The 55,927-nt window shown below is 70.2% G+C and carries 54 protein-coding genes (1 of these 54 cut by a window edge); 32 read left to right on the forward strand and 22 right to left on the reverse strand.

Going from position 1 to position 55,927, the window contains the following annotated elements; translation table 11 throughout:
• Window positions 1-1,254: 1,254 nt before the first annotated feature.
• Both R9X44_RS33045 and R9X44_RS33050 read left to right on the forward strand, forming a co-directional pair.
• The gene (locus tag R9X44_RS33045; protein ID WP_319818302.1) at window positions 1,255-1,551 is read left to right on the forward strand and encodes a hypothetical protein; all 297 of its coding nucleotides are present in this window, start codon (window positions 1,255-1,257) and stop codon (window positions 1,549-1,551) included.
• 1,121 nt (window positions 1,552-2,672) lie between these two features.
• A complete protein-coding gene (locus R9X44_RS33050) occupies window positions 2,673-4,565 on the forward strand; it encodes a galactose oxidase-like domain-containing protein (RefSeq protein WP_319818303.1) in 1,893 nt (630 codons plus the stop codon).
• Here the strand turns inward: R9X44_RS33050 and R9X44_RS33055 are convergent.
• Complete coding sequence (locus R9X44_RS33055; RefSeq protein ID WP_319818304.1) at window positions 4,552-5,583, reverse strand: GH12 family glycosyl hydrolase domain-containing protein; 1,032 nt, start codon at window positions 5,581-5,583, stop codon at window positions 4,552-4,554. The genes R9X44_RS33050 and R9X44_RS33055 overlap by 14 nt on opposite strands.
• Window positions 5,584-5,833: 250 nt before the next feature.
• On the opposite strand from R9X44_RS33055, the gene leuA reads away from it, so the two are divergent.
• Window positions 5,834-7,531 carry a 2-isopropylmalate synthase gene (leuA, locus tag R9X44_RS33060; protein ID WP_319818305.1) on the forward strand — a complete coding sequence of 566 codons (1,698 nt, stop codon included), beginning with the start codon at window positions 5,834-5,836 and terminating at the stop codon, window positions 7,529-7,531.
• Between the two features lie 188 nt (window positions 7,532-7,719).
• On the opposite strand, the gene R9X44_RS33065 is transcribed toward leuA, so the two are convergent.
• Window positions 7,720-8,628: a decaprenyl-phosphate phosphoribosyltransferase gene (locus R9X44_RS33065; protein WP_319818306.1), complete on the reverse strand. Its 909-nt coding sequence runs from the start codon at window positions 8,626-8,628 to the stop codon at window positions 7,720-7,722.
• Window positions 8,629-8,651: 23 nt separating this feature from the next.
• Window positions 8,652-10,670 (reverse strand): hypothetical protein, encoded by a 2,019-nt coding sequence (locus R9X44_RS33070; RefSeq protein ID WP_319818307.1) that lies wholly within the window; start codon window positions 10,668-10,670, stop codon window positions 8,652-8,654.
• A gap of 124 nt (window positions 10,671-10,794) precedes the next feature.
• Between R9X44_RS33070 and R9X44_RS33075 the strand changes: the two genes are divergently transcribed.
• Window positions 10,795-11,265 (forward strand): GtrA family protein, encoded by a 471-nt coding sequence (locus R9X44_RS33075; RefSeq protein ID WP_319818308.1) that lies wholly within the window; start codon window positions 10,795-10,797, stop codon window positions 11,263-11,265.
• Window positions 11,266-11,291: 26 nt separating this feature from the next.
• Here the strand turns inward: R9X44_RS33075 and R9X44_RS33080 are convergent, their stop codons facing one another.
• Both R9X44_RS33080 and R9X44_RS33085 read right to left on the reverse strand, forming a co-directional pair.
• On the reverse strand, window positions 11,292-11,543 hold the full coding sequence (locus R9X44_RS33080) for a protealysin inhibitor emfourin (protein WP_319818309.1): 252 nt from the start codon (window positions 11,541-11,543) through the stop codon (window positions 11,292-11,294).
• Entirely contained in the window at window positions 11,540-12,568 is a 1,029-nt protein-coding gene (locus R9X44_RS33085) for a M4 family metallopeptidase (RefSeq protein WP_319818310.1), read from the reverse strand. The genes R9X44_RS33080 and R9X44_RS33085 overlap by 4 nt, the downstream gene beginning before the upstream one ends.
• A gap of 146 nt (window positions 12,569-12,714) precedes the next feature.
• Between R9X44_RS33085 and recO the strand changes: the two genes are divergently transcribed.
• From recO to R9X44_RS33100, 3 genes are all read left to right on the forward strand, one after another.
• On the forward strand, window positions 12,715-13,491 hold the full coding sequence (gene recO / locus R9X44_RS33090; protein WP_319818400.1) for a DNA repair protein RecO: 777 nt from the start codon (window positions 12,715-12,717) through the stop codon (window positions 13,489-13,491).
• A complete protein-coding gene (locus R9X44_RS33095; RefSeq protein WP_319818311.1) occupies window positions 13,451-14,233 on the forward strand; it encodes an isoprenyl transferase in 783 nt (260 codons plus the stop codon). The genes recO and R9X44_RS33095 overlap by 41 nt, the downstream gene beginning before the upstream one ends.
• Window positions 14,234-14,422: 189 nt before the next feature.
• The gene (locus tag R9X44_RS33100; protein ID WP_319818312.1) at window positions 14,423-15,235 is read left to right on the forward strand and encodes a hypothetical protein; all 813 of its coding nucleotides are present in this window, start codon (window positions 14,423-14,425) and stop codon (window positions 15,233-15,235) included.
• A 97-nt stretch (window positions 15,236-15,332) separates the two neighbouring features.
• Here the strand turns inward: R9X44_RS33100 and R9X44_RS33105 are convergent, their stop codons facing one another.
• Entirely contained in the window at window positions 15,333-15,758 is a 426-nt protein-coding gene (locus tag R9X44_RS33105) for an OsmC family protein (RefSeq protein ID WP_319818313.1), read from the reverse strand.
• A gap of 322 nt (window positions 15,759-16,080) precedes the next feature.
• On the opposite strand from R9X44_RS33105, the gene R9X44_RS33110 reads away from it, so the two are divergent.
• The gene (locus R9X44_RS33110; RefSeq protein WP_319818314.1) at window positions 16,081-16,689 is read left to right on the forward strand and encodes a hypothetical protein; all 609 of its coding nucleotides are present in this window, start codon (window positions 16,081-16,083) and stop codon (window positions 16,687-16,689) included.
• A 126-nt stretch (window positions 16,690-16,815) separates the two neighbouring features.
• On the opposite strand, the gene R9X44_RS33115 is transcribed toward R9X44_RS33110, so the two are convergent.
• On the reverse strand, window positions 16,816-17,448 hold the full coding sequence (locus R9X44_RS33115; RefSeq protein WP_319818315.1) for an NAD(P)H-dependent oxidoreductase: 633 nt from the start codon (window positions 17,446-17,448) through the stop codon (window positions 16,816-16,818).
• An 86-nt stretch (window positions 17,449-17,534) separates the two neighbouring features.
• Between R9X44_RS33115 and R9X44_RS33120 the strand changes: the two genes are divergently transcribed.
• Window positions 17,535-18,149 (forward strand): helix-turn-helix domain-containing protein, encoded by a 615-nt coding sequence (locus tag R9X44_RS33120; RefSeq protein ID WP_319818316.1) that lies wholly within the window; start codon window positions 17,535-17,537, stop codon window positions 18,147-18,149.
• Window positions 18,150-18,542: 393 nt separating this feature from the next.
• Here the strand turns inward: R9X44_RS33120 and R9X44_RS33125 are convergent, their stop codons facing one another.
• The 3 genes from R9X44_RS33125 to R9X44_RS33135 form a co-directional block, all read right to left on the reverse strand.
• On the reverse strand, window positions 18,543-19,910 hold the full coding sequence (locus R9X44_RS33125) for a glycine--tRNA ligase (protein ID WP_413775003.1): 1,368 nt from the start codon (window positions 19,908-19,910) through the stop codon (window positions 18,543-18,545).
• A gap of 118 nt (window positions 19,911-20,028) precedes the next feature.
• Window positions 20,029-21,279 carry a DUF1906 domain-containing protein gene (locus R9X44_RS33130; RefSeq protein ID WP_319818318.1) on the reverse strand — a complete coding sequence of 417 codons (1,251 nt, stop codon included), beginning with the start codon at window positions 21,277-21,279 and terminating at the stop codon, window positions 20,029-20,031.
• A 73-nt stretch (window positions 21,280-21,352) separates the two neighbouring features.
• Window positions 21,353-21,625: an antibiotic biosynthesis monooxygenase gene (locus R9X44_RS33135; protein ID WP_319818319.1), complete on the reverse strand. Its 273-nt coding sequence runs from the start codon at window positions 21,623-21,625 to the stop codon at window positions 21,353-21,355.
• Window positions 21,626-21,651: 26 nt separating this feature from the next.
• On the opposite strand from R9X44_RS33135, the gene R9X44_RS33140 reads away from it, so the two are divergent.
• The 5 genes from R9X44_RS33140 to R9X44_RS33160 are packed head-to-tail and all read left to right on the forward strand — an operon-like array spanning window position 21,652 to window position 25,041.
• Window positions 21,652-21,933 (forward strand): DUF6703 family protein, encoded by a 282-nt coding sequence (locus tag R9X44_RS33140; protein ID WP_319818320.1) that lies wholly within the window; start codon window positions 21,652-21,654, stop codon window positions 21,931-21,933.
• Window positions 21,934-21,964: 31 nt separating this feature from the next.
• A complete protein-coding gene (locus R9X44_RS33145) occupies window positions 21,965-22,924 on the forward strand; it encodes a metal ABC transporter substrate-binding protein (protein WP_319818321.1) in 960 nt (319 codons plus the stop codon).
• A 38-nt stretch (window positions 22,925-22,962) separates the two neighbouring features.
• Window positions 22,963-23,760, forward strand: coding sequence for an ABC transporter ATP-binding protein (locus tag R9X44_RS33150; RefSeq protein WP_319818322.1), 798 nt, complete (start codon window positions 22,963-22,965; stop codon window positions 23,758-23,760).
• A gap of 40 nt (window positions 23,761-23,800) precedes the next feature.
• Entirely contained in the window at window positions 23,801-24,664 is an 864-nt protein-coding gene (locus R9X44_RS33155) for a metal ABC transporter permease (RefSeq protein ID WP_319818401.1), read from the forward strand.
• Window positions 24,661-25,041, forward strand: coding sequence for a transcriptional repressor (locus R9X44_RS33160; protein ID WP_319818323.1), 381 nt, complete (start codon window positions 24,661-24,663; stop codon window positions 25,039-25,041). The genes R9X44_RS33155 and R9X44_RS33160 overlap by 4 nt, the downstream gene beginning before the upstream one ends.
• Before the next feature lie 160 nt (window positions 25,042-25,201).
• Here R9X44_RS33160 and R9X44_RS33165 read toward each other — a convergent pair whose 3' ends face one another.
• A complete protein-coding gene (locus R9X44_RS33165) occupies window positions 25,202-27,094 on the reverse strand; it encodes a glycoside hydrolase family 15 protein (protein ID WP_319818324.1) in 1,893 nt (630 codons plus the stop codon).
• Between the two features lie 215 nt (window positions 27,095-27,309).
• Between R9X44_RS33165 and ppdK the strand changes: the two genes are divergently transcribed.
• The 3 genes from ppdK to R9X44_RS33180 all read left to right on the forward strand — a co-directional run bounded on the left by ppdK (window position 27,310) and on the right by R9X44_RS33180 (window position 32,106).
• Entirely contained in the window at window positions 27,310-29,982 is a 2,673-nt protein-coding gene (ppdK, locus tag R9X44_RS33170; protein WP_319818325.1) for a pyruvate, phosphate dikinase, read from the forward strand.
• A 194-nt stretch (window positions 29,983-30,176) separates the two neighbouring features.
• The gene (locus R9X44_RS33175) at window positions 30,177-30,851 is read left to right on the forward strand and encodes a YdcF family protein (RefSeq protein ID WP_319818326.1); all 675 of its coding nucleotides are present in this window, start codon (window positions 30,177-30,179) and stop codon (window positions 30,849-30,851) included.
• 40 nt (window positions 30,852-30,891) lie between these two features.
• Complete coding sequence (locus R9X44_RS33180) at window positions 30,892-32,106, forward strand: deoxyguanosinetriphosphate triphosphohydrolase (protein ID WP_319818327.1); 1,215 nt, start codon at window positions 30,892-30,894, stop codon at window positions 32,104-32,106.
• Window positions 32,107-32,325: 219 nt separating this feature from the next.
• Here R9X44_RS33180 and R9X44_RS33185 read toward each other — a convergent pair whose 3' ends face one another.
• Together R9X44_RS33185 and R9X44_RS33190 are read right to left on the reverse strand one after the other, a co-directional pair.
• On the reverse strand, window positions 32,326-32,754 hold the full coding sequence (locus R9X44_RS33185) for a type II toxin-antitoxin system VapC family toxin (protein ID WP_319818328.1): 429 nt from the start codon (window positions 32,752-32,754) through the stop codon (window positions 32,326-32,328).
• Window positions 32,751-33,026 carry a hypothetical protein gene (locus R9X44_RS33190; RefSeq protein WP_319818329.1) on the reverse strand — a complete coding sequence of 92 codons (276 nt, stop codon included), beginning with the start codon at window positions 33,024-33,026 and terminating at the stop codon, window positions 32,751-32,753. The genes R9X44_RS33185 and R9X44_RS33190 overlap by 4 nt, the downstream gene beginning before the upstream one ends.
• Before the next feature lie 94 nt (window positions 33,027-33,120).
• On the opposite strand from R9X44_RS33190, the gene R9X44_RS33195 reads away from it, so the two are divergent.
• From R9X44_RS33195 to R9X44_RS33205, 3 genes are all read left to right on the forward strand, one after another.
• On the forward strand, window positions 33,121-34,383 hold the full coding sequence (locus tag R9X44_RS33195) for a helix-turn-helix transcriptional regulator (RefSeq protein WP_319818402.1): 1,263 nt from the start codon (window positions 33,121-33,123) through the stop codon (window positions 34,381-34,383).
• A gap of 137 nt (window positions 34,384-34,520) precedes the next feature.
• A complete protein-coding gene (locus R9X44_RS33200; RefSeq protein WP_319818330.1) occupies window positions 34,521-34,766 on the forward strand; it encodes a hypothetical protein in 246 nt (81 codons plus the stop codon).
• Window positions 34,767-34,978: 212 nt separating this feature from the next.
• Entirely contained in the window at window positions 34,979-35,311 is a 333-nt protein-coding gene (locus tag R9X44_RS33205) for a hypothetical protein (RefSeq protein ID WP_319818331.1), read from the forward strand.
• A gap of 52 nt (window positions 35,312-35,363) precedes the next feature.
• Here the strand turns inward: R9X44_RS33205 and R9X44_RS33210 are convergent, their stop codons facing one another.
• The gene (locus tag R9X44_RS33210) at window positions 35,364-36,332 is read right to left on the reverse strand and encodes an NAD(P)-dependent alcohol dehydrogenase (protein WP_319818332.1); all 969 of its coding nucleotides are present in this window, start codon (window positions 36,330-36,332) and stop codon (window positions 35,364-35,366) included.
• A gap of 193 nt (window positions 36,333-36,525) precedes the next feature.
• Here R9X44_RS33210 and R9X44_RS33215 point away from each other — a divergent pair, with 193 nt between their 5' ends.
• A complete protein-coding gene (locus tag R9X44_RS33215) occupies window positions 36,526-37,137 on the forward strand; it encodes a helix-turn-helix domain-containing protein (RefSeq protein WP_319818333.1) in 612 nt (203 codons plus the stop codon).
• Between the two features lie 20 nt (window positions 37,138-37,157).
• Here the strand turns inward: R9X44_RS33215 and R9X44_RS33220 are convergent, their stop codons facing one another.
• The 7 genes from R9X44_RS33220 to R9X44_RS33250 form a co-directional block, all read right to left on the reverse strand.
• On the reverse strand, window positions 37,158-37,853 hold the full coding sequence (locus R9X44_RS33220) for an urease accessory protein UreD (RefSeq protein ID WP_319818334.1): 696 nt from the start codon (window positions 37,851-37,853) through the stop codon (window positions 37,158-37,160).
• Between the two features lie 72 nt (window positions 37,854-37,925).
• Window positions 37,926-38,585 (reverse strand): urease accessory protein UreG, encoded by a 660-nt coding sequence (gene ureG, locus R9X44_RS33225; RefSeq protein ID WP_319818335.1) that lies wholly within the window; start codon window positions 38,583-38,585, stop codon window positions 37,926-37,928.
• A 20-nt stretch (window positions 38,586-38,605) separates the two neighbouring features.
• Entirely contained in the window at window positions 38,606-39,580 is a 975-nt protein-coding gene (locus R9X44_RS33230) for an urease accessory UreF family protein (protein WP_319818336.1), read from the reverse strand.
• A complete protein-coding gene (locus tag R9X44_RS33235) occupies window positions 39,580-41,289 on the reverse strand; it encodes an urease subunit alpha (RefSeq protein WP_319818337.1) in 1,710 nt (569 codons plus the stop codon). Before R9X44_RS33235 ends, R9X44_RS33230 begins: the two co-directional genes overlap by 1 nt.
• Window positions 41,282-41,614 carry an urease subunit beta gene (locus R9X44_RS33240; RefSeq protein ID WP_319818338.1) on the reverse strand — a complete coding sequence of 111 codons (333 nt, stop codon included), beginning with the start codon at window positions 41,612-41,614 and terminating at the stop codon, window positions 41,282-41,284. The genes R9X44_RS33235 and R9X44_RS33240 overlap by 8 nt, the downstream gene beginning before the upstream one ends.
• A complete protein-coding gene (locus R9X44_RS33245; RefSeq protein ID WP_319818339.1) occupies window positions 41,611-41,913 on the reverse strand; it encodes an urease subunit gamma in 303 nt (100 codons plus the stop codon). Before R9X44_RS33245 ends, R9X44_RS33240 begins: the two co-directional genes overlap by 4 nt.
• Before the next feature lie 114 nt (window positions 41,914-42,027).
• Window positions 42,028-42,447 carry a MarR family winged helix-turn-helix transcriptional regulator gene (locus R9X44_RS33250; protein ID WP_319818340.1) on the reverse strand — a complete coding sequence of 140 codons (420 nt, stop codon included), beginning with the start codon at window positions 42,445-42,447 and terminating at the stop codon, window positions 42,028-42,030.
• A 617-nt stretch (window positions 42,448-43,064) separates the two neighbouring features.
• On the opposite strand from R9X44_RS33250, the gene R9X44_RS33255 reads away from it, so the two are divergent.
• From R9X44_RS33255 to R9X44_RS33270, 4 genes are all read left to right on the forward strand, one after another.
• The gene (locus tag R9X44_RS33255) at window positions 43,065-43,910 is read left to right on the forward strand and encodes a nitroreductase/quinone reductase family protein (RefSeq protein WP_319818341.1); all 846 of its coding nucleotides are present in this window, start codon (window positions 43,065-43,067) and stop codon (window positions 43,908-43,910) included.
• An 87-nt stretch (window positions 43,911-43,997) separates the two neighbouring features.
• Window positions 43,998-45,830 carry a DNA primase gene (gene dnaG / locus R9X44_RS33260; RefSeq protein WP_319818342.1) on the forward strand — a complete coding sequence of 611 codons (1,833 nt, stop codon included), beginning with the start codon at window positions 43,998-44,000 and terminating at the stop codon, window positions 45,828-45,830.
• A gap of 79 nt (window positions 45,831-45,909) precedes the next feature.
• Entirely contained in the window at window positions 45,910-47,067 is a 1,158-nt protein-coding gene (gene rpoD / locus R9X44_RS33265) for an RNA polymerase sigma factor RpoD (protein ID WP_319818343.1), read from the forward strand.
• 75 nt (window positions 47,068-47,142) lie between these two features.
• Window positions 47,143-47,502 (forward strand): YbjQ family protein, encoded by a 360-nt coding sequence (locus R9X44_RS33270; protein ID WP_319818344.1) that lies wholly within the window; start codon window positions 47,143-47,145, stop codon window positions 47,500-47,502.
• 39 nt (window positions 47,503-47,541) lie between these two features.
• On the opposite strand, the gene R9X44_RS33275 is transcribed toward R9X44_RS33270, so the two are convergent.
• Window positions 47,542-48,789: a molecular chaperone DnaJ gene (locus tag R9X44_RS33275; protein ID WP_319818345.1), complete on the reverse strand. Its 1,248-nt coding sequence runs from the start codon at window positions 48,787-48,789 to the stop codon at window positions 47,542-47,544.
• A gap of 201 nt (window positions 48,790-48,990) precedes the next feature.
• Here R9X44_RS33275 and R9X44_RS33280 point away from each other — a divergent pair, with 201 nt between their 5' ends.
• The 7 genes from R9X44_RS33280 to R9X44_RS33310 all read left to right on the forward strand — a co-directional run.
• Window positions 48,991-49,566 carry a TerD family protein gene (locus tag R9X44_RS33280; RefSeq protein ID WP_319818346.1) on the forward strand — a complete coding sequence of 192 codons (576 nt, stop codon included), beginning with the start codon at window positions 48,991-48,993 and terminating at the stop codon, window positions 49,564-49,566.
• Window positions 49,567-49,600: 34 nt separating this feature from the next.
• Window positions 49,601-50,179, forward strand: coding sequence for a TerD family protein (locus R9X44_RS33285; RefSeq protein ID WP_319818347.1), 579 nt, complete (start codon window positions 49,601-49,603; stop codon window positions 50,177-50,179).
• 54 nt (window positions 50,180-50,233) lie between these two features.
• Entirely contained in the window at window positions 50,234-51,307 is a 1,074-nt protein-coding gene (locus tag R9X44_RS33290; protein WP_319818348.1) for a DUF475 domain-containing protein, read from the forward strand.
• A gap of 203 nt (window positions 51,308-51,510) precedes the next feature.
• Window positions 51,511-52,662 carry an HpcH/HpaI aldolase/citrate lyase family protein gene (locus R9X44_RS33295; RefSeq protein ID WP_319818349.1) on the forward strand — a complete coding sequence of 384 codons (1,152 nt, stop codon included), beginning with the start codon at window positions 51,511-51,513 and terminating at the stop codon, window positions 52,660-52,662.
• Window positions 52,659-54,050 (forward strand): phosphoribosyltransferase family protein, encoded by a 1,392-nt coding sequence (locus tag R9X44_RS33300; RefSeq protein ID WP_319818350.1) that lies wholly within the window; start codon window positions 52,659-52,661, stop codon window positions 54,048-54,050. The genes R9X44_RS33295 and R9X44_RS33300 overlap by 4 nt, the downstream gene beginning before the upstream one ends.
• Entirely contained in the window at window positions 54,047-55,129 is a 1,083-nt protein-coding gene (locus R9X44_RS33305) for a cysteine protease StiP family protein (RefSeq protein ID WP_319818351.1), read from the forward strand. The genes R9X44_RS33300 and R9X44_RS33305 overlap by 4 nt, the downstream gene beginning before the upstream one ends.
• Window positions 55,130-55,220: 91 nt before the next feature.
• Window positions 55,221-55,927: the 5' portion of an HAD family hydrolase gene (locus R9X44_RS33310; protein WP_319818352.1), read on the forward strand. 121 nt of this gene lie beyond the right edge of the window; 707 of the gene's 828 nt are visible here — the first part of the coding sequence; its start codon is at window positions 55,221-55,223; its stop codon lies off the right edge, out of view.

Here is a 55,927-nt window from a genome sequence, read left to right on the forward strand (position 1 = left end):
TCGTCGCCCAGCGCGCCAAGGACTCCGGCGACCTCCACCCCGACTTCGACCGCACCGAGCTCACCCTCCTCATCATGGCCAACGGCGGCATCACCGGCCCCCCCCCCCCCCCCCCCCCCCCCCCCCCCCCCCCCCCCCCCCCCCCCCCCCCCCCCCCCCCCCCCCCCCCCCCCCCCCCCCCCCCCCCCCCCCCCCCCCCCCCCCCCCCCCCACCCCGGCGCCGAATTTGCGTGTTCGTAGCGTGGATCGACTAACCTACAGTCTGGATCGCTGATTTGTTGATTAAAATTAGGACCCCGAAAATCGAGCCAGGATTGGTCACTGTACGCTGAGATCGATGGCGCTGAGGGTGACTGCGGTGTGGGTGAAGTCGTGTACGTTGCCGTCACGGGTTGCCGTCAAGCAGGACGAGCGGTTGTAGGAATCCTACAACCGCTCTGAGCTGGGAACCTGTGACTTTGCTGTCGGTAGGCAGCTGAGCTGCCAGCGGGTTAAGCATCATCGACGTCTTCGCCCCGCCAACAAAGGCTCGGAGGGCGCCGGGGTACGCAGACAGACACCTGGAGTCGCGTGACCTCCAGAGCATGCATTCGGAGCGGTTCGGCGTGATCTTGTTGCTGGCGCACCTACCGGGATCTCTGCAGGGCGGGCTGCCGGGCCGGAGGCAGGAGGCGGGCCCGTCCCGGGCGGGCGTAGCCCGCGGCGCGTCACCGTTGCCGTCAACAACCACAACCGACTGGACACTCTCCGAACAATCACCAGGCAGAAGCCATGTTCCACGACCCATAAACCGCTGAAATATCAGCGCAGCCGCACACCTACTACGTCCTCGCCGGTAAAACCCCGGTCCTCGTGCACAACAGCGGAGGTTGCGGAGAGTTCGGGCCGAAATGGAAGCCGCGACCTGCCTCGGAGATCTGTGGCTCAAGCGGGTGTGAGGCTGTTGCGCGCGATATTCAAGAGCAGATGGGCGGAGATATCTTCCGAATCCAGGCACCCCCTGGTGCATCCAATCTGGGGAGATGTCGTGGCGAATGGGCTCCATGGGGGCACCGCGAGGTGGTGGTCCGTGATGGCAGGGTCTACGATGGATTTACTGGGAGAACGGGTCTACCGATCGATGAGTAAGGCCCAGTGGACGGACCTGTTCCCCAGCTAATTCCCCTGAGGTAGTTCGTGAATTATCGAGAGCTGTTCGAGTCTGTTCGTCGCAGGCCGGCGCTACACGGCCTAGACGGGACGTACGGCTCATCCGTGGCCTTCGTCCTGGGTTGCGACGCCGGTACATCCGGTGTGCTGCTCGCAGGGTTTAGGGAGTGGCTGATCGTCAGGCTCGGCGATGGCAACAACCTTTCCTGGCCTGCTTTGGTCGAGCGAATTGTCGGATCTGCCGGATCGGGTGCTGACCCTGCGAATTCCTCGGACCTGTTCGAGCTACTTGATGAATTTCTTGTTCTTCGAGACGATCGTGCCGGCATGGTCAAAATCTTCGATAGCTACCTAACCTGGCTCAAGGGCCAGGAATGGTATCGGAGCGAAATATTGGAGTAATTTCGATAGGCGTGGGAGTGTCCGGTTGCGCGGTCTTCGTCACCGGTTGTGATGGCATTGTTGAATGCGGCGTTAACCTGTCGGGAGCGTTCGCGGAGGTCGTTCGTGGTGGCGCGGTATTGGGCGTCGGTGGTGAGCGGCTGTGCTGTTTTGGAGTGGCTCGTGGGTGTGGGTGGTGGGCGGTTCGTTGGTTGTTGAGGAGGGTTGGGATCTGTGGTGCGTTGGCCTTGGGGCTGTTTGCGCGTGGGTGACTTGGTGCTGGACCGCGGCGAGGGGTCCGGGGCTTCATGCCCCGCTGGCAGGCGCCCTCCGGGCTTCGACTATCATGTTGGGAATTGCAAATCTGGAGTTGATCTGGACCGGCCTGGGTCGGGGGTGGGGGAGTCGTGTCGGTTCTGGTTGTAGTGGCGCTGGTGGTGGGGGTTGTGGTGGGCTTTTTTGTTCTGGTTTGGGGGGAGTCTTGGGTGGTGGGGGCGGCTATGCGTATTGCGGAGGCGAAGGGGCTTGACCCGGTTCGGTATCGGGAGGATCGGGGGACGTGGTGGCTTGTTTCCCGTTGGGTGGGGCTTGTTGAGGTGGTCGTGCGGCATCCGGCGGGGCTGGGTGGGGTGAGGCTCAGGGATTTGAGGTGATCCGCTGACGGGCTGGGCTGGGCTGGGCTGGGCTGGGCTGGGCTGAGGCGGTGGCCGGTGGCCGGGGGCTGGGGCGGGGCGGGGGGGTTGTGGGGGTGTGCGGGTGGGGGGTGATGCGGTACAAAATTTGGAGGACCGGGGGGACTTTATTTGTTGGGCTCCGGTTTGTCCCCTGGTTGAGGAGTTGTCATGTGGGTTGAGCGGAGTGGGTCGGTTGCGGTGTTCGGGGTGTTGGTGGTGGGGGCGTCAACGGTGTTGGTGGGGGGTGGGGCTGCGGCGGTGGCGGCGCCTACGCCGAAGGTGCAGAACGCGGGGTTGGAGGCGAAGGGTGGGGGGTTGCCTAAGTGTTGGGCGGCTTACTCGGAGGGGAGTAACAGTGGGTCTGTGGCGTCGGTGGGGGGTGGGCAGAAGAGTGCGCGGGCGGTGACGGTTTCGGTCTCGAAGTACCGGAGCGGGGGCAGGGGGCTGCTTCAGGCGAAGGGGTGTGCGGTGAAGGTGAACCCCGGGAAGCGGTATGACCTGCAGTTGGCGTACAAGACGACGTCGGGGAAGACGGCGTTGACGGTGTGGCGGCAGAAGAAGAACGGGGCGTGGGTGAAGTGGCACACGTTCCCCTATCTGCCCGCGTCGAAGGGGTTTCGACTGTCGGTCGGGCGGACGCCCGCGGTGCCGGCGGGGACCAAGGCGATCCGGTTCGGGCAGGTGCTGTCGGACACGGGGACGTTGACGACGGACAACTACAAGATCGCGTTGGCCAAGGGGGCGGCCAAGTGCGTCGGGTCGGAGTGCAAGAAGGGGCACTGGATCGTCAACGACTTCGGGGACGGCGGCGTGCGGGCCATGCACACGGTGCTGCTGCACAACGGGAAGGTGCTGCTCATCGCGGGGTCGGGGAACGGGGGAGCGCGGTTCGCGCGGGGTGAGTTCGTCACGAAGGTGTACGACCCGAAGACGAACAAGTTCACGAACGTGCCGACGCCGTACGACATGTTCTGCGCGGGGCATGTGCAGCTGCCCGACGGCCGGGTGCTGGTGATGGGCGGGACCGACGAGTTCGCCGAGTACTCCGGGGGAGTGTCCAACGAGGGCGTCGGCTATGTGTACGAGTCGAAGGGGTGGAGCGGGTCGAAGAAGTCGTACATCTTCGACCCGGCGAAGAACCGGTACGAGCCGGTGAACAACATGGTCGACGGGCACTGGTATCCGTCGGCGACGCTGCTGGGCAACGGTGACGTCTACTCCGTCGGCGGCTACGACTACGAGCGGGGGCCGAACGAGGAGAGCGTCGTCTCGCCCTACTCCGAGCGGTTCTCGTGGAAGACGCGGCGGTGGCTGTCGGACGCGCAGGTGCCCGAGACCGGGATCAACTGGGCGACGTATCCGTCGCTCGTGCTCGCGGCCAACGGGAAGCTGTTCTACAACGGCAGCAGTGTCTTCGGGCACCCGATGTACTACGCCAACGGCAAGCTCGTCGGGCCCGGATACCTCGACCCGGCTACCGGGGCGTTCCAGGAGCTCGGCGGCACGGCCGCGGGGCTGCGCTACCCGGCCTCGCGCGACCAGTCGGCCGCGCTGCTGCTCCCGCCCGCCCAGGACCAGCGCGTCATGGTGATCGGAGGCAAGAACTTCTCTGACGGCTCCGCGTACGCCATCAGATCCACCGACGTCATCGACCTGCGTAAGGGGACGGCGTCACGCTATGCCGGAGGCCCGAACCTGCCTTACGGGCAGGTCGAGCTCGGCGGCCAGCTCGTCCCGCAGAAGGGCGCAGCGGGCAAGGTGTACGTGTCGGCCGTGATCCTCGCCGACGGCAAGGTGATGGAGACGGGCGGTTCGCAGTACAACCGGGCCGAGCACGTGCACGAGGCGTCGATCCTCGACCCGGCCAAGCCCGCGGGGAAGATGAAGTGGACGCCGGTCGCGGCCGATCCCGTCGCGCGGACGTACCACAGCAGCGCCGTCCTGCTCCCCGACGGACGGGTCCTGGCCGTCGGCAGCAACCCCGACATCCCGGTCGCCTCGGACAACGGCGACAGCTTCTTCGACACCCGTATCTCGATCTATTACCCGCCCTACCTGTACACCAAGGGCGAAGCTCCCAAGGTGACCAAGGCCCCGCAGAAGTGGTCGTACGGGGGCGCTCCGGTCATCACGACGAGCGCGGCGATCACGTCGGCGTCGCTGGTCCGTCCGATCGCGGTCACGCACTCCTCCGACCCGAACCAGCGCGCTGTGAAGCTGCCGCTGAAGGCGCTCGGCGGCAACCGCTACCGCCTGACGGTCACCGGCAGCCGCAACATCGCCCCGCCCGGCTGGTACATGCTGTTCGTGAAGACCAAGTCGGGCAAACCGTCGCCCGCGCGCTGGGTCAGGATCGGCTGACGCCCCCGCGCCGCCACCACCACACGCCCGCCGCGGCCCCCGCGACCAGCGGCAACCCCACGAGCAACGGCCAAGGCGGCGCGGACGACCCCTCCTTAGGCCCCAGCGCCGACTGCTCGGGCGCGGCCACCTCCGAGGACGACGATGCCGTCGGCGACCCGCCCGGCGGCGGCGAAGGCGTCTCGTCCGGCAGCGGCACCCCCGTGATGTCGGGCCCGCTCGACGCGCTCGGCGCGGGCCCCCCGACGCGCAGCGCGAACGCGTCGGTACGGAGCCCGACCCCGCCGCGCGTGATCTCGAACCCGGCCTGCACCTTGCACAGGTAGGCGTCAGCGCGCTGATAACCCCGGTCGACCGCGTCCTTGGCGAACGGCTTCAGGTCGAAGTCGACTATCTCGGTGGTGTGCTCCCGCATGCTGTAGATCAGCCCGGTCTGTCCGGTGGGCCCGGTGAACTTGTACAGGTCGTAGACGCGCCCGCCGAGCCGGACGCCGTCGGCGACCTTCCAGTCCGGCGACGGGTCGATCCCCGGGCTCGTCAGCCAGATCATGATCTCCAGCGCCCCGCCGTTGGCCACGATGTGCGGGTTGGTCGACGTGCACGCGCCGGGGTCCGGGTGGTACCAGACGTCGTAGGAGGCGTTGTAGTCGCCCTCGGCCATCGCGATCTTCCACGTCGTGCGGACCTGCTTGGGGCTGTCCACCCGCAAGGGGAGGCGCTTGTCCGCGAGCGCCGTGCCGATGTTCGGGTACGCCCCGGGCGGCGCGCCGTTGCGCAGGTTCCCCCAGTCCAGCGAGCTCGCGCTGACGGTGAACGCGGCTTTCCCCGAGAAGGTGACACATATCTCACCGTGGCTGTTCCACCGGTTGGCCTGCACCGCGTAGCCGCCCTCGACGAACCCGGGCTCACCGGTGTTGCACCGCTCCTCCGCGTGCGCGACGGCCCCCCACGGGAGCAGCCCCGCGACCACCGCGACCGCGGCCGCCCCGCCCAGTGTCGCCCGCCGTGTCCCCCGCAAAAGAGCCCTTTCCCCCACGTAGCCGAGGTCTCATCGAAGCACAACGCGGCGGTCGCGCAGGCGGGTTCCACGCGAAGATCACCGAGTTCCCGGTTTCGTTAACCGCGCCGAAATCTGCTACGTTCGCAGATGTGCTGTTCGGCCTGCTCCTCCTTAGCGGCCGCGACGAGGCCTGAAAGACGGGCTTCCTCGTCGCGGAGCTGAGTGTTGCCCGTCATTGTGAGTACACAAGACGAGGAGCCGGACCCCCATGAACGACCAGAAGCCCAGCGGCATGCCGTTTCAGCGCTACGCCCCCTTCGCCCCGGTCAAGCTGACCGACCGTACCTGGCCCGACAAGGTCATCGAACAGGCCCCGCGCTGGTGCGCGGTCGACCTGCGGGACGGCAACCAGGCGCTGATCGACCCGATGGACTCCGCCCGCAAGCTGAAGATGTTCGAGCTGCTGGTGCGGATGGGCTACAAGGAGATCGAGGTCGGCTTCCCCGCCGCCTCCCAGACTGACTTCGACTTCGTCCGCAAGATCATCGATGACGGCCTGATCCCCGACGACGTCGTCATCCAGGTGCTGACCCAGGCGCGTCCCGAGCTGATCCAGCGGACCTTCGAGTCGCTGGAGGGGGCCAAGCAGGCGATCGTCCACCTGTACAACTCGACGTCCACGCTGCAGCGCCGCGTCGTCTTCGGCCAGGACAAGGACGGCATCACCGCGATCGCCGTCGAGGGCGCGAAGCTGTGCAAGAAGCTGGCCGCCGAGACCGACACCAAGATCTTCTTCGAGTACTCGCCCGAGTCCTTCACCGGCACCGAGCTGGAGTACGCGGTCGAGGTCTGCAACGCCGTCAACGACGTGTGGCGGCCGACGCCGGAGTGGAAGGTCATCGTCAACCTGCCGGCGACGGTGGAGATGGCGACGCCGAACGTCTACGCCGACCAGATCGAGTGGATGAACCGGCACCTGGCCTACCGCGACTCGGTCGTGCTGTCCCTGCACCCGCACAACGACCGCGGCACCGCCGTCGCCGCCGCCGAGCTGGGCTACATGGCGGGGGCCGACCGCATCGAGGGCTGCCTGTTCGGCAACGGCGAGCGCACCGGCAACGTCTGCCTGGTGACGCTGGGCCTGAACCTGTTCACCCAGGGCGTCGACCCGCAGATCGACTTCTCCGACATCGACGAGATCCGCCGCACCGTCGAGTACTGCAACCAGCTGCCCGTACACGAGCGCCACCCCTACGGCGGCGACCTGGTGTACACGGCCTTCTCCGGCTCCCACCAGGACGCCATCAAGAAGGGCTTCGAGCACCTGGAGCGCGACGCGGCCGCCGCCGGCGTGCCCGTCGACGAGTTCACCTGGCAGGTCCCGTACCTGCCGATCGACCCCAAGGACGTCGGCCGCACCTACGAGGCGGTCATCCGGGTCAATAGCCAGTCCGGCAAGGGCGGCGTCGCCTACATCATGAAGACCGAGCACTCGCTGGAGCTGCCGCGCAAGCTGCAGATCGAGTTCTCGCGCGTGGTGCAGGCCCGCACCGACGACGAGGGCGGCGAGGTCACCGCCGAGGCGATGTGGCGGATCTTCGAGAAGGAGTACCTGTCGGGCGGCCCGCGCGTCGGCCTGCTGGCGCACCGTACGTCCTCGCGGGTCGATGAGAAGGACCTGCTGAACTGCGACGTCCGGGTGGACGGCGAGATCCGCGAGATCGAGGGCATCGGCAACGGCCCGATCAGCGCCTTCGTCGACGCCCTGGCCCCGATCGGCATCGACGTCCGCGTCCTGGACTACGCCGAGCACGCGCTGAGCGAGGGCGGCGACGCCAAGGCCGCCGCCTACGTCGAGTGCCAGGTCGGCGACCAGGTCCTGTGGGGCGTGGGGGTGGACGCCAACATCGTCACCGCCTCCCTGAAGGCCGTCCTGTCCGCGGTCAACCGCGCGGCGGCCGCCTAACTCCCGCACAGTTCTCAAGGGCCCCATCCCCGCCCGCCAAGACCCGGCCGCGCCCCGGCGAGACCCGCCCCCGCGCGCCGCACGGAACGGCCCCCGCGCAGTGACGACCTCACTCCCGGGGGCCTTCCCATACCCGAACGAACCCGCCCACAGGACCCCGCTTACAGGACCCCGCTTACAGGGCCCGGCTACAGGAAGACTGAGGCGCCGTAGATGGTGGTCCAGATGGCGGCGAGGATGAGGATGACGCGGTCGCCGAGGAGGACGTCTTCGGGGGCGCCGCCTTCGCCCTTGTCGACGATGAGGGCGTAGCGGAGGACGGCGAGGGTCATGGGGACGATGGAGAGCATGCGGAGCTGGGCGACGGCGGAGCCGTCGGGCTCGAGGGCCCACAGGCAGTAGGAGAGCATCATGAGGGCTGCCGCGCCCTGCCAGACGAAGCGCAGGTAGCTTTCGCTGTACTCGCCGAGGAGTTTGCGGGTCTCCTTGGCGTCGTCGCCGAGTTTGGCCAGTTCCGAGGCGCGCTTGGCCCCCACGACGAACAGCGAGCCGAACCCGACGGTGACGAGGAACCACTGGGACGGCGCGATCTCGGTGGCGGTGCCGCCCGCGAGCCCCCGCATCAGGAAGCCTGAGGCGACGACCGCGATGTCGAGGACCGCGACGTGCTTGAGGTGCAGGCAGTAAAGGATCTGCACGACCGCGTAGACCGCGAGCAGCAGGCCGGTCTGCGCGTTCAGCAGCAGCGCCCCGCCGACGATCGAGCTGACCGACAGCCCGATCCCGACGGCGAACGCGACGGGCACCGGCACGATCCCCGACGCGACGGGCCGGTTGCGCTTGACGGGGTGGGCCCGGTCGGCCTCGGCGTCCAGCGCGTCGTTGAGGAGGTAGATGCCGGAGGCCGCGCAGCAGAACAGCACGAACACAAGGGCGGTCCTGCCGAGGACCGCCGCTTCGAAGATCCGGCCGCCCGCGACGGGCGCGGCGAGGACGAGCACGTTCTTGGCCCACTGTTTGGGCCGGGCGGTGCGCAGCAGTCCCTTGTACAGGTCGAGCCGCGTCGCGGTCCTTGCGGTGTCGAGGGTGACACTCACTGAGGGGGGTCCTTTCCAGCAGCTTAGCGCCGGGTGTCGGGGTCGGCCTCCAGCCGGAACAGCTTGCCGTCCGGCGGCGGGTTGTATCGGGGGGCGACGCCGCCGAGGTCGGTGACGAAGGTGAACGACGGGTCGCCGGCGAGGTCGTCGCGGACGGCGTCCCAGACTTCTGAGCGGTCGATGAGCACGTGGTCGGCGTGGACGGCCCGCAGCTGCCTGACGAGTGACGCGACGTCGGCGGGGGGTTCGACGACGACGATGTCGCGCTGCGCCCGGGTGCCGCGCAGGGGTTGGACGAGGGACTGGAGGTTGCCGCGCGCGAGGGCGATGACGGTCCCGTCGGGCAGCTGGTCGAGCGCGGCGAACTCGGTCCACGGCCAGACGTGGCGGGCGCGGTCGGGGTCGACGGTGAGGGCGAGGGCGCGGTCGAGGGGCAGGCCGCCGGTGCGGTCGAACATGGCCTTGTCGGCGGGGTCGCCGGTGGTGATGGGGACGTGCCGGTGGCCGGTCCACACCGCGAGGGCGACGCTCGCGGCGAGCACGAACCGCAGCCCGGTCCCGAGGTGGCGTGCGAGGGCGCGGCCTTCGGCGAGCCGTGCGGTGAAGTAGACGCCGAAGATGAGCAGGCAGCCGTAACCGAGCAGCACATACCGGCCCCACCAGGGGGCGAGGCTCGCGCCGTAGGTGACGCCGATGCCGAGGAGCAGCAGGAGGCCGATGCCGGGCCGCCGCCAGGAGTTCTTCAGCCAGGCGAGGATGCCCAGGAGGGAGACGGGCAGCACGAACGTCAGCCACGCGACGCCGAGGCCGCCGAGCCGCACGTCGTAGACGGGCGTGGTCACCAGGTCGGTGAACGGCTGCGACCACGACGCCCACAGCTGCTCGGGCAGCGTCATGTCGCGCAGTTCGAGCGGCACGTTGGTGTTGAGCACGACGTCCTCGACGTCGCCGACGCCCTCGAAGCCCAGCATGGTGACCGGGTAGAAGGGGTTGTCGTAGTGGAGCCAGGTGCGCAGGTACCAGTACCCGCCGATGACGGCGATCGGCGCGACGAGCAGGGGAGCGGCCCGGAAGTACGGCCAGACGCCGAGCCTGTGCCGTCCGCTCACATACGCGACCGCGACGAACGCCGCGCAGCCCGCGACGCCCATGACCGCGAGGTTGCTGCTCTTGGTCGCGGTCGCCGCGCCGAGCGCGAACCCGAGCACGAGCATGGCCCGGCTGACGGTCTGGGCGGGCCGCCCGGACAGCTCGGCCGCCCCCGGCATCCCGGCCAGGACGGCGAGGGCGGCGAGCCCGAACGCGGCGCTCTGGACGTCGACGTAGAACGTGTTGGCCTGGGCGAACACCGCGGGCGTCAGCAGGAAGGCGAGGCCGACGAGCAGCGCGTGCGCCCTGCGCATGCCGAGGCGGCGGGCGAGCGCGACGAGCGCGGCGCAGGCGAGGAGGTAGCCGGGCAGCAGGAACAGGACGCCGTAGTCGGGGAAGCCGAGGAACGCCATCGGCCATCCGGCGAGGGACTCGACGCCCATCGGGTAGGCGTCGGCCCAGATGACCTCGGTGGCCCTGCCGACCTCCCCGGCCTGCACCCACGCCGACGGCGCGACGAGGTGGTACATGAGGCCGTCCCAGTCGCTGGCCGGGAGCCGGACGCCGAACCAGCCGCGCAGGCCGTACACGAACGCGGTGAGCAGGACGAGGCCGAACACGACGGCGTGCGGGGACCAGCCGCGGAAGGCGCGGCGCAGCCAGACGACGGAGCGCCGGGCGAACATGCGCGGGTGCCGTCGCGCCTCGCGCAGTCCGGCGAGGACGCCGACGCCGGCGAAGACCGCGGCGCCCAGGACGAGGGGGACCGGTTCGTACAGCCGGAGGAGCGCGCCGACGACCACGGTGAGCAGCATCACGCCGCCGAGTGCGAAGACCCAGAACGCGAGCGCGGCGTCCGAGACCCGGGTCGGCCTGGTCCACACCGTGAGTCCCCAGGCGCCGAGCAGCACGAGGAACGTCGCGGTGAGCAGGAGCGCCGCAGGCGGCAGCACCGGTGGTCTCCTTCCCGTCGAGCGCACGGGGAGCATCGCTCAACTGGGACGGAAGAGTAGCCCAAAGGTTACCGGGTTAGTACGTATTGCCGAGAAATATGTGGCTTTGCCCTAGGATCGGTGGGTGCACCGATACCGGAATTTGTTCGGCGAACTCGCGAGGTTCGGCAGCGTCGGAGTGATCTGCGTAGCCGTCAACTACGTTCTGTTCAACCTGTTCCACTTCGGCTATGGGATGGGCGCGCTCACCGCGAACTCCCTGGCCATGCTGGCCTCCACCACGCTGGGATTCCTCGCCAGCCGCTATTGGACGTTCCGTGGCATGCGCACCACCGGCATAGCACGCGAATACACCCTCTTCTTCGTGATGAATGGGGTGGGGTACGTCATCACCCAGGCCGTGCTCGCGCTGGCGGACGCGATGTCACTACAGGGGAAACTCTGGTCAAATATCGCCTTGACGGTGGGTATCGGACTGGCGACGGTGTTCCGTTACTGGGGTTACAAGCGCTGGGTCTTCACCGGCGCGGAAGCGGGGTCCGAGGGGGAGCCCGGACCCCGGCCCGCCGTGAAGCCCACACTCATCCAGCGCTGACCGGCCGGAGAACGTCACACCGGAGCTCAGTCCTCGAGCACGTGGTGGACGAGCTCGCGCAGCGCCCCCGTCAGCTCCGACTCCCCGACGGTGACGCGGCGGCCGTCGATGTCGATCTGGTAGGAGAACTGGTCCCTTGCCCGCGCCGCGCCGCCGCGCGCGGCGGCCGGGCCGACCCGCTCGACGAGGGCGCGCAGCACCGGGTCGGCCGAGGTGTCGGAGCTGCCCCGCCGCTCGATCCCGGCGAACCCGCCGGTGCGTACGACAGTCACCCTCATCGCCGGACGCCCACCGCCGTCCAGGCGTGCACGACTGCCTCGTGCTCGGGGGAGGCCGCCCCGTACCGCGCCGACGCGCTCGCCGCGGTCGCCGCCGCGAAGCCGGTGAAGTCGGTGTCGGGGTAGAGCGTCCCGCCGGTGAGGGCGTCGAACCAGATCTGTCCCGCGCGCTCCCACGCGTGCCCGCCGAGCTGCACGGCCACCAGGTAGAACGCCCGGTTCGGGATGCCTGAGTTGATGTGCACGCCGCCGTTGTCGTGGTGGGTGCGGACGTAGGCGTCCATGTGGCCGGGCTGCGGGTCGCGGCCGAGCTCGGGGTCGTCGTAGGCGGTGCCGGGCGCCTTCAGCGAGCGCAGCGCCTCGCCCCGGACCGACGGGCCGAACAGCCCGGCCCCGATCAGCCAGTCCGCCTCGTCGGCGGTCTGCCCGAGATGGTGCTGTTTGACCAGGGAGCCGAACACGTCGGACACCGACTCGTTGAGCGCGCCAGGCTGCCCGTAGTAGGCGAGGTCCGCGGTGTACTGGGTGACGCCGTGGGCGAGTTCGTGCGCGGTCACGTCGAGCGGGCCGGTGAACGACAGGAACAGCCTGCCGTCGCCGTCGCCGTAGACCATCTGCGCGCCGTCCCAGAAGGCGTTGTCGTAGTCGACGCCGTAGTGGACGGTCGAGACCATCTCCATCCCGGCGTTGTCGATGGAGTCGCGGTCGTAGACGTCCTCGAAGAAGCGGAACGTCGCGCCGAGCCAGTCGTAGGCGCGGTCGGCGACGGGATCGCCGGTCGGGTCCTGCCCCTCGGACCTGACGGTCTTGCCGGGCAGCTCCTCGAGGTTCATCGCGTCCTTGATGAGCCGTTTGGGCTCGTCCCTGCGTCCGTTGCCCTGCGCGGCCGGCCCCGCGAGCCGTCTCGAGGTGCGGGTCGCCGCGTCGAGCCTGAGGGTGCGCAGCGCGAGCGCGCGCAGCTCGGGATCGGTGGAGCTCTCCAGGACCTTCTCCAGCATGTGCGGGGGCACGATCGTGCATCTCATGCGGTCCACCGTGTCACGGAGCCGGGCCGTGGCCCAGGGAAATCGCCGGGGCGCGACCGGATCCGGTCGCCTTCCGTGTTCGGATGATCACCGGGACGTCGCGGGCGCGCCCGATTCACGGTGGACCATGCGGGACAATGGGCGATGTGACCATCTACCGCGATGAGGGCATTGTGCTGCGCACCCAGAAACTGGGGGAGGCCGACCGGATCGTCACAGTCCTCACCCGCAGGACCGGCCGGATCAGGGCGGTCGCCAAGGGGGTGCGCAAGACCCGGTCGAAGTTCGGCGCGCGGCTCGAGCCGTTCACCCATGTCGACCTCCAGCTGTACGAGCGGCGCTCGCTCGACCTGATCTCCCAGGCCGAGACGATCAGGCCCTATGGCGAGCGGCTCGTCGCGGACTACCCCCGCTACACCGCGGGCGTGGCGATGCTGGAGGCCGCCGAGAAGCTCACCGCCGAGGAGCGCGAGCCGTCGCTGCGGCAGTTCCTGCTGCTCGTCGGCGGCCTGCGCACGCTCGGCGACCAGACCCATGACGCCCGGCTCGTCCTCGACGCCTTCCTGCTGCGGTCCCTGTCGGTCGCCGGATGGGCCCCCGCGCTGGATGAGTGCGCGCGCTGCGGCGGCCGGGCGGGCATCCGCGGCTTCTCCATCCCGGCGGGAGGCGCGCTGTGCCTCGTCTGCCGGGTGCCCGGATCGGCGACGCCCACCCCGGAGACCTTCGGACTCATGATCGCGCTGCTGCGCGGCGCGTGGGAAGCCGCCGACGCCAGCGATGATCGCCACCGGGTAGAGTGCAGCGGCCTTGTGGCCGCCTACCTGCAGTGGCATCTGGAACACGGCATCAGATCGCTGCGCCATGTCGAGAGGAGCAAGTCAGTTGAGGTTCCGCGCACCGGACCCGCACCCGAGCGGAGCTAAGCCGCCGGAACTGCCCAAGGAGCTGATCCCCAGGCATGTGGCGATCGTCATGGACGGGAACGGCCGCTGGGCCAAGGAGCGCGGCCTCGCCCGCACCGAGGGCCACAAGCAGGGCGAGTACTCCCTGTTCGACGTGGTCGAGGGCGCGATCGAGCTCGGCGTCCCGTATCTGTCGGCCTATGCCTTCTCCACCGAGAACTGGCGGCGCTCGCCCGAGGAGGTCCGCTTCCTCATGGGCTTCAACCGCGACGTGCTGCGCCGCCGCCGCGACCAGCTGAACGAGATGGGCGTCCGGGTGGTGTGGGCGGGCCGCAAGCCCAAGCTGTGGCGTTCGGTGATCAGCGAGCTGGAGACGGCCGAGGAGATCACCGTCGACAACGACGTGCTCACCCTCCAGTTCTGCGTCAACTACGGCGGCCGCGCCGAGCTCGCCGACGCGATGGCCGCGATGGGCCGCGACGTCAAGGCCGGGAAGCTCAACCCGGACAAGATCACCGAGAAGACCGTCGCGAAGTACCTGTACCAGCCGTCGGTCCCGGACGTCGACCTGTTCCTGCGCCCGTCGGGGGAGCAGCGCACGTCCAACTTCCTTGCCTGGCAGTCCGCGTACGCCGAGATGGTCTTCATGGACACCCTCTGGCCGGACTTCGACCGCCGTCACTTCTGGTACGCCTGCGAGGTCTACGCCAGCCGGGACCGCCGTTACGGGGGCGCGGAACCTAACCCTGTAATTACTACCTGAATGGTGTAGTATTTTCCTCAGTGGGGGGCACCGTTCTCACGGCGCGCGACCGGTGCCCCCTCCGTCTTGTCCGGGCCCCCTCTTGTGCGGCCCGTCTTGACCGGCCTGTCTTGTGCGGCTTGGGACGTGAGTTCCACTCTGGGAAAACAAGGTCGGAAGTGTCGGACGTTGCCGATAAGGTGCCCCGTCATGAGCTTCCCCCCTTCTGGTCCCCCCGGCCCCGGGGCTCCGAACCAGCCGCAGCCCCCCTACGGGGGCCAGAACCAGCCCTATCAGCCGTACGGGCAGCCCGCGCAGCAGCCGCAGCCCTACGGCGACCCCTACGCCCAGCCGGGCCAGCAGCCCGCCTGGCAGGGCGCTCCGGCGGGCCAGGCGCCCTTCCAGGGCGGTCCCGGCACGCCGCCGCCGTTCCCTGGCGCGCAGCCGGGCAACCCGTTCGCCGCGCCGCCCGGCTCGACCCCGCCGCCGTCGCGCGGGGGCAAGGTGCTCAGGAAGATCGTGGGCTCGGTGGGCGGCCTCGTGGTGATCGGCGTCGTCGCGGCGGTGAACTTCCTGCCCGACTTCCTCGACTCCGCCGAGCGCGACGACGTCAACAACGAGATCGTCCAGGAGGGCACGCTGCGGCCCTGGGACCTCAAGGTCGGCGACTGCTTCAACGACGACCAGAACGCGCCGCCGCCCGCCGACGGCACCGCCACGAGCCAGACCGTCAACCAGATCAAGGCGCTGCCGTGCGCGAACCCGCACAACGCCCAGGTGATCACGTCGATCTCGATGTCCGGCGCGTTCCCCGGCGACCAGGCGATCGTCGACCGGTGTGAGCAGAAGGCGCTCAAGTGGATGGACGGGCACCCGAGCGCGGTCAAGAAGCTGGAGAAGCAGGACCCGAACTTCGGCGTCCTCGCCTACTTCCCGCTGACGCTCGACTGGAGCACCGACGGCAACCGGGTCACGTGCAGCATCCGGACTTCCACCCCGATCTCCTTCAAGCTGCCCACCTGACCGTCGAAAAGGTAAAGAGTCAAGAAACAGAGTAAGCCGCCTCCGGAAGATCCGGAGGCGGCCTTTTCTTTACCTTTCGCCGGGTGGCGCCGATGGATCAGACGAGTTCGGCGTCAAGGGTGATCTTCGTGCCGGAAAGCGCCCTGCTGACGGGGCAGTCGGCCTTCGCCGCCTCGGCCGCGGTCGCGAACTGCTCGGGGCTGAGGCCGGGCACCGAGGCCCGGACGCTCAGGTGGATTCCGGTGATCCCCTCGCCCGGCTGGAAGGTGACGTCGGCGCGGGTGTCGACGGTCTGCGGAGGGCTCCCGGCCTGGGCCAGGCCATGGGACAGGGCCATGGAGAAGCAGGTCGAGTGGGCCGCGGCGATCAGCTCCTCGGGGCTGGTGCGCCCGTCGGGCGCTTCGGCGCGCGACGGCCAGTTGACGGGGAACTCGCCGACGCCTGAGGAGTCGAGGGACACGGTGCCCTGCCCGCCGATGAGCGGGCCTTCCCAGTGGGCGTTCGCGGTGCGGATCGTAGCCATGATCGGAATGCTAGCGCCAATCTCGTTATCCCTTGGAGATATGGGGTTTCGCGCCCTCCCGCATACTCTAGCGAACCCGGCATTTGACGCACGCTTGACGGATATGGTTAACTCACCGTTATCAAGACAAGAACGGGCAAACCAGACCCGGGTCTTGGTCAGACAAAGCGGCTTTCAGCCCGCAGCAAGCGTACGTCGAGCGCCTGAGGCGCGGACGACGCGACAGCCCGGACTCCCGATGCGGAGCCGACGGCCCCGGAGATCCCGATCAGATCCCGCCGCGCCCCGGGCTGAGCCCTGTCACCCGATCAAAGGAACGATCTTGTCGAAGCGCGCCCTTACCCTGTCCCTGACCGGCGTCCTGGCCCTCGCGGCCGTCACCACCGGCGTCGTCGCCAACGCAGACGAGTCCGCCGCCCCGACGAAGGCCGCGGCGGTCGCGACGAAGAGCGCCTCCCCCACTCAGTCCGACTCCAAGAAGGCCGACTCCAAGAAGGCCGACGAGGCCAAGAAGGAGAAGCAGGAGAAGGCCGCCAAGGCCCTGTGGGCCGGCACCACCACCGCCTCCTACTTCTGGGACGACGGCTCCGGCATCAACGGCGACACCGGCGCTCCCGCGTCCGGCAAGCCGATGCAGAAGGGCCTGTTCGCCTCCCCGTCCTGGCCGCTCATGACCAAGGTCAAGGTCACCTACAACGACCGCTCCGTCGTCGGGTTCGTCGGCGACCGCGGCCCGGGCGAGCCGTCGCACCGCGGCATCATGCTCGACCTCGACACCTACACCTTCCGGTACCTGTACGACGGCGGCAAGCCGTCCAGCAAGTACAACGCGGGCGTCAGCGCCGGCCACCTGAAGGGCGTCAAGGTCGAGGTCCTCGAGTGGGGCAAGGGCGCCGGCACCAAGGGCGCCTGGAAGCCCTTCGGCTCCTGATCTGAAGACTCGCCCTGGAACGTTCCGATCTACCCTCCGGCGTTCCAGCGGCTCGGACCCTCCGACGCGAAAGCCCCGGCCTGCCCAGGCCGGGGCTTTCGCGCGTCAACATTCAGTTCCCGGCATTCAGTTCCCGGCGAGGGCGCGGCCCGCCTCGCGGGCGGCGTCGAGGGCGAGCGCGTGCCGCTCGGCGGCGAGGCCCCGCAGCGGCTCCATCTCGGGGTTGGTGGCGGCGAGGGTGAGCTCGCGCTTGATGACGGTCAGGTCGGCCTGCCAGAGGTCGCCGAGGATGCGCTCGAGGTAGGGGGTCGAGTGGTCCCAGCCGTCGCGCGGGGTGCCGGGCCCGTAGCCGCCGCCCAGTGTGGTGGCAAGCACGGTCGGGGTGCCCTTGAGCAGTGCCGCGCCGGGGCCCGCGGCGGCGATGACCAGGTCGGTCCAGATCTTGAACTGCTGGGCGACGCCGAAGTTGTAGAAGGGGACGGCGAGGACCACGGCGTCGGCCGCCTCGAGTTCGGCGGCCAGCTCGGCGGCGAGGGCGAGCGCGGCGCTCTGCTCGGGGGTCCGGTCGGCCTCACCGGCGAAGCCGCCGAGGGTGGCGAGCGCCCAGGCGTCGGCGGGCAGCGGGTCGGTGCCCAGGTGGCGGCGGACGATCGTGCCGCCGGGGTGGGCGGCCGCCCACTCGGCCTCGACCCGGTCGGCGATCTCGCTGCTCGCGGAGTTCGCGGGGAAGATGCTGGCGTCCAGGCGGAACAGGTTCATTGGCTTTCCTTCGCTCGGGCTAAGCGGACGTTACCCCGCTTAGCGTTAAACGGACTCTACCCCGGTTGTATGGGTAGATTGGACCCGTGGCCCAGGACGTCCCCTTCGGAAAGCCGCGCGCCGAGCGCGCGGACGCCGCGCGCAACCGCGAACACCTGCTCCGGACCGCGCGCGAGATGATCGCCGAGCACGGGACCGAGAAGGTGACCATGGACGCCCTCGCCGAGCGCTCCGGGCTCGGCAAGGGCACGGTCTTCCGGCGCTTCGGCACCCGCGCGGGGATCTTCACCGCCCTGCTCGACGAGGACGAGCGCCGCTTCCAGCAGCGCGTTCTGTCAGGCCCGCCCCCGCTGGGCCCGGGCGCGCCGCCGCGCGACCGGATCATCGCCTACGGCCGCGCCCGCATGAGCTACCTCTACGAACACCACGTGATCGCTCGCGCCACCCTGCACGGCGCCCGCCCCGTCCCCATGGGCGGCGCGTCGATCACCCACCCCCACCTGCGCATGCTCCTGGCCCGCACCGACCTCCCGGCCGCCATCCTCGACGCCCTGGTCCTCCAGCTCACCGCAGCCCTGGAGGGCCCGACCTTCCTCTACGTTTCCGCCGGCGAAAACGCCGACTCCCCAACCCCCGCCGAAATCGAAGCCCTGTCCACCGCCTGGCACCTCCTCATAGATTCCCTCCTCCCACCCCCCTGACCCCAAGGAACACAAACCCAACCGAGCAGCCCCAAAAGCCGGGCGGACGCCAACCGGGCAGTCCCGAAGGCCGGGCGGACGCCAACCGGGCGGTCCCGAGGGCCGGGCGGACGTCAGCCGGGCAGTCCCGAGGGCCGGGCGCAAAGCAAACTGGGCAGTCCCGAAGGGCCGGGCAGACGCCAACCGGGCAGCCCCGAAGGGCCGGGCGGACTCCAACCGGGCGGTCCCGAGGGCCGGGCGCAAAGCAAGCCGGGCAGTCCCGAAGGGACTGCCCGGCTGCGGTTGCGGGGTAGGGCGGAAGACTCAAGGGGACCCAGAGGGGGGCGGGCGCAAAGCTAACCGGGCAGTCCCGAAGGGACTGCCCGGTTAGGTTTTTGGGGTTTGGGGTTTTGGTCAGCAGCCGATTAGTTGGGCGGCGAGGAAGGGCTCGACGCGGTCGAGGGCGATGCGCTCCTGCTTCATGCTGTCGCGTTCGCGGACGGTGACCGCGTGGTCTTCGAGGGTGTCGAAGTCGACGGTGATGCAGAAGGGGGTGCCGATCTCGTCCTGGCGGCGGTAGCGGCGGCCGATCGCGCCCGCGTCGTCGAACTCGACGTTCCAGTGCTTGCGCAGGCTCGCGGCGAGGTCACGGGCCTTGGGGGACAGGTCGGCGTTGCGCGACAGCGGCAGCACCGCGACCTTGACCGGCGCGAGGCGCGGGTCGAGCCGCAGCGACGTGCGGGTCTCCATCTTGCCCTTGGCGTTGGGGGCCTCGTCCTCGGTGTAGGCGTCCATGAGGAACGTCAGCATCGCCCGGTCGACGCCCGCCGCGGGCTCGATCACGAACGGCGTGTAACGCTCACCGGTGGCCTGGTCGAAGAAGTTCAGCTCCTTGCCCGACGCCTTGGAGTGCGCGTTCAGGTCGAAGTCCGTGCGGTTGGCGATGCCCTCGAGCTCGCCCCACTCCGAGCCCTGGAAGCCGAACCGGTACTCGATGTCCACGGTCCGCTTGGAGTAGTGGCTCAGCTTCTCCTTGGCGTGCTCGTAGAACCGCAGGTTCTCCTCGCGGATGCCGAGGTCCCGGTACCAGGCCATCCGGGTGTCGATCCAGTACTGGTGCCACTCCTCGTCGGTGCCCGGCTGGACGAAGAACTCCATCTCCATCTGCTCGAACTCACGGGTGCGGAAGATGAAGTTGCCCGGCGTGATCTCGTTGCGGAACGACTTGCCGATCTGGCCGATGCCGAACGGGACCTTGCGGCGGGCCGCCTGCTCCACGTTCTTGTAGTTGATGAAGATGCCCTGCGCGGTCTCCGGGCGCAGGTAGGCGAGGCCGGAGGCGTCCTCGACCGGGCCGAGGTAGGTCTTGAGCAGGCCGCTGAACTGCTTGGGCTGGGTGAACGCGCCCTTGGTGCCGCAGTTCACACAGGTGAGGTCGGCGAGGCCGTTCGCGGGCGGGCGGCCGTGCTTCTCCTCGTACGCCTCCTCAAGGTGGTCGGCGCGGTACCGCTTGTGGCAGTTCTGGCACTCGGTCAGCGGGTCGGTGAAGGTCTCGACGTGGCCGCTGGCCTCCCACACCTCACGGTTGAGGATCACACAGGAGTCGAGGCCGACGACGTCGTCGCGGCCCTGCACCATCGACTTCCACCACTGGCGCTTGACGTTGTTCTTCAGCTCCACGCCCAGCGGGCCGTAGTCCCAGGAGGCGCGCAGTCCGCCGTAGATCTCGCTCGAAGGGAAGACGATGCCTCTCTTCTGGGAGAGCGAGACGATCTTTTCCATCACATCGGAACGGCGGGCCATGAGTATGTCTCCAGCAAGGAACCCCGGTAATTGACGGTTTTGAGTCTAGGGCACCGGGGTAGGACGCAAGGTCGATTAACCCTGCGGGTTGTGACGCTCAGTAGACCAGCCCGTCGACCATGTTGCTGTCCACGTGCAGCTTGATCCCGCCGTGCTTCTCGGCGTGCCCGCCCCGGTACTGCTTGATCCGCCGGTGCGGGTGCCACAGGTCGTCGGGCAGGTACGACAGGCCGTGCACGCGCTTGCGGCCGTCCCAGCGGGCGAACCAGATCGCGTCGGGCCTGGTGAAGTCCTCCCCGCCGACGCGCTCGGCCTCGGCGACGTCCTTGATCCCGGAAGACACGCTGCTGTAGACGCCCGACTTGTAGCCGAGCTCGTGCAGCCGTTCGGTCCAGGCGTGCAGGAAGGTCAGGACCGCCTTGCGGCAGCCCTTGTCGTTGCGGTTGTACGCCTCGATGTCGAAGTACAGCGGCTGGCCCTTCGGGATGCCGAGCGCGCGCGCCTTGGCGACGGCGTCGTCGGCGTTGAGCACGCCCTTGTCGGCGGCGTCGTCCTTGCCGAAGCGCGCGCGGAACTTCGAGCAGGGCGCCTGCGGGCCCACGTAGGTGGGGATCAGCCGGTAGCCCATGGCCCTGACGTTCTTCACCCACGCCTTGGTGAGCCTTGGCTGGGCGCAGCCGCGCGCGGCCCCGCCGATGTAGATGTTGGCGATCGAGTACGCCTCGCGCCAGGCGCGCATCGTGCGCTGCGCGGGCGCGGTGCAGGTGTCGAAGCCCGGCCCCTCGTGCCAGGCGCGCGGCGTGCGCTCGATCTCCTCTTCCGTCTCCTCCTCGGGTTCGGGCGGCGAGCCCGGCCCCGACGTCGCGGTGCGCAGGGTGCGTTCCAGGAGCTCGCGGTCCGCGCCGTACACCCCGGTGACGCGGACGCCCGAGCGCGGCAGGTCGAGCGTCATCTGGTGGTCGGCGCTCTCGGCGACCTTGAGCGCGCTGAGCGCCACCCGCGCCGACCGCCGTCGCGGATCGGGCTTGACGCGTTCGGCGGCGGGCAGCGCGGTGACGTGGATCGCCTCGGTCCTGCCGACGACCCGGGCCGGGCAGTCCGGCTCCTTGCTCGGCGTGCCGAGGTAGACGGCGTGCTCGTCGAACCTGACGCAGCGGCGCTGGTCGCCGTCGAGCCGGTAGACGGGCCAGCCCTTCGGCACGGTGATCCGCAGGCCCCCGTACTCGACGGTGCGGGCGGGGGCGTCCGGGAGCGCTGTCGCGTCCGGGCCGGGGGTCATCGCGGTGACCCCGAGCACCCCGGAGACCGCGGTGACCCCTCCGACGGCAAGGATGACGGCTCTGCGCATGTGCTTTCCCCCCAAGCGGATCTCGCTCTTGATCACCGGGCGGGAGCCGGGGCAAACCCGGCGTGGCCAGCCCTTACCCGGTCTTGATCACTTCGTAGGCGCCGGGCTCGTCCACCGCCAGCGCGGACAGGGGGATGAAGGCCATGCGGACCGCGCCGAGCGCGCGGCGGTAGTAGCCCGCGCCCTCCCACCTGGTGACCAGCGCCCACAGCTCGGGGTCGTCGACGCAGCGGCCGAGGTCGCCGCCGACGTAGCCGGGGCATGCCGCGAGGGCGTCGAGGACGGGGGCCATGCGCGCGGTGAAGTCGGCGTCGTCGGGGACGCGGTACCTGGTGATCGCGATCATCCCGACATCCTGGCACCCTGGGCGGTATGGGCCTGCGAGATCTTGTGGAACGGCACAGCGCGACGACAGTCGTGTTCCTGCACCGGCTGCCGCCGTGGGCGCTGCCGCTCGTGGTGGCGGTGCTGATGCTCGTCGGGCTGTTCGTGCACAGCTGGGTGGGGGCGCTGGCGATGACGGCGCTCGCGCTGTTCCTCGCCTGGTTCGCCTATCTTTCGTGGCCGGGCCTGCCGTGGCCGGGGCGGGTCCTGCGGGTCGCGGCGGTGCTCCTGCTGCTCGCCTTCGCACTGGGCGATATCACCCGGTTTTGACAATCGTTTTCATTTTCCGCATGATGGGGGCATGAAGCGCCCCCTTCTGACATCAGTGGTTCTGTCCGGAATGCTCCTTGCCACCGCGGCCTGCGGCGGTTCCGACGCGGGCGCCGGCGGCGGAGACAAGACCGAGGTCACCGCCTCCTTCTATCCCATGGCATGGCTCGCCGAACGCGTCGGCGGCGCGCACGTGACGGTCACCACCCTCACCTCGCCCGGCGTCGAGCCGCACGACCTCGAGCTGTCGCCCCGCCAGATCGGCGCGCTGAGCGAGACCGATCTCACGCTGTACGTCGGCGACCTCCAGCCCGCCGTCGACGACGCCGTCGCCCAGCACGCCGCCGACCGCGCGCTCGACGCGGCGACCCTCGTCGACCTGCTCCCGTCCGACGGCCACGCCCACGAGGACGAGCATGAGGACGAGCACGCCGACGAGCCCGAGGGTGCGGAAGAACACGGCCACGAGGGCGAGCACGACCCGCACTTCTGGACCGACCCGAGCCGGATGGCGACCGTCGCCACCGCGCTCGGCGAGCGCCTGGCCAAGGCCGACCCCGCCAACGCCGCCGACTACAAGGCGGCCGCGAAGACGACCGCCGACGAGCTGACCGCCCTGGACGGCGAGTTCAAGGACGGCCTGGCCACCTGCGAGAATCGGACGATCGTCACCGGCCACACCGCGTTCTCCTACCTCGCCGACCGCTATGACCTGAAGCAGGTGGGCGTGTCCGGTCTCGACCCCGAGGCCGAGCCCTCGCCGCGCCGGCTCGCCGAACTGGTCGAGCTGGTCAAGTCGAACGGGGTCACCACGGTGTTCACCGAGACCCTGGCCAGCCCGAAGGTCGCGCAGACCCTCGCCGACTCCGCGGGCGTGAAGACCGCGGTGCTCGACCCCGTCGAGGGCGTCGCGCAGGGCTCGTCCGACGACTACATGTCGCTCCAGCGCGCGAACCTCGCCACCCTCAGGACGGCGCTGTCGTGCTCCTGAGCAGGCCGAAGGCCCACGAGACGACGAGGAGGGCGACCATGACCCCGCAGGACGGGCCGACCCCGGTCTTCCGGCTCAACGGCGGACGGGTCCGCCTCGACGGCCGCGAGATCCTGCACGGGATCGACCTGGAGATCATGCCGGGCGAGGTCGTCGCCCTCATGGGACCCAACGGCTCAGGCAAGTCCACGCTCGTGCGCGCGCTTCTGGGACTCGTACCGCTGAGCGGAGGCGACCGCGAGGTCTTCGGCGCAAGGCGCTTTCGCGACTGGGGCAGGATCGGCTATGTGCCGCAGCGGCTCAGCGTCGGCGGCGGCGTGCCGGTGACCGTCCGGGAGATCGTCTCCTCCGGGCGGATCGCACGCCGCTCGCGCTGGCGGCCGACGTCGGCGGCCGACCGCAAGGCCGTGCACGACGCGATGGAGGCCGTCGGCGTCGCCCATCTCGCCAAGCGCAGCGCGGCCGGCCTTTCCGGCGGCCAGCAGCAACGCGTCCTCATCGCCCGCGCGCTGGCCGGCGAGCCCGACGTGATCATCATGGACGAGCCGCTCGCCGGGGTCGACGCCGCCAGCCAGGAGGCCCTTGCCAAGACGCTGACCGGGCTCGCCGCCGACGGCGTCACCGTGCTCCTCGTCCTGCACGAGCTCGGCCCGCTCGCCGGGCTGATCACCCGCAGCGTCGTGCTGGAGCACGGCGCGGTCGTGCACGTCGGGGCCGCGCCCGAGCCGTCCGGCGACTGCGCCGAGCCGGGCCACGACCACGTCCACCCGCACGAGGGCCCCGCCGAGGCGGCTCCGTCGCTGTGGCACGCGGGATTCCCCGCCAAGAAGGACTGACCGAGCCGAGAAGGATAGACAGGTGCTCGCCTACGACTTCATGCAGCGCGCGCTGCTCGCCGCGCTGCTCATCGGCCTCGCCGCGCCCGCCGTCGGCACGTTCATCGTGCAGCGGCGGCTTTCGCTGCTCGGCGACGGCATCGGCCACATCGCCCTCACCGGCGTCGCCCTCGGCCTGGTCACCAGCACCTCGCCGCTGCTCGGCGCGATCGTGGTCTCCGTGCTCGGCGCGGTCCTCATCGAGGTCATGCGCTCCTCCGGCAGGACCGGCGGCGACCTCGCCCTCGCGCTGCTGTTCTACGGCGGCCTGGCCGGGGGCGTCCTGGTGACGAACTTCGCGCCCGGCGGCAGCACCTCGAACCTGCTGTCCTACCTGTTCGGCTCGATCAGCAGCGTCTCGTCCGACGACCTGTACGTCATCGGCGGCCTCGTCGTCGCCGTCCTCGTCGTGCTCGCGGTGTTCGGACGTGAGCTGTTCCTGCTGTGCCAGGACGAGGAGATGGCCAGGGCGTCCGGCGTGCGGGTGCGGTTCCTCAGCATCCTGCTCGCGGTCGTCGCCGCGCTCACCATCGTCGTCGCCATGCGCGTCGTCGGGCTGCTGCTGGTCAGCGCGCTGATGGTGGTGCCCGTCGCCGCCGCACAGCAGCTCACCCGCGGGTTCAAGGCGACCGCCGCGCTCGCCATGGTCTACGGCGTCGTCGCCGCGCTCGGCGGGCTCACCGCGTCCTACCAGTTCAGCGTGGGGGAGGTGAACATCTCACCTGGCCCGGCCATCGTCGTCACCGCGCTCGCGCTGTTCGCGGCGTCGGCCGCGCTCGGCCCGCTCGCCCGACGCCGCGCGGCGCGCGCCGCCGACGGCCCGCTAGAGTCTGAGCGAGATACCGCGCTAGAGGAGGTTCCATGACGACCGCCAGACGCGACGCCGTCCGCCGCGCCCTGGCAGGGAACGAGGGCTTCCGGAGCGCCCAGGACATCTACGCGGTCCTGCGCGCGGAAGGTTCCAAGATCGGCCTGACCACGGTCTACCGCGCGCTCCAGGCGCTGTCGGAGTCCGGCGAGGTCGACGTGCTGCGCACCGCCGACGGCGAGGCCGTCTACCGGGCCTGCTCCAGCGTCGAGCACCACCACCACCTGGTGTGCCGCTCCTGCGGGAAGACCATCGAGGTCGCCGGACCCGCGGTCGAGAAGTGGGCCGACGCGCTCGCCGCCGAACACGGCTTCACCGACATGACCCACACGATCGAGATCTTCGGCACCTGCCCGGACTGCGGCGCGTCCTGAGAAGGACGAAGGCGCGTGGCCGGTTCGCCCGGTCTGCCGGGCCGCGCCGGATTAGGCTGGGTGTCAGCGGGTCCGTCTCCGCCCATGTCGGGTGGGCGGAGGCGGAACCGCCACCACAGGACGGCGGCCTCGTGAGCCACCGTCCCGGGACGATCCCGTTCTAACTGAACGGATACAGGCGCTGGCCGCGATCCGCGCCGATGACCTGCATCACCGCGTTGATCAGGGCGAGGTGCGTGAACGCCTGAGGGAAGTTGCCGAGGTGGCGGCCCGTGTGCGGGTCGATCTCCTCGGCGTACAGCTGAAGGTGCGAGGCGTAGCTCAGCAGCTTCTGGCACAGCGTCCTGGCGCTCTCGGTCTCGCCGATCATCACCAGGGCCGACACCAGCCAGAACGAGCAGATCGTGAACGTGCCCTCCTCGGACACGAACCCGTCGTCGGTCTCGTCGGTGCGGTACCGCAGGACGAGGTCGTCCTCGGTGAGCTCGTCGGCGATCGCCAGGACCGTCTCGCGGACCCGCTTGTCGTCCGGCGGCAGGAAGCCCACCAGCGGGATCAGCAGCACCGACGCATCAAGCGCCTTCGCGCCGTAGTGCGCGGTGAACACGCCGCGCTGGTCGACCGCGTTGGCCAGCACGTCGTCGCGGATCTCGTCGGCCGCGCGCTGCCAGCGCTCGGCGCGCTCGTGCTCGTCCGCGCCGCGCAGCCGCGCGAGCTGCGCGCCGCGCTGTGCGGCGAGCCAGCAGAACACCTTGGACGAGGTGAAGTGCTGCGGCGCGCCGCGCACCTCCCACATGCCGCAGTCCGGCTCACGCCAGTGCTGCAGCGCCTCCTCGACCTGGGTGACGACGATCTTCCACAGCCTGTCGTCCAACCTGTCGCGCTTGCGGACGAACAGGTAGATCGACCCGATGATCGCGCCCCACACGTCGTGCTGCGCCTGCGTGTAGGCCCCGTTGCCGATCCTGACGGGCTTGGCGTTGTCGTAGCCCGACAGGTGGTCGAGCTCGGACTCGGGCAGCTCCGACCTTCCGTCCACCCCGTACATGATCTGGAGGCGTCCGTCGGACTCCTCGGCCACGTCGGTGATGAAGTGGAAGAAGTCGTTGGCTTCCCAGTCGTAGCCCAGGGTGTAGAAGGCCCACAGCGTCATCGTGCTGTCGCGGATCCACGTGTACCGGTAGTCCCAGTTGCGGTCCCCGCCGGGGGCCTCGGGCAGCGAGGTCGTCGCCGCCGCGGCCACCGCGCCGGTCGGCGCGTAGGTGAGGCCCTTCAGGGTCAGGGCGCTCCGCTGGAGAAACGACCTCCAGGGATGGTCGGGAAAGTCCCCCCGGTCGAGCCAGTGCTGCCAGTGGTGGATGGTCCACCGCAGGCGGTCCTCGGCCTCGGCGAGGTTCTTCGGCGCGCCGTGGGTGCTCCACGACAGCGCCACGTACCGTGACTCGCCCTCCTTGAGGAGGGTGCGGCTGGTGGCCAGCGAGCCCTCGAACCCGACGTTCATGTCGGTCGTCAGGTGCAGGTTGAGCCCGCCCCCGACGGCCACGGCCGCCTGGTAGGCGTCGCCGGTGTAGCTCCAGCGGGCCGGGGTGCGGCCGTACTCGAACACCGGCATGCAGTCCATGCGGACCTGCACGTTGCCGTTGACGCACTTGACCTTGCGCAGCAGCACATGGTCGGCGTCGTAGTCGGTGGGGGCTCGGCGGTGCGACTCCGAGCGCTCGTCCTCATGGTGCCAGGGCCCCATGAGCAGGGCGTCGGTGACGACGAGCCAGCCCCCGCGGGTCCACCATGTGGTCTCCATGACCATGGTGCCCGGGATGTAGCGCTGGGCGGCGGGGACCTCCACCCCTGCCGGTGCGATGCGGAAGTATCCGGCGTCACGGTCCAGGATCGAGCCGAACACGCTTGGCGAGTCGATCTTGGGAAGGCAGAGCCATTCCACGTTGCCGCTCGGCGCTATCAGCGCGGTCGTCTCACAGTCCGACAGGAACCCGAAGTCCGCGATGGGCGCGAACGGTTCGCTGCCGGGTCCCAGGGCCCCACGACGTCGCACGGCCTCACCTCCCTCGTACTCTGCTTCCCCGGTTTTCACGGGTGGGCACGCTCCAATCCAGTGTGAAAAGAACGCAAAGTTTCTGGAACAAGACGATTGGCTTAGACCACGGCACCCCCTCTGACCAGGCGATTTGCCCTCTGGGAGAATGGGGTGAAGGGGCCTGAACTGGGCAACCGGTACAGTTCCCCCCCAAAGGGTGGAAGGAGCTGGCCGTGCCGAAGTTCGTGTACGACTTCACCGAGGGCAACAAAGATCTGAAAGATCTCCTGGGCGGAAAAGGTGCAAATCTTTCCGAAATGACAAACCTGGGTCTTCCGGTGCCTCCGGGGTTCACCATCACCACGGAGGCATGCCGGCACTACCTGGCCGAGGGCAAGACCCCCGACGGCCTGGGCGCTGAGATCACCGCCAAGCTGACCGCCCTGGAGGAGTCCATGGGCAAGCGGCTCGGCCAGGCCGACGACCCGCTGCTGGTCAGCGTGCGGTCCGGCGCGAAGTTCTCCATGCCCGGCATGATGGACACGGTCCTCAACATCGGTTTGAACGACGAATCCGTCCAGGGCCTCGCCAAGCAGGCCGGCGGAAACGACCGTTTCGCCTGGGACTCCTACCGGCGTCTCATCCAGATGTTCGGCAAGACGGTGCTCGGCGTCGAAGGCGACCTTTTTGAAGAGGCCCTGGAAGAGGCCAAGCACGCCAAGGGCACCACCGACGACCTCGACCTCGACGCCGACGACTTCCGCAAGGTCGTCGAGCGGTTCAAGGGCATCGTCCGCGAGCACACCGGACGCGACTTCCCCGGCGACCCCCGCGAGCAGATGGACCTGGCCATCAAGGCGGTCTTCGACTCGTGGAACTCCGACCGCGCCATCCTCTACCGCCGCCAGGAGCGCATCCCCGCCGACCTGGGCACCGCCGTCAACGTCTGCTCGATGGTGTTCGGCAACCTCGGCATGGACTCGGGCACCGGCGTGGCCTTCACCCGCGACCCCGCCAGCGGCCAGCAGGGCGTCTACGGCGACTACCTCCAGAACGCCCAGGGTGAGGACGTCGTCGCGGGCATCCGCAACACCGTCCCGCTCGCCGAACTCGGGCGCATCAACAAGGACGTCTACGACGAGCTTCTCGCGATCATGGAGAAGCTGGAGAACCACTACCTCGACCTGTGCGACATCGAGTTCACGGTGGAGCGCGGCAAACTGTGGATGCTGCAGACCCGAGTAGGCAAGCGGACCGCCGCCGCGGCGTTCCGCATCGCCTGCCAGCTCGCCGACCAGGGCCTCATCGACCTCGACGAGGCGGTCCACCGCGTCAACGGCGACCAGCTCGCCCAGCTGATGTTCCCCCGCTTCGACGCCAACGCCCCCAAGACCCAGATCGCCAAGGGCATGAACGCCTCCCCGGGCGCGGCCGTCGGCAAGGCGGTCTTCTCCTCCGAGGCCGCCGTCGAGGCCGCCGCGCGCGGCGAGAAGGTCATCCTCGTCCGTCGCGAGACCACCCCCGACGACCTCACCGGCATGATCGCCGCCCAGGGCATCCTCACCTCGCGCGGCGGCAAGACCTCCCACGCCGCCGTCGTCGCCCGCGGCATGGGCAAGACCTGCGTCTGCGGCGCGGAGGAACTCGACGTCGACGTCAAGAGCCGGGTGATGCGGGTCGGCGACGCCGTCGTCACCGAGGGCGACGTCATCTCCATCGACGGCACGTCCGGCGCGGTCTACCTCGGCGAGGTGCCCGTCAGCGACTCCCCGGTCGTCCAGTACTTCGAGGGCGAACTGTCCCCCTCCGACGGCGACGAACTCGTCCAGTCCGTGCACCGGATCATGACCCACGCCGACTCCGTGCGCCGCCTCGCCGTCCGGGCCAACGCCGACAACCCCGAGGACTCCGCCCGCGCCCGCCGCTTCGGCGCGCAGGGCATCGGCCTGTGCCGCACCGAGCACATGTTCCTCGGCGAGCGCAGGCAGCTGGTGGAGGACCTGATCCTCGCCACCTCCGACGCCGAGCGCACCGCCGCCCTCGACGCGCTCGCCCCGCTCCAGCGCGAGGACTTCCACGGCATCCTCAAGGAGATGGACGGGCTCCCGGTCACGATCCGGCTCATAGACCCGCCGCTGCACGAGTTCCTCCCGGATCTGACTGAGCTGTCGGTGAAGGTGGCACTTGCCGGCGCCGACGCTTCCGAGAAGGACCGCAGGCTTCTGGAGGCCGTCCACCGCCTCCACGAACAGAACCCTATGCTCGGTCTGCGAGGTGTGAGGCTGGGTTTGGTGATTCCTGGCCTTTTCGCGATGCAGGTGCGGGCGATCGCTGAAGCTGCCGCGCAGCGCCTCGCCGAGGGGGGTTCCCCGAAGCCGGAGATCATGATCCCGCTCGTCGGGTCCATCCAGGAGCTGGAGCACGCCCGCGAGGAGGCCGAGGGCGTCCTGGCCGAGGTCGGCGGGGGTGTCGAGGCGCTGATCGGGACCATGATCGAGCTGCCGCGCGCCGCCCTCACCGCGGGGCAGATCGCCGAGGGCGCGGAGTTCTTCTCCTTCGGCACCAACGACCTCACCCAGACGACGTGGGGCTTCTCCCGCGACGACGTCGAGGCGTCGTTCTTCAGCCGCTACCTCGACCTGGGCATCTTCGGCGTGTCGCCGTTCGAGACGCTCGACCGCGACGGCGTCGGCAGGCTCGTGCGGATCGCCGTGGAGGAGGGCCGCAAGACCCGTCCCGGCATCAAGCTCGGCGTCTGCGGCGAGCACGGCGGCGACCCCGAGTCCGTCCACTTCTTCCACGAGGTCGGGCTGGACTACGTGTCGTGCTCGCCGTTCCGCGTCCCCGTCGCCCGCCTCGAGGCAGGCCGCGCCGCGGTCGAGACCGCGGGCAGCGACAGCCGCTGACCCGGGCCCCGGGTGAATACTGCCCGGAACACGGGTGCGCCCCGGCGAAGCCGGGGCCTCTCAAGCGCCCGTGTTCCGGGCCCGGATGAATACCGCCCGGTGCCTTTCCGAAGAAAGGCACCGGGCCGAACCCGCTGATCTCCGTCGCCGTCTCACATAGTGTGAGTGCCACGATGGCGATGGACGCGGACGCGATGACACCGGTGGAACAGGACGAGGACGAGCGGGAGCGGGCGCCCCGGCGCAGGCGGCGCAGGCCGCGTTTTCTGGTCTGGACGGGCAGGGTCCTGTTCGTGGTGATATCGGTGTGCGTGCTGACCCCGCTCGTCGTCGGGTGGCGGGTCTGGTACGAGGCGCGGCAGGACCACAGGCCCAAGTCCGACGCGATCATCGTGCTCGGCGCGGCGCAGTACGACGGCAAGCCCTCCCCGTACCTCGAGTTCCGGCTCAGGCACGCGTTCGAGCTCTACGAGGACGGCGTCGCGCCCCGGATCGTCACCGTCGGCGGCAAGCAGACCGGCGACCGCGTCACCGAGGCCGCCGCCGGACGCGACTTCCTGATCGGGCTCGGCGTCCCCGGCGACGACGTCGTCGCGGTGGAACGGGGCCGCGACACGCTGCAGAGCATGGTCGCGGTGGGGGAGGAGTACAAGGAGAACGGCTGGAAGTCCGGCGTGGTCGTCACCGACCCCTGGCACAGCCTGCGCTCGAAGAAGATGGCGTCGGAGAACGGCATCAAGGCGGCCTCGTCGCCGACGCGCAGCGGGCCGAGCGTGCTCAGCCGGGACACCCAGCTGCACTCCATCGTCCGCGAGACGGGCGGCTACCTCTACTACGTGTTGCTGGGCCGTAGTCGCGCCAAGACCTGAAAGTCACGGAGGCGTCACCCGCGCGCACTATCCTCGGTGGATGAACGGCTACACCTCCTCCGACATCGAGCGCTGGGCCCCCGAGGTGCCCAAACGCCGCGACCGCACGGCCTTCGAGCGCGACCGTGCCAGGGTCCTGCACAGCGCGGCGCTGCGGCGGCTGTCGTCCAAGACCCAGGTGGGCGACCCCGGCTCCAACGACTTCCAGCGCACCCGCCTCACCCACTCCCTGGAGTGCGGCCAGGTCGGGCGGGAACTCGGCAAGTCGCTCGGCTGCGACCCCGACCTCGTGGAGACCGCGTGCCTCGCGCACGACCTCGGCCACCCGCCGTTCGGCCACAACGGCGAGAAGGCCCTCGACGTCTTCGCCTCGGCGTGCGGCGGGTTCGAGGGCAACGCGCAGAGCCTGCGGCTGCTGACGCGCCTCGAGCACAAGTCGTTCGCCGCCGACGGGCGCAGCGTCGGGCTCAACCTGACGCGCGCGTCCCTTGACGCGACCATGAAGTATCCGTGGCGGCGTCGGGACAACCCCACCAAGTACGGCGTTTACGACGACGACCTTGAGGTGGCGCTGTGGGTGCGTTCCGAGGCTCCCGAGGGGCGGAGCTGCTTCGAGGCGCAGGTGATGGACTGGTCGGATGATGTCGCGTACTCCGTCCATGATCTTGAGGACGCGCTCGTCACGGAGTCGGTGCACCTGGGGATGCTGGCCGATCCCGTCCTGCGCAAGGACGTCGCGGGGGTCGCGGCGAAGATGTACGGGACCGAGGGGGACGCGCCGGAGCTCGAGGAGCGGTTCACCGTGCTGCTCGCCCAGCCGTTCTGGCCGCGCGAGATCGACCACACCGCGTCGGCGTACGCGGCGCTGAAGAACCTGACCAGCTGGCTGATCGGCAGGTTCTGCCTCGCGGCCGAGGACGCCACCCGCGCGGCCTACGGGCCGGGCCCGCTCACCCGTTACGAGGCCGATCTGATCGTGCCGCGGCACATCCGTCAGGAGGTGTCGTTGCTGAAGGCCGTCACCGCGCACTACGTGTGGATCAGCTACGAGGCCAACCGGGCGCGGCAGCGCGAGGTGATCGCCGAGCTTGCCGAGGCCGTCGCGGCCGGCGCGCCCGACACCCTCGACCCGCTCTACCGCTGGGCGTACGCCGACGCCGCCGACGCGGCCGCACGCCGCCGCGTCGTCGTCGACCAGATCGCATCCCTGACCGACACCAGCGCCCTGGTCTGGCACACCCGCCTCTGCCACTGACCCCCGCCCACCCACAAACCCACACACCCAACACCCAGGCCACCCGAACACCCAACACCAAACCAGACCCCAACCCCACCCACCCGCCCCACCGCCGCCCCACCTGAAACAACTCCAGCCGCTGCCCAGGGCCGCGCCGACCTCGCCCGGCGCCGCGAACTCGCCTCCCGACCTCTGGCGAGCCGGTCGCGGTCCGGCTGTGCGGGGCGACCATCCCGCTCAGGGCTCGTGATCCCAGGGGTTGACCACGAGAGCCGTCGTGCGGGCGAGATGCTTGACATTGCGCGTCGCCAGGGTCCAGCCGTTGGCGAGGGCTGTGGCGGCGATGAGCGCGTCCGGCGGGTCAATGGTGGTTCCGGTGCGCTTCAGCCGCTTGTGGATCTCCAGATAGGCGACGGACTCCCGCTCGCCGATCGGGGCGATGCGCTCGGCGTATTCGTGCCGGATGCCGTCGAGGATCCGCCGGTATCCGGCCCGCCGGTCGGGGTCGGCGGCTGCGGCGATGCCAAGCTCGATCTCGGCGACCGTGATGACACTCAGACAGAGGTCGGGGGCGGGGACGGACTTGGCCCAGGCGACGACTGAGGGGGACGGCCGAGGCCGGGTCGTGAGCTCGGTGACCACGTTCGTGTCGAGCAGGTAGATCACTCGCCGCTCGCGTCGTCGTCGTAGGAACGTTCACCGAACTCAAGGCCCTCGAACGGCTGAGTGAGGAGAAGATCCAGGAACCCGTCATTTCCCAGAGCGGCCCAGCGTTGGAGCACCGAGGGCAGAGCGTCGAGGTCGGTGTCCGCGAGATCCGCGTCGAAGTGCCGTCGCTGCCCCTCCGGCAGCGAATCCCTGATCTCCCTGATCGTCCTCAACGGATGCTCGGGATCGTGCCGACGCGCAGGCGACGGCACACCAGGAACCGTGCTCACAATCGCCTCCCTCCCGCAGCTGCATTCCCCGAACACCACCCTAAGCGCCTCGACTCCCTCTGTCACCCGGCCCGGCCCCGACCTCGCCGCGGTTGTGGTGCGGCTGCGGGCTCGGACGGGGATGAGTCAGCAGGAACTCGCGGACCTTGTGCCCGGGTGGACGCAGACGAAGGTGGGGCGGGTCGAACGCGGCGAGCGCGACACGCTCTACGACCTGCGCGAACTCCTGGCGTTCGCCGACGCGGTGGGCATGCCCCGGGAGGCCCTGGCACCGCTCTTCCTGGGTGATCCCGACGCCGTCGCGGCGGCCGACGCGCCTCAGGGAGCGGGTGTGGACGACGGCGTCATCGACCGCAGGACGTTCGCGGAACGGACAATGCTCGCGTCCGCCGGGTTCGCGCTGCCCGCGACGGGTGCGCGCCCGCCCGAGCGGGTGACCGACGCGCACCTGCGCCTGCTCCAGGCATCGCTTGACGCGTTGCGCACCCAGGACCGGGCCTCGGGGGGTACGGGCCTGGTCCGGCATGGAGTCGCGCTCTTCCAGCGGGCGAGGGCGACGCTCGACGCGGCCGACCACACCGACCGGGTGGGCCGTGAGCTCCTCGGGTTGTGCGCCCAAACCGGGGTCATCGCCGGTTTTGTCGCCTATGACGCCGATGTCCAGGCAGTCGCGCGCACCCTCTTCAGCGAGAGCGTGCTCCTCGCCGAGACGTCCGGTGATCCCGCGCTCGTCGCGCTGGCCTACGCGTCGATGGCGTTGCACTCGACCCACCTCGGCCGGACGACGGGCCGCCCGGGCCCCGCGCGCGAGGCGCTCCGGCTGCTCGACCGCGCCACGGCCGCCATCCGGTATGAGCGGAACTGCGCGCGACTCCACGCGCTCATCGAGATGCGCAAGGCCCCCGCCGCCGCCCTGCTCGGCGACGCCGCGACCGCACGCCTGACGATAAGCGCGGCCCGCCGATCGCTCGACGAGCACCACGACGACGACGAATCCCGCGTTCTCGAGTTCGTCACCCCGGCCGAGATCACCGGATTCGAGGCCGCGTCCTTCCTTGACCTCGGAAAGCCCGCAGAGGCCCTGAAGTCCTACACCGCCGTCCTCGCCCAGCTGCCGAAGGGCAAGCTCTACGACCGAAGCCGCGTCTACTACCGCGCGATGGTGGCGCACTCCCTGCACCGCATGGGCGACACCGCAGCCGCCCTCGACAAGGCCGTCGAACTCATCCCCGCCTTCGAGAACGGCGCTTCCTCCCGCCGAGCCCTAACCCGCCTGACCCCCCTCCGCGCCACCACCACCGACGAGTCCTTCACCACCCGCTTCGACACCCTCACCACCACCCTCCAAACCCCCTAACCCCCCCGGCGAACAACAAGCGGCCGAAGCCCAGGCACGCGGCCCTGAGCTTGCCCGGGCGCGGCCGCCCGCTGGGAGAGGCGGAGCCAGGCTTCGCGGTCGAGGACGGGACGCGAACGTTCGCACTAAGCGAGATCATGGTGCGCGGGGCCTGGACGGGACGCGGCGTCGGCTACGCCCTCCTGTTCGAGCTGCTGCGCGGCAGGCCCGAGCGGCGGGCGACCTGGCTGGTGGACCCGGCCAACCCGACGCACGCGTACGCGGCCTACGAGAGCTGGGGCGCCCGGAAGGTGACGGCGTTGCGACCGTCGTGGCCCGGCGCACCGACCTTCGACGTCCTCGTCCTTGACCTCCCACTGGAGAAGAGACCCCACCGCACTTAGAACCGCGCGCCCGGACTGCGCCGTTCGTCGTTCGCAGGTCCGTCTGGGGTTGCGGGGGTGGGGGTTTGTCGGTTCTATGTGGGTTCGGTGGTGATGAAGGAGGGGTTTGGGTGCGGGGTGGCGGGGTAGGGGTGTGGGCGATGTTGGTTGTGGTGGGGACTGCTGGGTGTTCGGTGGAGTGGTTGGGGAAGGCGGGGCCGGCTTGTGAGGAGATGGTGGAACGTGACGTGGTGTTCCTGAAGGAGAGGGCCCAGGAAGTCGTCGGGCTGGCCGGGGTGGGAGTGCGGAAGATCAGGGGGTATTCGTCCTGCGAAAGCGCAGAGCCCACGTCCTACGTGGAAGTTCGGCTTGCCGAGGGGGCCGGGGACGTCGTGGGGGTCGCCGGTAAGGACGGGTGGTACAGGCCGGAGCGCCTTCCAGCATTCGAGGGGCTCGAGGAGTCGGACCTGCCCGTCCTGGCCAAGCGCTTCGACGGCGAGTGGACTGTTCTGGTGTGGCGGGAGGATCGGCGGGGGGTTTTCAGGTTCGACCTCCTGGAGCGGTGAGCGGCGGCCCTTGAGCCGTGGTGCGGGCTGTCGGGCGACGACCTTGGGGTGGTTAGGGGAGGGTGATGATGTGTTTGCCTCGGGTGCCGCCGGCTTCTAGGGCGCGGTGGGCGTTGGCGGCGTCGGCGAGGGGGTGGACTGTGTCGACGACGGGGCGCAGGTCGCCGGATTCGACGAGGCGGGTGAGGTCGTCCAGGAGGTCGGTTTTGGGGTTGCCGGAGAAGAAGCGGATGCGGCGGGAGCCGTGCCGGACGGACAGTGCGATCGATGCGAGGGAGGTGAACGGTCTGGCGAGGTCGAACGCGATCGTGACCATGCGGCCGGAGCGGCCGAGGGTGCGGTGCCATGCCGGAAGGTCGGTGCCGACGGTGTCGAGGACGACGTCGAACGGGCCGAGGTCGGCGGGGGAGACCGTCGTGTAGTCGAGGGCGACGTCGGCGCCGAGCGAGCGCACGAGGTCGAGGTTCGCGCCGCCCGCCAGGGCCGTGACGTGCGCGCCGTACGCCTTGCCGAGCTGCACCGCGACGTTGCCGACGCCCCCGGCCCCGCCCCGCACGAGCAGCCGCTCGCCGGCCCGCAGCCGCGCCTTGTCGCGCAGCGCGGTGATCGCCGTGGTGCCGACGGGCAGCGCGGCGGCTTCGACGTGCCCGAGCCCGGCCGGCGCGCGCGACAGGCACGACGGCGGCGCGGCGATGTACTCGGCGGCGCTGCCGAACCCCTGGTTGCGCGGCATCACCCCCCACACGGGGGTGCCGACCTCGAGCCCCGCGACGGGTTCCGCGAGCTCCGCGACCTCGCCCGCGAAGTCGAGGCCGAGCCGCTTCGGCCAGCCGCGCAGCAGCGTCTCGCTGAAGGGTTTGAGGCGGCCCGCGCGCAGCGGCAGCTCCCCGCCGTTGACGCTCACCGCCCTGACCCGCACGAGCACGTGCTTCCGGTCGGCCGAAGGACGCTTGACGCGGCCCGCGTAGAGCACGTCCGGCGGCCCGTACCGGTCGAACATCAACGCCTGCATCTCACTCATAGTCATCACCCTCCGGGGGTCGCCAAGGGGTACGAACAGCGGTTTCCTTAGGTCGCATCACCCAATGTCACCCTAGATGGCTAACCGGATGAACCCGTCCACTTCGGCTAAGGTGAGAAGAATGAGCGCCGGACCTTCTCGGATAACCCACTCCGCCCAGCCCGTCGCGGGCGATTCGACAGAAGAAGGGGGATTGCGGGCGGACGCGCGGGAGAACCGGCGACGGGTGGTCGCGGCCGCGCGGGAACTGTTCGCGGAGCGGGGCCTCGACGTGCCGATGGCGACGATCGCGCGGCGCGCCGGGGTCGGCGTGGCGACGCTGTACCGGCGGTTCCCGACCCGCGCGGACCTCGTCGTCGAGGTGTTCTCCGACCAGCTCGGCGTGTGCGTCCAAGCGATTGACGACGCGCTCGCCGACCCCGACCCGTGGCACGGGTTCGTCAGCGCCGTCGAGAAGATCTGCGCCGCGCAGGTCGTGGACCGGGGCTTCACCGCGGCGTTCCTGAGCGAGTTCCCCGACGCCGTCGACTACGAGCGCGAACGCGTGCGGGCCGAGCGGGTGTTCGCGCTCGTCGCCCAGCGCGCCAAGGACTCCGGCGACCTCCACCCCGACTTCGACCGCACCGACCTCACCCTCCTCATCATGGCCAACGGCGGCATCACCGCCCCCACCCCCGAAGCCGCCCTCGCCGCCTCCCGCCGCCTCACCACCCTCCTCCTCACCGCCTTCCACCTCCCCACCACCCCCCTCCCCCCACCCGCCCCCCTCGGCCTCTACCACACCCCGCTAGGGCCGGGCCGCTGAAGCCCGCGTAGGGGAGAGGGTTAGGGGATTAGGGTTTCGGCGGTTTGGAGGAGGTGGCGGAGGGTGGGGGTGTTGGGGGCGTGGGCGTTGGCGAGGGTGCCGCCGGAGGAGAGGGGGAGGATGGCGAGGCCGGGTTGGGTGTGGGGGGTGGAGGTTTCGGTGCGGATTAGGGAGCCGATGGCTTTGGCGTCGGCGAGGATGGCTCGGCTGCGGGAGGTGGGGTCGGCGCGGAGTTCGTGGCGGAGGAGGGGGTGACCGGAGCGGGTGATGTCGATGCGGCTGGTGTGCAGACCGGGGGGCTCGTTGTGGCGGCCGAGGACGAGTTCCTCGAGCCAGCGGAGGGTCGCCGAGGGGCCCAGGTCGATTCGGGTGACGGCCCGGTGGCGGCACCCCCGGACGGCGACGGTCGGCTCGGGGGCGAAGTCGAGGTGGCCGTCGACGCGGGCGTCGATGGTGTAGACGGACTCGCCGTCACCCGGCATCGCGAGCGCAGTCGCCACCGACCGGATCGTCAGCGACGCGCCCGCGCCGACCTCGATGTCGAGCCGCAGCCTGTCGCCTCCGAGCGGCCCGGCCGCCGCGCCCACGAGGTACACCCCGTCGGGCGTCTCGCGCAGCGCGATCGGGCCGTCCGAGCGCAGGCGGGTGAGCCTGGTCCGCCCGTCCGGTCCGGCCTCCGCCGTGACCGCCGCGTGCGCCACATACCCGCGCCCCATGACCTCCCCCTTTCCCCGTGTTCCTTACCGGCGAAGCCGGTCTCCCGCGCACCCGACGCGCGTGCCGGAGCGTCAGTGGTGGAGGAAGTCGTGGACCGAGGTGCGGACCCAGTCGGCGATCTTGGGGACGTCGGGTTCCTCGCGGATCGAGCTGAAGACGACGGGACGGCCCTCGCGGACCTGCGCGGAGTCGCGGTCCATGACGCCGAGGTCAGCGCCGACGAGCGGGGCCAGATCGGTCTTGTTGATGACCAGAAGGTCGCTCGTGGTGACGCCGGGGCCGCCCTTGCGCGGGACCTTGTCGCCGCCCGAGACGTCGAGCACGAAGATCTGCTTGTCCACCAGGCCCTGGCTGAAGGTCGCGGTGAGGTTGTCGCCGCCGCTCTCCACGATGACGAGTTCGAGGCCGGTGTGCCGCTCCTCGAGGTCCTCGACGGCGTCGAGGTTGGCGGAGATGTCGTCGCGGATCGCGGTGTGCGGGCAGCAGCCGGTCCGGACGGCCATGATGCGCTCGTCGTCGAGGACCGCGTTGCGGCGCAGGAAGTCGGCGTCCTCGGTGGTGTAGATGTCGTTGGTGACGACGGCGAGGTTGAGTTCGTCCTTGAGCACCTTGCACAGCGCGGCGGTCAGCGCGGTCTTGCCGCTGCCGACGGGTCCGCCGATGCCGAGCCGCATGGGACGGCCCTGCTTCGGCGCGGCGTGGTGCTGGTCGGGTCCGTGGTATCCGCCCATGGGTGCTCTCCTTCGGTGGTTCAGGACTCAAAGAGCCGCAGGTCGGCTCGCAGGTGCTCCTCGGCCCACAGGTCGAGTGCGGGGGCCGAGACGGCGGGCAGTTCCGCCCAGTCCTTCTCGGCGTACGCGGCGGCTTCTTCTGCCACCTCATCGACCTCGGAAGCGAGGTCGGCCAAAGCGCGCTGGACGGCGAGGGGATCGAGTCCGAGCAGCCGCACCGCCGCCGACGCCGGTCCCGTCACCGCGCCGTACGCGGCGACGGACGCGGCGTCCAGCGCGCTGCACCCGATGACGTGCGCGGCCGCGCCCAGCACGATCGGATGATGCGCCGCCCGCGGCATCCCCTCCCCGACGGGCACGCGCAGCCCGTCGAGGACCGGCGAAGGCCACGTCGCCCGCGCCGCCCGAAGCAGCGACTTGCCCTGCGCCCGCGAAGCGACCCGCTGCGCCCTTGACGGCGTCCGCGCATCCGCCTCCGCATCAAGCTCGGCCCACCCCGCAAGCCCACCCCCGACCCGCGCGAACCCGGCCGACTCGGCCTCGGTCCGCTCGGCCCCGGCCCGCTCGGCCCCGGCCCGCGCGAACCCGGCCCGCTCTGACCCGGCCCGTTCGGCCCCGGCCCGCTCGGCCCCGGCCCGTTCGGCCCCGGCCCGCCCAGGCCCGGCCGACGCTGGCCCGGCTGCCTCGGCCCTGGCCTGCTCCGACCCGGCGTGCTCGGCCCCGGCCTGCTCGAACCCGGCGGGCTCGGAGCCCGTCGGGCCGAGCCCGGCACCCGAGGACGCCGCGTGTTCCGTCGTCGCCGCGCACGTGCGGGCGGCCGCGGCGAGGGCGGCCACGACGAGGCCCGCGGTCCAGAGTCGGCCGTGGAGGAAGTCCGCAAGGTCGGGGACCGTGCGGACGGCTCCGGCGGTGACGGCGGGTTCCAGGCCGCCCGAGTGGGCGTGGCCCCCGGCGGGGAGCCGGGAGTCGGCGAGCATCAGCAGGTGGGCGCGCATCAGAACAGGAAGTACCGCTGGGCCATCGGGAGCTTCTCTGCGGGCGCGGGTTCGATGACCTCGCCGTCGATCCGGACGGTGAAGGAGTCGGGGTCGACCTCGATGCGGGGGAGTGCGTCGTTGAGCGGCATGTCTGCCTTGCCCAGCGCGCGGGTGCTCCGCACGGGGACGAGCCGCCGCCGCACGTCGATCTTCGAGGCGAGGTCGTCCTCGATCGCCGCCTCCGACACGAAGTGCAGCGACGTGGCGGCCGCGACGGTCGGCGACGCCCCGAACATCGGACGCGGCAGCACCGGCTGCGGCGTCGGGATCGACGCGTTCGCGTCGCCCATCTGCGCCCAGGCGATGACCCCGCCCTTGACGACGAGCGTCGGCCGCACCCCGAAGAACCGCGGGTCCCACAGCACGAGGTCGGCGAGCTTGCCCACCTCGACTGACCCGACCTCGCCGTCGAGCCCGTGCGCAATCGCCGGATTGATCGTGTATTTCGCGACATAGCGCTGCGCGCGAAGGTTGTCGGCGGGCCCGCCGAGCGACCCGCGCCGCCCCTTCATCACGTGCGCGGTCTGCCACGTGCGCAGCACCGTCTCGCCGATCCTGCCCATCGCCTGCGAGTCCGATCCGATGATCGAGATCGCGCCCATGTCGTGCAGGACGTCCTCGGCGGCCATGGTCGTCGGCCGGATCCGCGACTCGGCGAACGCCAGGTCCTCGGGCACCGAAGGCGACAGGTGGTGGCACACCATGAGCATGTCGAGGTGCTCGTCGAGCGTGTTGATCGTGTGCGGCCGGGTCGGGTTGGTCGAGGAGGGCAGCACGTTCGGGTGCGCGGCGACGGTGATGATGTCGGGCGCGTGCCCGCCGCCCGCGCCCTCGGTGTGGTAGGCGTGGATCGAGCGGCCCGCGATCGCGCCGAGCGTCGACTCGACGTACCCGGCCTCGTTCAGCGTGTCGGAGTGCAGCGCCGCCTGGACGCCGGAGGCGTCGCAGACCCGCAGGCACGCGTCGATCGCCGACGGGGTCGTGCCCCAGTCCTCGTGCAGCTTGAAGCCCGAAGCGCCGGCCTTCAGCTGCTCCCACAGGCCCGCCTCGGACACCGTGTTGCCCTTGCCGAGCAGCGAGACGTTGACGGGCCAGGAGTCGAGCGCCTCGAGCATCCGGTGCAGGTACCAGGCCCCGGTGACGGTCGTGGCCTTGGTCCCCTCGGCAGGGCCCGTGCCGCCGCCGATGAGCGTGGTGACGCCCGCGCCGAGCGCCTCCTCGATGAGCTGCGGGCAGATCAGGTGGACGTGCGAGTCCACCGCGCCCGCGGTGAGGATCTTGCCGTTCCCGGCGAGGATCTCGGTGGACGGCCCGATCACCAGGTCAGGGTGGACCCCGTCCATGATGTCGGGGTTGCCCGCTTTGCCGATCGCGACGATCCTGCCGTCGCGCACGCCCACGTCGGCCTTGACGATGCCCCAGTGGTCGAGGATGACGACGCCGGTGATCACCAGGTCGGGCGCGCCCTCGGCCCGGGTGGCCCGCGCCTGCCCCATCGACTCGCGGATGACCTTGCCGCCGCCGAAGACCGCCTCGTCGCCCGCCCCCGCGCCGCGCGCGAGGTCCTCGGTGACCTCGATGAACAGGTCGGTGTCGGCGAGCCGGATCTTGTCCCCGGCGGTCGGCCCGTACAGGGCCGCGTAACGGGCCCGTGAGATCTCAGCCATGCAGGCCCCCTTCAGGCCGGAGGCCCGGCACGATCCGGTGCCCGGCCAGCGGCACGAGGTCGACGTCCCGGACGATGCCGGGCTCGAAGCGCACGGCGGTCCCGGCGGGCACGTCGAGCCGGTGGCCCGAGGCGGCCTCCCGGTCGAACTCAAGCGCCGCGTTCGCCTGTGCGAAGTGGTAGTGCGACCCGACCTGGACGGGCCGGTCGCCGGTGTTGGCGACGGTGAGGGTGATCCGCTCCCGCCCCGGGTTCAGCTCGACCGGCTCGTCCCCGACGATCACCTGTCCCGGCGCCCAGTCGCCGGTCGGCTCCGCGCCGCTCACGGGATCGGCCTGTGCACGGTCACGAGCTTGGTCCCGTCCGGGAACGTCGCCTCGATCTGGACGGAGTCGAGCAGTTCGGGGATGCCGTCCATGACGTCCTCACGGGTGAGCACCTGGCGGCCGCTTTCCATCAGCTCCGCCACGGTCCTGCCGTCGCGCGCGCCCTCCAGGACGTGGACGGCGATGATCGCGGTGGCCTCGGGGTGGTTGAGCTTCAGTCCGCGCCCCTGGCGCTCGCGCGCCACGCCCGCGGCCACATGAAGGAGCAGCCGTTCCTGCTCATGGGGAGAGATCAGCACGCGACGACGTTATCGCTGGTCAGCGCCGAGGCTCCACAGAGTGAACGTCGATATTGCCGATTTAACTACGAATTAACTGGCGGCGTCAGCGCGGGGAGAAAGGTGACGAACCGCTCACCCGCGCCGCGTCGCCGACGCCTCGCGCTCGTAGGCGGCCATGACGTCGACGACAAGGGTCCGCTCCCGAGGGGTCAGCGGTTCAAGCGCGCGGTGCCACGCCTCCGCGCCGACGGCGAGCCACGCGCGGATCGCCGGAAGGTGCGCCTCGGCGATGCTGACGATCGTGCGCCGCCGGTCGGACGGGTCCTCGCCGCGCTCAAGGATGCCCTGCCGGCTCAGGTCGCCGACCATCAGGCTGACCGTAGCGGGGGCGACCTCGAGCCGCTCGGCGAGCGCGTTGACGCCGGTGGGCCCGTCGAACAGCAGGTACGACAGCAGCGACAGGTGGCGGGGCGCGAGGTCGAACCCGTCGAGCGCGGCGGGGATCTTGATCCGCTTGGCGGTGGAGACCATGCGCGGCATCAGCCTGAGCATCGCCCGAACGCCCTCCTCAAGACTCGTCTCCCGACCCGCCCCCCTCCCCGCCCCCCTGGCCCCGGCAGAGGCCGTGGCAGCGGTCCGGGCGGCGGTCCCGGCGGGGGTCTCAGCAGCGGTCCCGGCAGGGGGCCCGGCAGCGGTCCCGGCGGGAGTCCCGGCGGGGGTCTCAGCGGGGGTCTCGGCGGCGGTCCCGGCAGGGGTCTCAGCGGGGGTCTCGGCGGCGGTCCCGGCAGGGGTCTCGGCGGCGGTCCGGGCGGTCCGGGCGGTCCGGGCGGTCCGGGCGGTCCGGGCGGGGGTCTCGGCAGTGGTCCGGGCGGGGGTCCCGGCAGCGGTCGTGGCAGCGGTCCCGGCAGGGGGCCTGGCGGGGGTCTCGGCGGCGGTCCCGGCAGGGGGCCTGGCGGCGGTCCGGGCGGTCCGGGCGGGGGTCTTGGCGGGGGGCTCGGCAGGGGGCGTGTCGGGGGTCTCGGCGGGGGGCTTGTTCGGGGGCGTGTCGGGGGTTTCGGCAGGGGTCTTGTCAGACATGGCTTTGCGTCCAAAGTAGCTTTGTGGTTAAAGTAGCTTTGCTTGCAAAGCAAAGCTACTTGGGCAAGGTCTAAGAATAGGGAGGCCGCCGCATGGCCGGCTGGAACGACAAGATCATCGAGGAGTTCCGTGCGAACAAGGGCGTGGTCGGAGGGATGTTTGAGGGGGCGGCGCTGCTGTTGCTCACCTCGTCCGGCCACAAGACGGGACGGCCGCACACGACCCCGCTGGGCTACCTCGCCGAGGACGGGCGGCTGCTGGTGTTCGCGTCCAACGCGGGCGGGCCGACCGACCCCGTCTGGTACCGCAACGTGCGCGCCGACCCGCGCGTCACCGTCGAGGTGGGGGAGGAGAAGTACCCCGCGACGGCCCTCGCCCTGCACGGGGCCGAACGCGACGCGGCCTACGCCCGTCAGGGCGAACTCGTGCCCGCCTACGCCGAGTACCAGCGCGGCACCGACCGGGTGATCCCCGTCGTCGCGCTCTACCCCGCCGACTACCGTGCCGACCGCGCCGCCGCCGTCGGCGACCACCTGCGCGAGGTGCACAAGACCCTGCGCACCACCCTCGCGGACCTCGCCCGCCCGGACGCCGACGGCTCGGATGCCTATGACCTGTATGTTCACTGTTTGACGGCCTGTGGGGCGCTGGGTGAGCATCATGCGGCTGAGGATGGGGTTTTTCCGCGTCTTGAGGCGATCTTTCCTGGGTTGTCCAAGGTCGTTGGCGTGCTGCGGCGCGAGCATGCCGAGGTCGCGGCGATGAATGAGGGTCTGCGTGCCCTCGCGGAGCGTGGCGCGTCGCGGGAGGAGATCGCCGCCGAGAGTGCGCGGATCTCCAGCGCGCTGGAAGCGCACTTCGCCTACGAGGAGGAACAGCTCGTCCCCTTGCTCAACGCGCTGCGCCGCGAGGAGCTGACGGACGCCGAGATCGGCTGACGCCCGCACACCCCCGGCCGAGGGGACGATCCGGACATCGCCGAGGGTTCCGCCCGTTAGGTCCGGCGCGGCCCTAGACTCTGGGCCATGGCCGGCCGCATTCGACAAGAGGACATCGCGATCGTCCGCGAACGCTCCCCGATCGACGGCGTCATCGGCGAATACCTCCAGCTGATCGGCGCGGGCGGCGGCAACCTCAAGGGCCTGTGCCCCTTCCACGACGAGAAGACCCCCTCGTTCAACGTGACGCCGTCACGCGGCCTGTACTTCTGCCACGGGTGCGGCGTCGGGGGCGACGTCATCAAGTTCGTCCAGGAGATCGACCACCTGAGCTTCGCTGAGGCCGTCGAGAGGTTGGCGGGCAAGGCGGGGGTCCAGCTCCGGTACGAAGAGGGCGGCTACGTCCAGCGCAAGGACTCCGGCCAGAGGGCGCGGCTGCTGGCCGCGCACAAGGAGGCCGCCGAGTACTACCAGCGTCAGCTGACCTCGCCCGAGGCGGGTGTGGGCCGCCGCTTCCTGATGGACCGGGGATTCCAGGCCGCCGACGCCGCGCACTTCGGCGTCGGCTACGCGCCGAACGAGTGGGAGGCCCTCGTCAGGCACCTGCGCGCGCAGGGCTTCACCGACAAGGAGATGATCGACGGCGGTCTCGCCGTCCAGGGTCGGCGCGGCCCCCGCGACAGGTTCCGGGGACGCCTCATCTGGCCGATTCGGGATGTTTCGGGCGACATTATCGGCTTCGGCGCACGGAAACTGCTGGACAGCGACGACGGACCGAAGTACCTCAACACCCCAGAGACCCCGATCTACCACAAGAGTTCCGTCCTTTACGGGCTCGACCTGGCCAAATCCTCGATCGCCAAGGCCAAGAAGGCGGTCGTGGTCGAGGGCTACACCGACGTCATGGCCTGCCACCTCGCGGGCGAGACCACCGCGATCGCCACCTGCGGCACCGCCTTCGGCGAGGCGCACATCAAGGTGCTGCGCGGCATGCTCGTCGACCGGGCCGAGGGGCGCGGCGAGGTGATCTTCACCTTCGACGGCGACTCCGCGGGCCAGCGCGCGGCCCTGCGCGCGTTCGAGAACGACGACAAGTTCGCCGCGCAGACCTTCGTCGCCGTCCAGGCCGACGGCCTCGACCCGTGCGACCTGCGCGTCAAGGAGGGCGACGCGGCGGTGCGCGACCTCGTCGCCGCCCGCGTCCCGCTGTACGAGTTCGCCATCCGCAGCCGCATCGCCTCCTACGACCTGGACAACCCCGAGGGCCAGATGAAGGCGCTCGACGCCGTCGCCCCGATCGTCGCCGGAATCCGTGACGCCGGACGGCGCAAGGCGTGGGCCGCCCGGGTCGACCTGTGGATCGGCCTGATGGACGAGCGCCTCGTGCTGACCAGGATCGCCGACCACCTCAAGGGCACCGCGCCCAAACCGCGCGAACGCCCCAAGGCCGACCCGAACGACCCGACGGTCGAGCTGGAACGCGAACTGCTGAAGATGGCGCTGCAACGCCCCGCCACCCTCGGCCCCGCCTACGACACCCTGCCCTCCGACGCGTTCACGGTGCCCGAGCACCGGACCGTCCACGAGACGGTGAGGACCGCCGGAGGGGTCGCCTCCGCAGGTCAGCTCATGGAATGGTCCGCGCGGCTGCGCGACCTCGCGCCCGGCGACGAGGTCCGCACGCTCATCACGCAGTTGAGCGTCGACCCGCCCAAAACGGATCCGAAGCTCGACGCAGTTTCGGACGACACCTATTCCCGGGCGCTCCTGGCCCGATTCATGGAACTCCAGCTCACCCGTGAGATCGCGAGCCTCAAATCCAAACTGGGGAGGCTGAATCCGGTCTCCGAGGCGGAAGAGTACAACCGGCTCTTCGGTGACCTCGTGGCGCTTGAGCAGCGGCGACGCGGCATGCGCTAGACCGCCGTGATCGGACCGTGACCTCGCGTCGGGAAATTGGGGCCTGCGTTTTCGGTGTGTTCTGGCGCACACTGGAGCCGTGGGCCCTTTGACATTGCCCAGCGAGGCGCCGTCGGCCGAGCAGGTCGCCGACCTCGTCGCACGTGGCAGAGAGCGTGGAGGCGTCACCGTCGACGACGTCGCCGCCGCACTCGATCGCTCCGAACTGCCGGCCGACGCCATGGAAGGCGTCGTCCGTATGCTCGCAGAGCAGGGGGTAGAGGTCCTGGAGTCCGAGGAGGATTCCAAGGAGCTCACGCGAGCGGAAGAGGGAGACCTCAGCAGAAGGGCGCCTACGAGCGACCTGGTACGGATCTATCTGCGCGAGATCGGCCGCGTCCCGCTGCTAACGGCAGAAGAGGAAGTAGAACTCGCCAAATCCATCGAGGCGGGCCTGTTCGCGGAGGAGAAGGCGGCCAGAGCGGCCATCCTGCTCCTTCAGGAAAGGCTCGATCTGGAAACGCTCGCACGCGACGGAGTGCGGGCCAAACAGCGTCTCATCGAGGCCAACCTGCGTCTTGTGGTGTCCATCGCCAAACGCTACGTCGGCCGAGGGATGCTGTTCCTCGATCTGATCCAGGAAGGGAACCTTGGGCTTATCCGTGCGGTCGAGAAGTTCGACTACACGAAGGGGTACAAGTTCTCCACGTACGCCACATGGTGGATCCGTCAGGCGATCACCCGCGCCATCGCCGACCAGGCGCGGACGATCCGGATTCCCGTGCACATGGTCGAGACGATCAACAAGCTGATCCGCGTCCAGCGCCAGCTGCACCAGGACCTCGGGCGCGAGCCGCTGCCCGAGGAGATCGGCGCGGAGATGGGAATGGCGCCGGAGCGGGTGATCGAGATCCAGCGGATCGCCCAGGAGCCGGTCTCGCTGCAGTCCCCGATCGGTGAGGAGGACTCCGACCTCGGCGACTTCATCGAGGACGCCGACGCCGTGGTCCCGATCGAGGCCGCCGCGTTCATCCTGCTCCAGGACCAGCTGGAGGACATCCTCGCCACCCTGAACGACCGCGAGCAGCGCATCATCCAGCTGCGCTTCGGGCTCGCGGACGGACACCCCCGGACGCTTGAGGAGGTCGGCCGGGAATTCGGGGTGACGCGTGAGCGGATCAGGCAGATCGAGTCCAAGACCCTCGCCAAGCTGAGGCACCCCTCAAGGGCGCAGGTGCTCAGGGAGTACCTCGAATAGCCCAGACGGTGACATGTCAGGCGAAATCCCCGGTACGGCATCCCGTGCCGGGGTTTCGTCGTCTACGGTGGGCGCATGCTGATCGTGACGACCGACACCGTCCCCGGGTACGAGATCCGCTACGTCCGGGGCGCGGTGAGCGGCGCGGGCGTCGCGCACGGCGGCCTGTCACAGGCCCGCCGCGAGGCGATCGACCGGCTGAAGACCGACACCGAACGGTACGGCTGCAACGCCGTCGTCGGGATGCGCTTCGCCAACTGCCCGCTCGGAGACGGGTCCTTCGAGGTGTACGCCTACGGCACGGCGGTGCTGGTGGAGCAGATCAAGAACGAGACCCCCACCCAGGACAGGGCGGTCGTGCCGCCGCCGGTGCCGTCGGGCGGCATGCCGATGGTCGGCCGCAACCTCACCGTCCAGGTCCCCGGCCGGATCTGAGCTACCCCGCCAGCTCTGATCTACCCCGCCAGTTCTGTGCTAGCCGGCCAGTTCCTGGCGGATCACCTCGACGACGTCACGCGCCCGCTCCTCGATCGCGCGCAGCTCGCTCAGATACGCCCAGTAGTCCGGATGCGCGCCCTGGAGCAGGCCCGGCGCGCGCTCAAGCCGCGCGACGAGCCCGTCGAGCACCCTCGCGTGGGCGGGGGCCGGCCCGCCCGGCGCGGACACCGCGAGCCGCTGGGCGTCGCGGACGGTGAAGCGCGCCCGCTCCAGCGGCCCTGAGGGGTCGGCCTTGACCTCGCGCAGGTCGCGCACCCTGTCGTCCACCCGGGCGGCCCTGCGCTCGGCGTCCTTCAGCTCCGCACGGGCGGCCGCAAGCGCGCGCGGGGCCGTCCGCCAGTCGCCCGCCGAAGCCGCCCGCTCGGTCTCGGCGATCCGCTCCCCGGCCCGCTCCAGCGCCTGGCCCATCGCCTCGGGAGCGCCGCGCAGATCCTGCCAGCAGGCCAGCGCGTACTCACGGCGCAGCTCGCTCATCGCGTCCTCGACCCGCGCCCTGCGGCCCTCGGTCATCTGCACCCTGGTCCGCACGCTGGCCAGGCCGTTGCGGGTGCGCGCGACGGCCTCGGCGAGCTCGCGGGCGTCCTCGGCGATCCGTCCCGCGCTCTCGGCGACCTCGCCCGCCCGCAGCATCGCGCCGCGCAGGCCGAGCCCGCCGAGCCCCTCGGTGGTCAGCTCGGCGAGACCGCCGCGCGCCAGCTCGAACTCGGCCTCGACCTCGGCGGTGTCCATCCCGGCGGCCGCCGCCGCGTCCACGGCCTCCCTGGCCTCCTGGAGTGCCTCCCGCGCGGTGCGCAGGAGCGGCGCGAGGTCGTCAAGGGCGGCCTCGGCGCGCGCCAGCAGGGGCGCGAGGTCGGCGGCGAGGCGGTTGAGGGTCTCGGTGGCCCGCGCGAGGACGGGGACGACGCCGTGCATGGCCCGTCCGGCGTCCTCGTACTCGATCATCGAGCGGTCCTCGTCGTCGAGGTCGTGCGCGTCCACGACGGCGATGTACTGCCCGGCGGCCTCGTCGGCGGCGGCGTGGGCGGCGGCGAACCTTCGCCTGAGCGGATCGGCGGCGGCCGCGTCGAGCCCGCTCAGCGCCGCGAGGCGGGCGCCGACGAACTTCTGCGCGGAGTCCATGTCGAAGAAGGACTGGGCGGCGTCCTGCCGCGCGGTGAGGGCGGCCTCGCGCGCCCGGACGGCCCGGGGATCACGACGTCCCCTGCGGCGCTGATCACGTGCCACGACAGCTCCTCAAGGCGCCTCCCCGACAGATTGTCCTAGCACCTAGACAACCATTTCCGCATCCGGACGCAAACTAAGGATGAGGGCGGGTGAGGGAGGGAACCGATAGAGTCACTTAGACGTCTGTCAGGTGGAACCAGTTCGTACATCTCGTACTTCACGCAAGATCGTCGTGAAATCAACCCCAACCTGGAGGCAAAGATGCCGGTCAGCCTGAGCAAGGGCGGCAACGTTTCGCTGAGCAAGGAGGCCCCTGGCCTCTCCGCGGTCATCGTGGGCCTGGGCTGGGACGTCCGCACCACCACGGGCACCGACTTCGACCTCGACGCCTCGGCGATCGTCGTGGACGCCGGAGGCAAGGTGCTGTCCGACGGCCACTTCATCTTCTTCAACAACCTCAAGACCCCCGACGGTTCGGTGGAGCACACCGGCGACAACCTGACCGGCGAGGGCGAGGGCGACGACGAGCAGGTCAAGGTCAACCTGGGCGGCCTCCCCCCGAACGCCGAGCGCATCGTGTTCCCCGTCTCGATCTACGACGGCGCCAACCGCGGCCAGAACTTCGGCCAGGTGCGCAACGCCTTCATCCGCGTGGTCAACGCCGCAGGCGGCACCGAGATCGCCCGGTACGACCTGTCGGAGGACGCGTCCACCGAGACCGCGATGATCTTCGGCGAGCTGTACCGCAACGGCGCGGAGTGGAAGTTCCGCGCGGTCGGCCAGGGCTACGCCTCGGGCCTGCAGGGCATCGCCCAGGACTTCGGCGTCAACGTCTGACCCCGCCCCCGGAAAAGGCCAAGGAGCTTTCACGATGGGCGTCAGCCTCGCCAAAGGCGGCAACGTCTCCCTCAGCAAGGCAGCTCCCGATCTGCGGGAGGTGACGGTGGGCCTGGGCTGGGACGTACGGGCCACCACCGGCGCGGACTTCGACCTCGACGCCTCGGCGTTGCTGGTCGGCTCCGACGGCAAGGTACTGTCCGACCAGCACTTCGTCTTCTACAACAACCTCACAAGCCCGGACGGGACAGTCGAGCACACCGGCGACAACCTGACCGGCGAGGGCGACGGAGACGACGAGTCGGTCAACGTGAACCTCGCCTCGATCGACCCGAGGGTCGAGCGGATCGTCTTCCCGGTCTCCATCCACGAGGCGCACCAGCGGGGCCAGACCTTCGGCCAGGTGCGCAACGCGTTCATCCGCGTGGTGAACCGGGCCGACGGGGTGGAGATCGCCCGCTACGACCTCAGCGAGGACGCCTCTACCGAGACCGCGATGGTCTTCGGTGAGCTGTACCGCTACAACTCGGAGTGGAAGTTCCGGGCCATCGGCCAGGGTTATGCCTCTGGCCTCCACGGGATCGCACAGGACTTCGGCGTCAACGTCGGCTAGGACCGCCGTGACGCCGCTCAACGGGCTCGCAACCGGGCCAAGGACAAGCACATCATGATTTTTCGCACGTTCGGGTGGTCGTTCGCGGTCACCGCCCTCGGCCTGATCGCGGGCTTCTGGTACGGCGGTGCCTCGGCGCTGGCCATCGTGGCGATCCTCGCGGTCCTGGAGATCTCGCTCTCCTTCGACAACGCGGTGGTCAACGCCAAGGTGCTCCAGCGGATGAGCGCGTTCTGGCAGAAGATCTTCCTCACGATCGGCATCGCGATCGCGGTGTTCGGCATGCGGCTGGTCTTCCCCATCGTGGTCGTCGCGGTCACGTCGGGGATGAGCCCGTGGGGCGCGCTGGACATGGCGCTCAACGACTCCGACCGGTACCACGCCGAGATGGAGTTCGCGTACCCGATGATCGCCGCGTTCGGCGGCATGTTCCTCATGATGCTGTTCCTGAACTGGGTCTTCGAGGACCGCGACATCCACTGGCTCGCCTGGCTGGAGAAGCCGCTGCTGCGCATCGGCAAGCTCGAGCAGCTGCCGGTGGTCATCGCGGGCGCGACGCTGGCCTGCGTCGGCACCTGGGTCGCCGACGACGCGCACCGCACGAACGTGCTCATCGCGGGTCTGCTCGGCATCGTGACCTACATCCTGGTCAACGGGCTCGGCGAGCTGTTCAGCAACCCGGAGCTGACCGAGGACGAGGCCCCCAAGGGCCCCAACGGCCTGGTGCTGGCCACCGGCAAGGCGGGCTTCTTCCTGTTCCTGTACCTGGAGGTCCTTGACGCGTCGTTCTCCTTCGACGGCGTCATCGGCGCGTTCGCGATCAGCACCGACCCGATCATCATCGCGATCGGCCTCGGCGTCGGCGCCATGTACATCAGGTCGATGACCGTCTTCCTGGTCAGGCAGGGCACGCTGAGCGAGTTCAAGTTCCTGGAGCACGGGGCCCACTGGGCGATCGGCGCGCTCGCGGTCTGCATGATGATCAGCATCGGCCACCACCTGTCGGAGTGGATCACCGGCGGGATCGGCGCGGGCCTGATCATCCTGGCCCTGATCAGCTCGATCATCCTGCGCAAGCGGGAGGGCACCGACAAGCCGGCCGTGGAGCTGGAGTCAAGCCACGTCTGATGTGCCGCGCGGAGCCCCGGTCGTCCCTGACGGCCGGGGCTCCGGCGTTTCGCCGGGCGCTGGTTCGTCGGGCTCTGTTCATCGGGCCGGCCCTTGTGGCGCACCCGTCCCTGTGACCAAGGTTGCACCGCCTCGGCGGTATGGGGCGGAACCTCCGGAGATGGTTCCCTCGTTGGACTTCGAGTGAGGGAAGGTAGCTGAGCGTGCGTCATTTCCACCAGATCGACGCCGGGCGCCGCGCGGAACTGTTCCATCGGCAGCCACGGGACTTCGGTCGAGACTCCGATCCAGGGCTGCTCGCCGTGGCGCTGGGCGCGACGCTCTACAGCCCGGCCACCCGGCCGCGGCTCGCCGCCGACATCGCCAAACGCGCCGCGCTCGGCGTGCGGAGCATGGTCGTCTGCCTCGAGGACTCGATCTCCGACCGCGACGTCCCGGCCGCCGAGGACAACCTCGTCGCGCAGCTCGCGGAGATCGATCCGGACGCCGCGCCGCTGCTGTTCGTGCGGGTGCGCACGCCCGAGCAGATCCCCGACCTCGTCCGCAGGCTGGGGCGCTCGGCCGAGCTGCTGAGCGGATTCGTGCTGCCGAAGTTCGAGGCGGTCGGCGGAAAGCCCTTCCTCGACGCGCTGGGCGAGGCGTCGGGGGCGTCGGGGGTGCGGCTGCTGGCGATGCCGGTGATCGAGACCCGTGACGCGCTCTACCGCGAGACCCGCACCGCAGTGCTCACCGACATCGCGCGGCTGCTCGACGAGCGGCGCGAGCAGGTGCTCGCGGTCCGGCTCGGCGGGACCGACCTGTGCGCCGCGTACGGGCTGCGCAGGCCGCGCGAGCTGACGATCTACGACCTGCACCTCGTGGCGAGCCTCATAGCCGACGTCGTCAACGTCTTCGGCAGGGCCGACGGCACGGGCTTCGTCGTCACCGGGCCCGTCTGGGAGTACTTCTCGGCGGGGGAGCGGCTGTTCAAGCCGCAGCTGCGCGAGGCGCCCTTCGTCGAGCACTCCGCGGAGATGCTGCGCAAACAGCTCATCACCGACAGCCTTGACGGGTTCATCCGCGAGGTCACCCTCGACCAGGCCAACGGCCTCACCGGCAAGACCGTCATCCACCCGAGCCACGTCGCGGCGGTGCACGCGCTCTCGGTGGTCTCCCACGAGCAGTTCGCCGACGCCACCGACATCCTCGGCGTCCCGGCGGGGGGCGCGATGGCGTCGAGTTATGCGAACAAGATGAACGAGGCCAAACCCCATCGGGCTTGGGCGGAACGGACTCTGTTGCGGGCGGAGGTCTTCGGAGTGGCTGCGGAGAATGTCGGATTTGTTGATCTTTTTGAGGCGGCGGTGGGACGGTGAGCGGGCCGGTGTGGTCGGGGGAGTGGGTCAGCGCGCGGCTCGGGCTTGGGCTCGTGGACCACGCGTCGCCGGTGGGGCTCGGGCTCGGCGAACTCGTCGGGCTGGCGGTGCGGCGGAACCCTCGGCGGGCGCATCTGCTCGTCTCGACGGTGCTCGGCAAGCATGTGCCCACCGATCCTCGGATCGTGTACGGGGCGGCGCTGCTGCTCGGGAGGCTGGTGGGCGATGTGCTCTCGCCTTCGGGGGAGGTGGATGAGGTCGCCTTGCGGGCGGGTGCTTTGCTGCGCTCAGGGCTCGCCGGGAGTGCCGGCGCGGCGGGGGAGTTGAGGGATCTTCTGGTGTCCCATGCCGTTGGGCGCGACGCCGTCGTCCTGGGGTATGCGGAGACGGCTACGGCACTCGGCCACGGGGTCGCGGACGCGCTCGGACAGGCGCCGTACCTGCACTCCACCCGGCGTCCCGTAGCCGGGGTGACGCCTTACGGGGCCTTCGAGGAAGAGCACAGCCACGCCACAAGCCATCTCCTTCTTCCCGACCCGCCCGGGCTCCTCGATACCGACGTGCCGCTTGTCCTCGTGGACGACGAGTTGTCTACGGGGCGGACCGTGCGGAACACCCTGCGGGCGCTGCACGCGGTGCGTCCACGGAGCCGGTATGTCGTGGCGTCCTTGATCGACCTCAGAGACGCCGAGGACAGGGCGGCGACCTCGGCGCTCGCGGATGAGCTGGGGGCGCGGGTCGACGTCGTCGCGTTGGCCGAGGGGGCTGTGCTGCTGCCGCCCGGGGTGCTGGAAGCGGGGGCGGGCCTCGTGGCGTCGCTCGACCCGGCCGTCGCGGCGGGGGTCGGGGTGGCCCGGAGCGCTTCTGAACCCGGGGGCGGTTTCGGCGCGTATCCGGCGCGGGTGGCTTTGGGGTGGCCTGAGGGGGTTCCCAGCGGGGGAAGGCACGGGTTCGCCGTGCGGCATCGGGAGGCGCTGGACAAGGCGCTCGCCGGGATGGCGGTTCGTGTCGCGGAGGCGCTGCCGGCGGGGGCGTCGCGGGTGCTCGTGCTCGGGTTCGAGGAGCTGATGTACGCGCCGCTGCGGCTCGCCGAAGCCCTCGCGGACCTGCTGCCCGGCGTGGCCGTCCGGTACTCGACGACCACGCGGTCGCCGGTCCTGGCCGTGGCCGACCCGGGGTATGCGATCCGGGGGCGGATAGCGTTCCCCGCGCATGACGCGCCAGCCGACGGGCCGGGGGAGCGGTACGCCTACAACGTCGACCAGGGGTTCGACGCCGTCGTCGCGGTCGTTGACGAGGCGGGGGACACCCCGGCGCTGCACGAAGGGCTCCTCGCCGAACTCGGCGGGCTCACCGGGCGCGTGGTCCTCGCGGTGGTGCCGTCATGAGCGCCGTGCCGCTGTACGGGCCCGGGTTCGGGAGCTATCGGGCCGAGGACGTCGCTTGGCTGCTGACGGATCTTTCGGACGTCGAGCTCGAAGCGCCCACCGAGGAGCGGGAGGAGGCGATCCAGTCGGGGGCGGCGCACTATGCCGAGTCGCTGCCGATCGAGTTCCAGCCTTCGCCGGAGTACCAGCGGCTGTTCCACGCGGCGCTGGAGGCGTCGGCGGAGCGGCTGGCGCAGGCCGTCGCGGTGATCACCGAGCGGATTCTCGCGGCGCGTGGGCCGGAGGCGGTTCTCGTGTCGCTCGCGCGGGCCGGGACGCCCGTGGGGGTGCTGTGCAAGAGGTGGGCGGCTTACGCGCACGGGATCGACCTTCCGCACTACGCCGTCAGCATCGTGCGGGGGCGCGGGATCGACGCCGTCGCCCTTGAGTACCTCGCCGCGCACCACGATCCGCGTGCCGTCATGTTCGTCGACGGGTGGACGGGCAAGGGGGCCATCACCCGGGAGCTCGCCGAAGCGCTCGAAGGCACGGACTTCTCTCCCGAGCTCGCGGTGCTCGCCGACCCCGGACGCTGTGTGTCGGTGTACGGGACGCGGGAGGACTACCTCATCCCTTCGGCGTGCCTCAACTCGACGGTCTCGGGGCTCGTCAGCCGAACGGTCCTCAACCGTGACCTCATCGGCCCAGGTGACTTCCACGGAGCCAAGTTCTACAAGGACCTCGCTCACGCCGACGTGTCCAACCTCTTCCTTGACACCGTCTGTCGGCACTTCCCTTCGGTGGACCCGTCGGCGGCGCCTTCGCCCGAAGCCCCCGACTGGTCGGGTTGGGCCGCGGTCGAACTGATCAGCGCCGAACACGGGATCAACTCCATCAACCTGGTCAAACCGGGCGTGGGCGAGACCACCCGTGTCCTTTTGCGCCGGGTGCCGTGGAAAGTCCTGGTCCGTCCCGGCTCCGAAGCCGACCTCGCCCACATCCGCGTCCTCGCCGCCGAACGCGGCGTGCCCGTCGAAGAAGCCTCCCCCGACCTCCCCTACGCCTGTATCGGCCTCATCAAGCCCCGGGAGACCCCGTGACCCTCGCCCACACCGCAGCGCTTGCGCGTCGCCCTGAGGCCGCCGTGGCGGTTTCCGCCGCAGCGCGTCACGCGAGCGCGGAGGCGCGGCCGTGACCGTCGTCGTCTGCGCGGACCTCGACCGCACGCTCATCTACTCGGCGAACGCGCTGGCGCTCGACCCGGCCGACGTGCCCTCCCGGCTGCTGTGCGTCGAGCTGTATCAGGCGCGCCCGCTGTCCTACATCACCGAGGAGGCCGCGGCCGACCTCGAACTCCTCACGCGCCGCGCGGTCTTCGTCCCGACCACGACCCGGACGCAGGAGCAGTACGCCCGCATCAGCCTGCCCGGCCCGCCCCCGCGCTTCGCCATCTGCGCGAACGGCGGCCGCCTCCTCGTCGACGGCGAGGAGGACACGTCCTGGACGTCTGGAGTGCGCAAACGGGTCGCCGAGTGCGCCCCCGTCCTCGACGTGTTCGACCGCGTCACCGCCCTCAGCGGCGACTTCACCCGAAGCGTCCGGATAGCCGCCGACCTGTTCGTCTACACGGTCGTGGACCGGGCCGCCCTCCCGTCCGGCTGGCTTGAGGACCTGACGGCCTGGTGCGCCGCCCGCGCCTGGACCGTCTCCCTCCAGGGCCGCAAGGTCTACTTCCTCCCCGCCCCCCTCACCAAGTCCGCGGCCGCCCGCGAGGTGGCCACCCGCTCGGGCGCCACAGCCCTCCTCGCCGCCGGAGACTCCCTCCTGGACGCTGAACTCCTCGCCGTGGCCGACGCCGCGATCCGCCCCGCCCACGGTGAACTCCACGAGACCGCCCA

The organism is Actinocorallia sp. A-T 12471 (genome assembly GCF_033875155.1).
Lineage (GTDB): Bacteria > Actinomycetota > Actinomycetes > Streptosporangiales > Streptosporangiaceae > Actinocorallia.

What these genes read in the sequence shown, in the direction of transcription:
- R9X44_RS33145 (WP_319818321.1), top strand. Translation starts at nt 21,965, where the DNA reads ATGAAGCGCCCCCTTCTGACATCAGTGGTTCTGTCCGGAATGCTCCTT.
- ureG (WP_319818335.1), bottom strand. Translation starts at nt 38,585, where the DNA reads ATGGGCGGATACCACGGACCCGACCAGCACCACGCCGCGCCGAAGCAG.
- R9X44_RS33270 (WP_319818344.1), top strand. Translation starts at nt 47,143, where the DNA reads ATGCTGATCGTGACGACCGACACCGTCCCCGGGTACGAGATCCGCTAC.
- R9X44_RS33175 (WP_319818326.1), top strand. Translation starts at nt 30,177, where the DNA reads ATGACACCGGTGGAACAGGACGAGGACGAGCGGGAGCGGGCGCCCCGG.
- R9X44_RS33150 (WP_319818322.1), top strand. Translation starts at nt 22,963, where the DNA reads ATGACCCCGCAGGACGGGCCGACCCCGGTCTTCCGGCTCAACGGCGGA.
- R9X44_RS33105 (WP_319818313.1), bottom strand. Translation starts at nt 15,758, where the DNA reads ATGGCTACGATCCGCACCGCGAACGCCCACTGGGAAGGCCCGCTCATC.
- leuA (WP_319818305.1), top strand. Translation starts at nt 5,834, where the DNA reads ATGAACGACCAGAAGCCCAGCGGCATGCCGTTTCAGCGCTACGCCCCC.
- R9X44_RS33155 (WP_319818401.1), top strand. Translation starts at nt 23,801, where the DNA reads ATGCAGCGCGCGCTGCTCGCCGCGCTGCTCATCGGCCTCGCCGCGCCC.
- R9X44_RS33135 (WP_319818319.1), bottom strand. Translation starts at nt 21,625, where the DNA reads ATGATCGCGATCACCAGGTACCGCGTCCCCGACGACGCCGACTTCACC.
- R9X44_RS33210 (WP_319818332.1), bottom strand. Translation starts at nt 36,332, where the DNA reads ATGAGTGAGATGCAGGCGTTGATGTTCGACCGGTACGGGCCGCCGGAC.
- R9X44_RS33080 (WP_319818309.1), bottom strand. Translation starts at nt 11,543, where the DNA reads ATGAGGGTGACTGTCGTACGCACCGGCGGGTTCGCCGGGATCGAGCGG.
- R9X44_RS33125 (WP_413775003.1), bottom strand. Translation starts at nt 19,910, where the DNA reads ATGGAAAAGATCGTCTCGCTCTCCCAGAAGAGAGGCATCGTCTTCCCT.
- R9X44_RS33100 (WP_319818312.1), top strand. Translation starts at nt 14,423, where the DNA reads ATGAGCTTCCCCCCTTCTGGTCCCCCCGGCCCCGGGGCTCCGAACCAG.
- R9X44_RS33160 (WP_319818323.1), top strand. Translation starts at nt 24,661, where the DNA reads ATGACGACCGCCAGACGCGACGCCGTCCGCCGCGCCCTGGCAGGGAAC.
- R9X44_RS33205 (WP_319818331.1), top strand. Translation starts at nt 34,979, where the DNA reads ATGGTGGAACGTGACGTGGTGTTCCTGAAGGAGAGGGCCCAGGAAGTC.
- R9X44_RS33290 (WP_319818348.1), top strand. Translation starts at nt 50,234, where the DNA reads ATGATTTTTCGCACGTTCGGGTGGTCGTTCGCGGTCACCGCCCTCGGC.
- R9X44_RS33285 (WP_319818347.1), top strand. Translation starts at nt 49,601, where the DNA reads ATGGGCGTCAGCCTCGCCAAAGGCGGCAACGTCTCCCTCAGCAAGGCA.
- R9X44_RS33280 (WP_319818346.1), top strand. Translation starts at nt 48,991, where the DNA reads ATGCCGGTCAGCCTGAGCAAGGGCGGCAACGTTTCGCTGAGCAAGGAG.
- R9X44_RS33130 (WP_319818318.1), bottom strand. Translation starts at nt 21,279, where the DNA reads ATGCGCAGAGCCGTCATCCTTGCCGTCGGAGGGGTCACCGCGGTCTCC.
- dnaG (WP_319818342.1), top strand. Translation starts at nt 43,998, where the DNA reads ATGGCCGGCCGCATTCGACAAGAGGACATCGCGATCGTCCGCGAACGC.
- R9X44_RS33115 (WP_319818315.1), bottom strand. Translation starts at nt 17,448, where the DNA reads ATGAACCTGTTCCGCCTGGACGCCAGCATCTTCCCCGCGAACTCCGCG.
- R9X44_RS33180 (WP_319818327.1), top strand. Translation starts at nt 30,892, where the DNA reads ATGAACGGCTACACCTCCTCCGACATCGAGCGCTGGGCCCCCGAGGTG.
- R9X44_RS33250 (WP_319818340.1), bottom strand. Translation starts at nt 42,447, where the DNA reads ATGCTCAGGCTGATGCCGCGCATGGTCTCCACCGCCAAGCGGATCAAG.
- R9X44_RS33220 (WP_319818334.1), bottom strand. Translation starts at nt 37,853, where the DNA reads ATGGGGCGCGGGTATGTGGCGCACGCGGCGGTCACGGCGGAGGCCGGA.
- R9X44_RS33085 (WP_319818310.1), bottom strand. Translation starts at nt 12,568, where the DNA reads ATGAGATGCACGATCGTGCCCCCGCACATGCTGGAGAAGGTCCTGGAG.
- R9X44_RS33200 (WP_319818330.1), top strand. Translation starts at nt 34,521, where the DNA reads ATGGTGCGCGGGGCCTGGACGGGACGCGGCGTCGGCTACGCCCTCCTG.
- R9X44_RS33235 (WP_319818337.1), bottom strand. Translation starts at nt 41,289, where the DNA reads ATGGCTGAGATCTCACGGGCCCGTTACGCGGCCCTGTACGGGCCGACC.
- R9X44_RS33140 (WP_319818320.1), top strand. Translation starts at nt 21,652, where the DNA reads ATGGGCCTGCGAGATCTTGTGGAACGGCACAGCGCGACGACAGTCGTG.
- R9X44_RS33255 (WP_319818341.1), top strand. Translation starts at nt 43,065, where the DNA reads ATGGCCGGCTGGAACGACAAGATCATCGAGGAGTTCCGTGCGAACAAG.
- R9X44_RS33230 (WP_319818336.1), bottom strand. Translation starts at nt 39,580, where the DNA reads ATGCGCGCCCACCTGCTGATGCTCGCCGACTCCCGGCTCCCCGCCGGG.
- R9X44_RS33305 (WP_319818351.1), top strand. Translation starts at nt 54,047, where the DNA reads ATGAGCGCCGTGCCGCTGTACGGGCCCGGGTTCGGGAGCTATCGGGCC.